Annotated in this window: 57 protein-coding genes, 1 tRNA gene and 3 pseudogenes (2 of these 61 only partly in view); 32 read left to right on the top strand and 29 right to left on the bottom strand. The window is 71.6% G+C overall.

What is annotated here, in order from left to right:
* Positions 1-763 carry the 5' portion of an aromatic ring-hydroxylating dioxygenase subunit alpha gene (locus ACFTXQ_RS06455; protein ID WP_382636441.1) on the bottom strand. The gene continues 371 nt to the left of window position 1, outside the view, so only the first 763 of its 1,134 coding nucleotides appear in the window; it begins with the start codon at positions 761-763; its stop codon lies off the left edge, out of view.
* Positions 764-1,117: 354 nt separating this feature from the next.
* Here ACFTXQ_RS06455 and ACFTXQ_RS06450 point away from each other — a divergent pair, with 354 nt between their 5' ends.
* The 7 genes from ACFTXQ_RS06450 to ACFTXQ_RS06420 all read left to right on the top strand — a co-directional run bounded on the left by ACFTXQ_RS06450 (position 1,118) and on the right by ACFTXQ_RS06420 (position 8,327).
* Positions 1,118-1,531 carry a hypothetical protein gene (locus ACFTXQ_RS06450; RefSeq protein WP_382636439.1) on the top strand — a complete coding sequence of 138 codons (414 nt, stop codon included), beginning with the start codon at positions 1,118-1,120 and terminating at the stop codon, positions 1,529-1,531.
* Positions 1,528-2,841 (top strand): NADH-ubiquinone oxidoreductase-F iron-sulfur binding region domain-containing protein, encoded by a 1,314-nt coding sequence (locus ACFTXQ_RS06445; protein WP_382636437.1) that lies wholly within the window; start codon positions 1,528-1,530, stop codon positions 2,839-2,841. Before ACFTXQ_RS06450 ends, ACFTXQ_RS06445 begins: the two co-directional genes overlap by 4 nt.
* Entirely contained in the window at positions 2,838-3,029 is a 192-nt protein-coding gene (locus ACFTXQ_RS06440; protein ID WP_382636435.1) for a ferredoxin, read from the top strand. The genes ACFTXQ_RS06445 and ACFTXQ_RS06440 overlap by 4 nt, the downstream gene beginning before the upstream one ends.
* Position 3,030: 1 nt before the next feature.
* Positions 3,031-5,115: an acetate--CoA ligase family protein gene (locus ACFTXQ_RS06435; RefSeq protein ID WP_382636433.1), complete on the top strand. Its 2,085-nt coding sequence runs from the start codon at positions 3,031-3,033 to the stop codon at positions 5,113-5,115.
* A gap of 64 nt (positions 5,116-5,179) precedes the next feature.
* Positions 5,180-6,352, top strand: a complete 1,173-nt coding sequence (locus ACFTXQ_RS06430; protein WP_382636431.1) for an acyl-CoA dehydrogenase family protein — start codon at positions 5,180-5,182, stop codon at positions 6,350-6,352.
* Between the two features lie 36 nt (positions 6,353-6,388).
* Entirely contained in the window at positions 6,389-7,561 is a 1,173-nt protein-coding gene (locus ACFTXQ_RS06425; protein ID WP_382636429.1) for an acyl-CoA dehydrogenase family protein, read from the top strand.
* A gap of 148 nt (positions 7,562-7,709) precedes the next feature.
* The gene (locus ACFTXQ_RS06420) at positions 7,710-8,327 is read left to right on the top strand and encodes a TetR/AcrR family transcriptional regulator (RefSeq protein WP_382636428.1); all 618 of its coding nucleotides are present in this window, start codon (positions 7,710-7,712) and stop codon (positions 8,325-8,327) included.
* 40 nt (positions 8,328-8,367) lie between these two features.
* Here ACFTXQ_RS06420 and ACFTXQ_RS06415 read toward each other — a convergent pair whose 3' ends face one another.
* Positions 8,368-9,783 carry an amidase gene (locus ACFTXQ_RS06415; protein WP_382636426.1) on the bottom strand — a complete coding sequence of 472 codons (1,416 nt, stop codon included), beginning with the start codon at positions 9,781-9,783 and terminating at the stop codon, positions 8,368-8,370.
* Between the two features lie 478 nt (positions 9,784-10,261).
* On the opposite strand from ACFTXQ_RS06415, the gene ACFTXQ_RS06410 reads away from it, so the two are divergent.
* Positions 10,262-11,251: a RimK family alpha-L-glutamate ligase gene (locus ACFTXQ_RS06410; protein ID WP_382636425.1), complete on the top strand. Its 990-nt coding sequence runs from the start codon at positions 10,262-10,264 to the stop codon at positions 11,249-11,251.
* A gap of 38 nt (positions 11,252-11,289) precedes the next feature.
* Here the strand turns inward: ACFTXQ_RS06410 and ACFTXQ_RS06405 are convergent, their stop codons facing one another.
* From ACFTXQ_RS06405 to ACFTXQ_RS06380, 6 genes and pseudogenes are all read right to left on the bottom strand, one after another.
* Positions 11,290-11,505, bottom strand: a complete 216-nt coding sequence (locus ACFTXQ_RS06405; protein WP_382636424.1) for a hypothetical protein — start codon at positions 11,503-11,505, stop codon at positions 11,290-11,292.
* Positions 11,442-11,985, bottom strand: a pseudogene (locus ACFTXQ_RS06400) (glutamate-cysteine ligase family protein). Before ACFTXQ_RS06400 ends, ACFTXQ_RS06405 begins: the two are co-directional and overlap by 64 nt.
* A complete protein-coding gene (locus ACFTXQ_RS06395) occupies positions 11,925-12,185 on the bottom strand; it encodes a hypothetical protein (protein ID WP_382636772.1) in 261 nt (86 codons plus the stop codon). The pseudogene ACFTXQ_RS06400 and the gene ACFTXQ_RS06395 overlap by 61 nt, the downstream one beginning before the upstream one ends.
* A 15-nt stretch (positions 12,186-12,200) precedes the next feature.
* The gene (locus tag ACFTXQ_RS06390) at positions 12,201-12,584 is read right to left on the bottom strand and encodes a hypothetical protein (RefSeq protein WP_382636422.1); all 384 of its coding nucleotides are present in this window, start codon (positions 12,582-12,584) and stop codon (positions 12,201-12,203) included.
* Between the two features lie 346 nt (positions 12,585-12,930).
* Positions 12,931-13,056, bottom strand: a complete 126-nt coding sequence (locus ACFTXQ_RS06385; RefSeq protein WP_382636421.1) for a hypothetical protein — start codon at positions 13,054-13,056, stop codon at positions 12,931-12,933.
* Positions 13,057-13,350: 294 nt separating this feature from the next.
* The gene (locus tag ACFTXQ_RS06380; RefSeq protein WP_382636419.1) at positions 13,351-15,552 is read right to left on the bottom strand and encodes a catalase; all 2,202 of its coding nucleotides are present in this window, start codon (positions 15,550-15,552) and stop codon (positions 13,351-13,353) included.
* A 268-nt stretch (positions 15,553-15,820) separates the two neighbouring features.
* Between ACFTXQ_RS06380 and ACFTXQ_RS06375 the strand changes: the two genes are divergently transcribed.
* Positions 15,821-16,495 carry a response regulator gene (locus ACFTXQ_RS06375; RefSeq protein WP_382636417.1) on the top strand — a complete coding sequence of 225 codons (675 nt, stop codon included), beginning with the start codon at positions 15,821-15,823 and terminating at the stop codon, positions 16,493-16,495.
* Here ACFTXQ_RS06375 and ACFTXQ_RS06370 read toward each other — a convergent pair.
* Positions 16,492-17,673 (bottom strand): sensor histidine kinase, encoded by a 1,182-nt coding sequence (locus tag ACFTXQ_RS06370; protein ID WP_382636416.1) that lies wholly within the window; start codon positions 17,671-17,673, stop codon positions 16,492-16,494. The genes ACFTXQ_RS06375 and ACFTXQ_RS06370 overlap by 4 nt on opposite strands.
* 355 nt (positions 17,674-18,028) lie before the next feature.
* Here ACFTXQ_RS06370 and ACFTXQ_RS06365 point away from each other — a divergent pair, with 355 nt between their 5' ends.
* The 3 genes from ACFTXQ_RS06365 (at position 18,029) to ACFTXQ_RS06355 (ending at position 19,539) form a co-directional block, all read left to right on the top strand.
* Positions 18,029-18,631, top strand: coding sequence for a hypothetical protein (locus ACFTXQ_RS06365; RefSeq protein WP_382636414.1), 603 nt, complete (start codon positions 18,029-18,031; stop codon positions 18,629-18,631).
* 47 nt (positions 18,632-18,678) lie between these two features.
* Entirely contained in the window at positions 18,679-19,059 is a 381-nt protein-coding gene (locus ACFTXQ_RS06360; protein WP_382636413.1) for a hypothetical protein, read from the top strand.
* A 96-nt stretch (positions 19,060-19,155) separates the two neighbouring features.
* Positions 19,156-19,539, top strand: coding sequence for a hypothetical protein (locus tag ACFTXQ_RS06355; RefSeq protein WP_382636411.1), 384 nt, complete (start codon positions 19,156-19,158; stop codon positions 19,537-19,539).
* Between the two features lie 13 nt (positions 19,540-19,552).
* Here the strand turns inward: ACFTXQ_RS06355 and ACFTXQ_RS06350 are convergent, their stop codons facing one another.
* Both ACFTXQ_RS06350 and ACFTXQ_RS06345 read right to left on the bottom strand, forming a co-directional pair.
* Entirely contained in the window at positions 19,553-19,915 is a 363-nt protein-coding gene (locus ACFTXQ_RS06350; RefSeq protein ID WP_382636410.1) for a hypothetical protein, read from the bottom strand.
* 113 nt (positions 19,916-20,028) lie between these two features.
* Positions 20,029-20,256: a hypothetical protein gene (locus tag ACFTXQ_RS06345; protein ID WP_382636408.1), complete on the bottom strand. Its 228-nt coding sequence runs from the start codon at positions 20,254-20,256 to the stop codon at positions 20,029-20,031.
* 150 nt (positions 20,257-20,406) lie between these two features.
* On the opposite strand from ACFTXQ_RS06345, the gene ACFTXQ_RS06340 reads away from it, so the two are divergent.
* The 3 genes from ACFTXQ_RS06340 (at position 20,407) to ACFTXQ_RS06330 (ending at position 24,878) form a co-directional block, all read left to right on the top strand.
* Complete coding sequence (locus ACFTXQ_RS06340; RefSeq protein ID WP_382636407.1) at positions 20,407-22,842, top strand: helix-turn-helix domain-containing protein; 2,436 nt, start codon at positions 20,407-20,409, stop codon at positions 22,840-22,842.
* Between the two features lie 154 nt (positions 22,843-22,996).
* Positions 22,997-24,106, top strand: coding sequence for an alpha/beta hydrolase (locus tag ACFTXQ_RS06335; protein WP_382636406.1), 1,110 nt, complete (start codon positions 22,997-22,999; stop codon positions 24,104-24,106).
* A gap of 112 nt (positions 24,107-24,218) precedes the next feature.
* On the top strand, positions 24,219-24,878 hold the full coding sequence (locus ACFTXQ_RS06330) for a DUF6585 family protein (RefSeq protein ID WP_382636404.1): 660 nt from the start codon (positions 24,219-24,221) through the stop codon (positions 24,876-24,878).
* A gap of 13 nt (positions 24,879-24,891) precedes the next feature.
* Here ACFTXQ_RS06330 and ACFTXQ_RS06325 read toward each other — a convergent pair whose 3' ends face one another.
* Entirely contained in the window at positions 24,892-25,335 is a 444-nt protein-coding gene (locus tag ACFTXQ_RS06325; RefSeq protein WP_382636402.1) for a hypothetical protein, read from the bottom strand.
* An 89-nt stretch (positions 25,336-25,424) separates the two neighbouring features.
* Between ACFTXQ_RS06325 and ACFTXQ_RS06320 the strand changes: the two are divergent.
* A pseudogene (locus ACFTXQ_RS06320) lies at positions 25,425-25,502 on the top strand (hydrophobic protein); the annotation flags it as partial.
* Here the strand turns inward: ACFTXQ_RS06320 and ACFTXQ_RS06315 are convergent.
* Positions 25,483-26,370, bottom strand: a complete 888-nt coding sequence (locus ACFTXQ_RS06315) for a hypothetical protein (protein ID WP_382636400.1) — start codon at positions 26,368-26,370, stop codon at positions 25,483-25,485. The pseudogene ACFTXQ_RS06320 and the gene ACFTXQ_RS06315 overlap by 20 nt on opposite strands.
* 209 nt (positions 26,371-26,579) lie before the next feature.
* Here ACFTXQ_RS06315 and ACFTXQ_RS06310 point away from each other — a divergent pair, with 209 nt between their 5' ends.
* Together ACFTXQ_RS06310 and ACFTXQ_RS06305 are read left to right on the top strand one after the other, a co-directional pair.
* A complete protein-coding gene (locus ACFTXQ_RS06310; protein ID WP_382636398.1) occupies positions 26,580-27,746 on the top strand; it encodes a copper resistance D family protein in 1,167 nt (388 codons plus the stop codon).
* A gap of 211 nt (positions 27,747-27,957) precedes the next feature.
* Complete coding sequence (locus ACFTXQ_RS06305; RefSeq protein WP_382636750.1) at positions 27,958-30,060, top strand: SpoIIE family protein phosphatase; 2,103 nt, start codon at positions 27,958-27,960, stop codon at positions 30,058-30,060.
* A 7-nt stretch (positions 30,061-30,067) separates the two neighbouring features.
* Here ACFTXQ_RS06305 and ACFTXQ_RS06300 read toward each other — a convergent pair.
* Positions 30,068-30,410: pseudogene (locus ACFTXQ_RS06300) on the bottom strand (hypothetical protein); the annotation flags it as partial.
* 86 nt (positions 30,411-30,496) lie between these two features.
* On the opposite strand from ACFTXQ_RS06300, the gene ACFTXQ_RS06295 reads away from it, so the two are divergent.
* Complete coding sequence (locus ACFTXQ_RS06295; RefSeq protein WP_382636397.1) at positions 30,497-31,084, top strand: TetR/AcrR family transcriptional regulator; 588 nt, start codon at positions 30,497-30,499, stop codon at positions 31,082-31,084.
* A gap of 131 nt (positions 31,085-31,215) precedes the next feature.
* Positions 31,216-32,745: a serine/threonine protein kinase gene (locus ACFTXQ_RS06290; RefSeq protein WP_382636395.1), complete on the top strand. Its 1,530-nt coding sequence runs from the start codon at positions 31,216-31,218 to the stop codon at positions 32,743-32,745.
* Positions 32,746-32,763: 18 nt separating this feature from the next.
* On the opposite strand, the gene ACFTXQ_RS06285 is transcribed toward ACFTXQ_RS06290, so the two are convergent.
* From ACFTXQ_RS06285 to ACFTXQ_RS06265, 5 genes are all read right to left on the bottom strand, one after another.
* Positions 32,764-33,144 (bottom strand): VOC family protein, encoded by a 381-nt coding sequence (locus tag ACFTXQ_RS06285; protein ID WP_382636393.1) that lies wholly within the window; start codon positions 33,142-33,144, stop codon positions 32,764-32,766.
* 86 nt (positions 33,145-33,230) lie between these two features.
* Entirely contained in the window at positions 33,231-33,758 is a 528-nt protein-coding gene (locus tag ACFTXQ_RS06280) for an NUDIX hydrolase family protein (RefSeq protein ID WP_382636748.1), read from the bottom strand.
* Between the two features lie 109 nt (positions 33,759-33,867).
* Positions 33,868-34,215: a hypothetical protein gene (locus ACFTXQ_RS06275; RefSeq protein ID WP_382636392.1), complete on the bottom strand. Its 348-nt coding sequence runs from the start codon at positions 34,213-34,215 to the stop codon at positions 33,868-33,870.
* Positions 34,216-34,581: 366 nt separating this feature from the next.
* Complete coding sequence (locus tag ACFTXQ_RS06270) at positions 34,582-35,094, bottom strand: hypothetical protein (protein WP_382636391.1); 513 nt, start codon at positions 35,092-35,094, stop codon at positions 34,582-34,584.
* Positions 35,095-35,407: 313 nt separating this feature from the next.
* Complete coding sequence (locus tag ACFTXQ_RS06265) at positions 35,408-35,761, bottom strand: hypothetical protein (RefSeq protein WP_382636389.1); 354 nt, start codon at positions 35,759-35,761, stop codon at positions 35,408-35,410.
* A 198-nt stretch (positions 35,762-35,959) separates the two neighbouring features.
* Between ACFTXQ_RS06265 and ACFTXQ_RS06260 the strand changes: the two genes are divergently transcribed.
* The gene (locus tag ACFTXQ_RS06260) at positions 35,960-36,421 is read left to right on the top strand and encodes a hypothetical protein (protein WP_382636387.1); all 462 of its coding nucleotides are present in this window, start codon (positions 35,960-35,962) and stop codon (positions 36,419-36,421) included.
* A 177-nt stretch (positions 36,422-36,598) separates the two neighbouring features.
* On the opposite strand, the gene ACFTXQ_RS06255 is transcribed toward ACFTXQ_RS06260, so the two are convergent.
* Positions 36,599-37,264 (bottom strand): NADPH-dependent F420 reductase, encoded by a 666-nt coding sequence (locus ACFTXQ_RS06255; protein WP_382636385.1) that lies wholly within the window; start codon positions 37,262-37,264, stop codon positions 36,599-36,601.
* A gap of 104 nt (positions 37,265-37,368) precedes the next feature.
* Here ACFTXQ_RS06255 and ACFTXQ_RS06250 point away from each other — a divergent pair, with 104 nt between their 5' ends.
* Positions 37,369-37,743 carry a winged helix-turn-helix transcriptional regulator gene (locus ACFTXQ_RS06250; protein ID WP_382636383.1) on the top strand — a complete coding sequence of 125 codons (375 nt, stop codon included), beginning with the start codon at positions 37,369-37,371 and terminating at the stop codon, positions 37,741-37,743.
* Positions 37,744-37,810: 67 nt separating this feature from the next.
* Here ACFTXQ_RS06250 and ACFTXQ_RS06245 read toward each other — a convergent pair whose 3' ends face one another.
* Together ACFTXQ_RS06245 and ACFTXQ_RS06240 are read right to left on the bottom strand one after the other, a co-directional pair.
* Positions 37,811-38,599, bottom strand: coding sequence for an SDR family oxidoreductase (locus ACFTXQ_RS06245; RefSeq protein ID WP_382636381.1), 789 nt, complete (start codon positions 38,597-38,599; stop codon positions 37,811-37,813).
* 86 nt (positions 38,600-38,685) lie between these two features.
* Entirely contained in the window at positions 38,686-39,261 is a 576-nt protein-coding gene (locus tag ACFTXQ_RS06240; RefSeq protein WP_382636378.1) for a TetR/AcrR family transcriptional regulator, read from the bottom strand.
* A gap of 214 nt (positions 39,262-39,475) precedes the next feature.
* Here ACFTXQ_RS06240 and ACFTXQ_RS06235 point away from each other — a divergent pair, with 214 nt between their 5' ends.
* Positions 39,476-40,024, top strand: coding sequence for a rhodanese-like domain-containing protein (locus ACFTXQ_RS06235; RefSeq protein ID WP_382636376.1), 549 nt, complete (start codon positions 39,476-39,478; stop codon positions 40,022-40,024).
* Positions 40,025-40,058: 34 nt separating this feature from the next.
* On the opposite strand, the gene ACFTXQ_RS06230 is transcribed toward ACFTXQ_RS06235, so the two are convergent.
* Positions 40,059-41,147 (bottom strand): polyprenyl synthetase family protein, encoded by a 1,089-nt coding sequence (locus ACFTXQ_RS06230; RefSeq protein ID WP_382636374.1) that lies wholly within the window; start codon positions 41,145-41,147, stop codon positions 40,059-40,061.
* A gap of 376 nt (positions 41,148-41,523) precedes the next feature.
* Here ACFTXQ_RS06230 and ACFTXQ_RS06225 point away from each other — a divergent pair, with 376 nt between their 5' ends.
* The 3 genes from ACFTXQ_RS06225 to ACFTXQ_RS06215 all read left to right on the top strand — a co-directional run bounded on the left by ACFTXQ_RS06225 (position 41,524) and on the right by ACFTXQ_RS06215 (position 44,074).
* A complete protein-coding gene (locus ACFTXQ_RS06225) occupies positions 41,524-42,234 on the top strand; it encodes a VanZ family protein (protein WP_382636373.1) in 711 nt (236 codons plus the stop codon).
* Positions 42,235-42,300: 66 nt separating this feature from the next.
* Entirely contained in the window at positions 42,301-43,002 is a 702-nt protein-coding gene (locus tag ACFTXQ_RS06220) for a response regulator transcription factor (RefSeq protein ID WP_382636372.1), read from the top strand.
* Positions 42,989-44,074: a sensor histidine kinase gene (locus ACFTXQ_RS06215; RefSeq protein WP_382636370.1), complete on the top strand. Its 1,086-nt coding sequence runs from the start codon at positions 42,989-42,991 to the stop codon at positions 44,072-44,074. Before ACFTXQ_RS06220 ends, ACFTXQ_RS06215 begins: the two co-directional genes overlap by 14 nt.
* 62 nt (positions 44,075-44,136) lie before the next feature.
* Here the strand turns inward: ACFTXQ_RS06215 and ACFTXQ_RS06210 are convergent, their stop codons facing one another.
* On the bottom strand, positions 44,137-45,654 hold the full coding sequence (locus ACFTXQ_RS06210) for a peptide MFS transporter (protein WP_382636369.1): 1,518 nt from the start codon (positions 45,652-45,654) through the stop codon (positions 44,137-44,139).
* Between the two features lie 227 nt (positions 45,655-45,881).
* On the opposite strand from ACFTXQ_RS06210, the gene ACFTXQ_RS06205 reads away from it, so the two are divergent.
* Positions 45,882-45,956: transfer RNA gene (locus ACFTXQ_RS06205), tRNA-Trp, on the top strand.
* Between the two features lie 29 nt (positions 45,957-45,985).
* On the opposite strand, the gene ACFTXQ_RS06200 is transcribed toward ACFTXQ_RS06205, so the two are convergent.
* A complete protein-coding gene (locus ACFTXQ_RS06200; protein WP_382636367.1) occupies positions 45,986-46,552 on the bottom strand; it encodes a TIGR03086 family metal-binding protein in 567 nt (188 codons plus the stop codon).
* Between the two features lie 166 nt (positions 46,553-46,718).
* On the bottom strand, positions 46,719-47,363 hold the full coding sequence (locus ACFTXQ_RS06195) for a dihydrofolate reductase family protein (RefSeq protein WP_382636365.1): 645 nt from the start codon (positions 47,361-47,363) through the stop codon (positions 46,719-46,721).
* A 222-nt stretch (positions 47,364-47,585) separates the two neighbouring features.
* Here ACFTXQ_RS06195 and ACFTXQ_RS06190 point away from each other — a divergent pair, with 222 nt between their 5' ends.
* Together ACFTXQ_RS06190 and ACFTXQ_RS06185 are read left to right on the top strand one after the other, a co-directional pair.
* Positions 47,586-47,993, top strand: coding sequence for a YciI family protein (locus tag ACFTXQ_RS06190; RefSeq protein ID WP_382636364.1), 408 nt, complete (start codon positions 47,586-47,588; stop codon positions 47,991-47,993).
* Between the two features lie 19 nt (positions 47,994-48,012).
* Positions 48,013-49,158, top strand: coding sequence for an RNA polymerase sigma factor (locus tag ACFTXQ_RS06185; protein WP_382636746.1), 1,146 nt, complete (start codon positions 48,013-48,015; stop codon positions 49,156-49,158).
* Positions 49,159-49,211: 53 nt separating this feature from the next.
* On the opposite strand, the gene infA is transcribed toward ACFTXQ_RS06185, so the two are convergent.
* Together infA and ACFTXQ_RS06175 are read right to left on the bottom strand one after the other, a co-directional pair.
* Complete coding sequence (gene infA / locus ACFTXQ_RS06180) at positions 49,212-49,436, bottom strand: translation initiation factor IF-1 (RefSeq protein ID WP_382636362.1); 225 nt, start codon at positions 49,434-49,436, stop codon at positions 49,212-49,214.
* Between the two features lie 55 nt (positions 49,437-49,491).
* On the bottom strand, positions 49,492-50,259 hold the full coding sequence (locus ACFTXQ_RS06175) for a GNAT family N-acetyltransferase (RefSeq protein WP_382636360.1): 768 nt from the start codon (positions 50,257-50,259) through the stop codon (positions 49,492-49,494).
* 274 nt (positions 50,260-50,533) lie between these two features.
* On the opposite strand from ACFTXQ_RS06175, the gene ACFTXQ_RS06170 reads away from it, so the two are divergent.
* The 3 genes from ACFTXQ_RS06170 to bla all read left to right on the top strand — a co-directional run bounded on the left by ACFTXQ_RS06170 (position 50,534) and on the right by bla (position 53,542).
* Positions 50,534-51,346, top strand: coding sequence for a MerR family transcriptional regulator (locus ACFTXQ_RS06170; protein ID WP_382636744.1), 813 nt, complete (start codon positions 50,534-50,536; stop codon positions 51,344-51,346).
* Between the two features lie 10 nt (positions 51,347-51,356).
* Positions 51,357-52,568 carry a glycosyltransferase gene (locus ACFTXQ_RS06165; RefSeq protein ID WP_382636359.1) on the top strand — a complete coding sequence of 404 codons (1,212 nt, stop codon included), beginning with the start codon at positions 51,357-51,359 and terminating at the stop codon, positions 52,566-52,568.
* Positions 52,569-52,654: 86 nt separating this feature from the next.
* Positions 52,655-53,542 carry a class A beta-lactamase gene (gene bla, locus ACFTXQ_RS06160; protein ID WP_382636358.1) on the top strand — a complete coding sequence of 296 codons (888 nt, stop codon included), beginning with the start codon at positions 52,655-52,657 and terminating at the stop codon, positions 53,540-53,542.
* Between the two features lie 32 nt (positions 53,543-53,574).
* Here bla and ACFTXQ_RS06155 read toward each other — a convergent pair whose 3' ends face one another.
* On the bottom strand, positions 53,575-53,695 hold the final stretch of the coding sequence (locus ACFTXQ_RS06155) for an NUDIX domain-containing protein (protein ID WP_382636357.1). It continues 410 nt past the right edge of the window; only the last 121 of its 531 coding nucleotides appear in the window; the start codon falls outside the window, past its right edge; its stop codon occupies positions 53,575-53,577.

Genomic DNA, 53,695 nt, shown 5'->3' with positions numbered 1-53,695 from the left:
CGGCGATGCGCTGGTAGAGGCGTTCGGCCCAGTTGGAGGACGGCTTGTCGCGCAGCGGCGAGGCGAAGAGCGCGTAGGACTCCTCGATCTCGCAGGTGTAGCCCTGGTAGTCGAGCAGCCGCATCAGGCCCGGATGGGCCACCGGGACGTGGTAGCCCTCCAGGTAGTTGTCGACCGCGACCTTCCAGTTGGCCTGCTGCACTTCGGCACCGGCGAGGTCGTGGATACGTGCGCGGCCGACCGGCACCAGGTCGGCTCCGGCGTAGTGCCCGACCGCCTCCGCGAGGCCGGCGCAGCTCTTGGCCAGCGGTACGGCGCCGGCGTCCAGGTTGACGAAGACGAAGCCGAGGAAGGACTCGACGGCGGCCGGGAACAGGCCGAGCGCGGGCTTGTCCAGACAGGGGATCTGCCGTGCCTCCGGCGCGCCCACCAGGCTTCCGTCGAGACGGTACGTCCAGCCGTGGTAGGGGCAGCGGATGGCCTTGCCCTCCGGTTCCGGGGCCGTGACCAGGCGCGTGCCGCGGTGGCGGCAGACGTTGAGGTGGGCCGCGAGGGTGCCGTCCTCCTTGCGGACCACGAGGACCTCGCGGTCCGCGACCGTGGCGGCGAGCCGGGCTCCGGGGCCCGCCAGGTCGGACTCGTGGCACACGAGCTGCCAGGACGCGGCGAAGACGTGCCGTGTCTCGGCGGCGGCGGTGGCGGGGTCGGTGTAGTAGCGCGCCGGGAGGGCGGGCCCGGGTGTGTCGGGAGCTCTGGACTGCATCGGTGACTCCTCCGTGCCGGCGTGCGGCGATCGGCGTCGGCGTTCGATGGCGAGGCGACCCAGCTGCGGACAGGTGGTCGGGGCGGGAGCCGCGACTGGCTGACCGATTGGACAGTCAGCCTGCTGGCTCGTTTCCGCCGGGTCAAGACTTGTTCACTGACCGATCGGTCAGCTAGCGTGATTCTTGCCTGACCGATCGGTCAGCAAACGTGGTTTCCCGTCGCCGCACGGGCTGCGCTCCCCTCTTCACCCTGCTGACCAGGGCGGACGCACCCGGGCGCCCTGCCCGGCACCACCCGGGCCCCCCACACCGATCCCGATCTCCCGATCCGTTGGCACCTCCCGGAGGCACGCATGAGCGGTCGTCGGCGTCTGGACTGGCTCGGGCTCACCCCCGAACCGGAGCGAGAACTCCCCCTGGCGGTAGCCGCCCTGCGCGCCCCGTCACGCGGTGCGCCCGCCGGGCGGACGGAGGACCTGGCCGCCGCCGAGCGGCACCGCGTCGCACGCCTGGTCCTGCGCGGCAGCCGGCACGGCTGGCTGCGCTACCTGGCCGAGGTCACCGACTTGGTGACCGGTGTGGCCGCCGGATCCCGGCCGGGCGACCCGGCCGCCGCCCTGCTCGCCGGCGAGGTCGTCCTCGACCACCACCACATGCTCATCGGCCTCCCCGGACCGGGATACGGCCGCACCGCGCAGGACCGCACCGCCCTGGAGAGCGCCGTGCGAGCCCTGCGCGCCCACACGCTGGAAGGAGCCGCCACGTGACCACCATCCGACTCCCGACGACCCCGCCTCGCGCCGCCGTCCTGGGGCCGGCCCCGCACCGCGCGGAGAGCGCCGACACCTACCGCGCCGCGGGCGGCTACGGCACGGACATGGGCCCGCAAGAGCTGCTCGCCCACCTCGCCGCCTCCGGACTGCGCGGCCGCGGCGGGGCCGGGTTCCCCGCCGCCGTCAAACTGCGCTCCGTACGCGGCCGCGGCCGCGCCCCGGTCGTCGTGGCGAACGGCGAGGAGGGCGAACCAGGCTCAGCCAAGGACCGCTGGCTGCTGCGGGCCCGGCCCCACCTGGTGCTCGACGGGCTCGCCCGGGCCGCCGCCGTGACCGGCGCCGTACGGGGCTTCGTGTACCTCTCGGACCCGGCCGCGGCTGAGAGCGTGGGCAGGGCCCTCGCCGACCACCCGCCACCACTGCCCGTCGACGTGGTCGAGACCGGCCACGCCTACGTGGCCGGTGAGGAGACCGCGGTGGTCCGCAGGATCGACGGCGGACCGGCGCTGCCCACGGCCAAGCCGCCCCGCCCGTACGAACAGGGCGTCGGCGGCGCGCCGACCCTGGTCTCCAACGTCGAGACGCTCGCCAGGATCGCGCTCATCGCGGCCCGGCCCGGCGCACGCCGCGACATCGCCCGCAGCACCCTGGTGACCCTCGCCCGCAGGACCGCCGCGCCCGTGCTGACCGAAGTCCCGTACGGGATCCCCCTGCGCGCGCTGGCGCGGCTGTACGGCAGCCCGGACGCGGCCGGAGCCCTGATGGGCGGGCTGTTCGGCGGGCTCGTCGACGCACGCGCCCTGGACCTCCCCCTGGAACCCGAGGCGCTCACGGAGGCTGGCACCGCCCTGGGCTGCGCGGCGATCCGCTTCCTGGGCCCCGGAGACTGCCCGGTCGGCACCGCCGCCGACGCGGCCGCCCACCTCGCGGCCGGGAGCGCGCGGCAGTGCGGGGTCTGCGTCTCCGGCACCGGAGCCGTCGCGGGCGCCCTGCACGCCCTCGCCGCCGGGACCGCCCGCCCGGACACCGCGGACCACCTCCGCCGCTGGTCGCGGGGCCTGCCCGGACGCGGCGCCTGCGGACTGCTCGACGCGGCCGCCGGCATCGCGGGCAGCCTGCTCCGCTCCTTCCCCGGGCTCGTCACGTCCCATCTCGCGGCACCGTGCCCGATCTGCGCCGACGCCGGCCCCGTGGACGGCAGCCGCCTCACCGTGGCCGTGCCGGAGGTCGCCGTCGGCGCTCCACCGGCCACGGCCGTGTCCCCCACCGACATCCCGCTGCCCGCGCTGAAAGGAACGCCGTGAAACTCCTGCTGGACTCCACCCGCTGCCAGGGGTACGGGCTGTGCCAGGAACCCGCGCCCGACCTGATCGCACTCGACGAATGGGGCTACGCGCAGGTCATCGCCCTCGTCGTCCCCGCCGGCGGCGAAGACGCCGCCCGCGCCTGCGCCGACAGCTGCCCCAACTCCGCCCTCCGCGTGGAGGGATGACGTGGCACGCGACCTGACCGCCCTCTTCGACCCCCGCTCCGTCGCCGTGGTCGGCGCCAGCGACGACCCCGCCAAGTACGGCCACGCCGTGGCCTCCCAGGCTCTGCGCGCCCCCGGCCGGCGGCCCGTGCACCTGGTCAACCGGCGCGGCGGCACGGTCCTCGGCCGGACCGCCGCCACCTCCCTCGCCTCGATCGGCGAACCCGTCGAACTGGTGGTGGTCTGCGTGCCCGGCGCCGGCTTCGAGGCCGCCGTCGACGACGCGCTGGCCTGCGGGGCGAAGGCGATCGTCGCCATCACCGCGGGCTTCGCCGAGGCCGGACCCTCGGGCCTCGCCCGGCAGCGGGCGATCGCGGCCCGCGTACGCGCCGCCGGAGCGGTCCTCGTGGGCCCCAACTGCCTGGGCATCGCCGACAACACCACCGAGCTGTACCTCGCCTCCGACCGCTTCGCCCCCGGGGGCGTCGCCCTGCTGAGCCAGAGCGGCAACCTCGCCCTCGAACTCCAGCTGCGTGGCGAACCGCACGGCCTGGGCTTCTCCCGCTTCGTCTCCCTCGGCAACCAGGCCGACGTCACCCTCGTCGACCTCGTCACGGACTGCGCCCGCCACGAGGCCACCTCGGCCATCGCCGTGTACGCCGAGGACTTCGGCGACGGCCGGGCCTTCGCGGCGGCCGCCGCCGCGGCGGGCAAACCGGTCGTGCTGCTCACCGCCGGCCGCGGCGCCGCCTCGGCGCGCAGCGCCCGGTCCCACACCGGGGCGCTCACCACCTCGGCCGACGTGGTCGCGGCCGCCTGCCGCGACGCCGGGATCGAACTCGTCCGAACACCCCGGGAGATGACCGTCGTCCTGGCGGCGCTGGGCTCCGGGGCCCGTACGGCCGGCCGGCGCACCACGGTCTTCACCGACGGCGGCGGCCACGGCGCGATCGCCGCGGACGCGGCCGAGGACGCCGGACTCGACGTACCGGAACTCGGCGCGCCGACGCAGGAGCGGCTGCGGACCGTCCTGCGGGAGCAGTCCTCCGTCGGCAACCCCGTCGACCTGGCCGGGATGGGTGAGCAGCGGCCCCTGTCGTACGCGGACACGGTCGGCGAGCTCCTCGGCGCCGACGAGGTCGACGCCGTCCTGATGACCGGGTACTTCGGCGGCTACACCGCCTCCGAGGGGGGTCTGGGCGGCGGACCGGCCGGCGGTTCCGTGCTCGCGGAGGGCGAGACCAGAGCCGCCAAGGAGATCGTCGGCCACCTCACCGCCGCGGCGAAGCCCCTGGTCGTGCAGTCGATGTACCCGCAGTCACCGAGCTGCCGGGTCCTGGCCGAGGCCGGGATCCCGGTGTTCGGCGCGACCGAGGACGCCGCGCGTGCGCTGGCGGCGATCGCAGCCCGCCCCACCGGGGCCGACGACGGAGTCCCCCCGCTGCCGGAGCCCGCCGTTCCGCTGCGGGATCCGGGGTATCACGGGGTGCGGGCGCTGCTCGGCGCGGCCGGGGTGCCGTTCCCGGCCGCGCGCGAGATCACGGACGAGGCGCAGCTCCTCGCCGCGACGGCCGAGTTCGACGGCCCGTACGTACTCAAGGCGCTGCACGTCCTGCACAAGTCCGACGTCGGCGGGGTCGCGCTGCGCCTGGCCGACCGTGCCGCGCTGCTGGCCGCGTACCGGGAGATGCACGCCCGGCTCGGCGCGCCCGCCCACTCGGTCGAGGCCATGGCCGACCTCACGGACGGCGTCGAGCTGATCGTGGGCGTGCACCGGGACCCGCGGTTCGGGCCGGTCGCCGTGGTCGGGCTCGGCGGGGTCCTCACCGAGACCCTGCGCGACGTCGCCTTCGCGCTCGCGCCCGTACCGGCCCGGCGGGCGGAGGCGCTGCTGCGCGGGCTGCGCGGGGCCGCCCTGCTGGACGGCGTGCGCGGCCGGCCGGCCGTCGACGTGGCCGCGGCGGCCGCCGTCATCGAACGCGTCACCACCGTCGCCGCGGCGCACCCGGAGCTCGCCGAGCTGGAGGTCAACCCGCTGCTGGTGTGCCCGGACGGCGCCCTCGCACTGGACGCGCGGGCCGTCCGGGCCGACGACCACCACGCCTGAGGCCGCCCTGCCCCCGCATCGCGCCCTCCCCACCCGACCGCACCACTTGTGCCCCGGAGGACACATGGACTTCCGCTACACGCCCGAGCAGGCCGGCCTCAAGGCGCGCGCCGCGGCCTACGCACAGCTCCTGATGAGGTACGAGGACCAGTCGGAGGAAGCGGGCGGCCCGCTGCCCGCGCACACGGTCCGCGAACTGACCCGCGCCGCCGTCGACGCCGGCGTCTACGCGATCAACATGCCCGTCGCATGGGGCGGCGCCGGCCTGTCCCTGCTCGACCAGGTCATCGTCGAGGAGGAGTTCGGCAAGGTCACCAACTGCCTCTGGGACATCCCCTGGCGGCCGGCGAACGTCCTGGCGTACGGCACCGAGGCGCAGCGGGAGAAGTACCTGCTGCCGGTCATCCGGGGCGAGCGGTTCGACGCGTTCGCCGTGACCGAACCCGGTGCGGGTTCCGACCCCGGCTCGGGCACGAGCACCGCGACCCGTACCGGGGGCGGCTGGCTGCTGAACGGCGAGAAGTGGTTCGTGACCTGCGGCGACATCGCGGACTTCCTGCTGGTGCAGGCCGCCGCGGGGCCCGAGCGGGCGGCGACCCTGTTCTTCGTCGACAAGCGGGCGCCCGGGGTCGAGATGACGCGGATTCCCCGGTTCATGCACTCCGCGGTGAACGGGCATCCCGAGTTCACCTTCACCGACGTGTTCGTGCCCGACGAGGACGTGCTGGGCGGTGTCGGCAACGGCTACGAGCTGACGAAGGAGTGGTTCACCGACGAGCGGCTCATGATCGCCGCCCGGACCGTCGGCGCCGCCGAGCGGGCCCTGGAGCTGGCCCGGGACTGGGCGGTCGAGCGCCGCCAGTTCGGCTCGCCCCTCGCCGACTTCCAGCTGATCCAGGGCATGCTCGCCGACTGTGCCGTCGACATCGCCGTCAACCGCGCCTACACCCACCAGGTCGCCTGGGAGGCCGACCGGCCCGAGACCGACCGCAAGACGCTCCACGCGAAGGCGTCGACGGCCAAGCTCGCGGCGAGCGAGGCCGCCGGCCGCGTGATCGACCGCTGCGTCCAGATCTTCGGCGGCCGCGGCTACGACCGCACGTACCCCGTGGAGCGCATGTACCGGGAACTGCGCGTCGACCGGATCTGGGAGGGCACCTCCGAGATCCAGCGCCTGATCATCGCCAACGAGCTGATCAAGCGCGGCACCCGGCTCCTCGGCCTGCCCGCCTCCTGACGCCCCTCCCCCACACCACGACGTCGAAGGAAAGACATGGACTTCCGCCTCACCGCCCGTCAGGAAGAACTCCGCAGCGCGGCCCGCGCGCTGACCGACTTCATCACGAAGTACGAGCTCGACTGCGAGGAGAACAACGGCCTGCCGCCGCACGCCCACGCCGAGATCCGCGACGCCGTCCTCGACAGCGGGCTGCAGGCGGTGAACATGCCGCGGGAGTGGGGCGGCGCCGGCCTCACCGTCCTGGAACAGGTCACCGTCCAGGCGGAACTCGGGCGGCTCACCGGGGCCCTGTGGGACATGGTGTGGCGGCCGGCCAACGCCCTTTCCCACTGCACGCCTGAGCAGCGCGAGCGCTACCTCGTCCCCGTGATCCGGGGGCTGCGCAGGGACTGCTACGCGGTGAGCGAGCCCGAGGCGGGCTCGGACCCGCAGAACCTGAAGACGACGGCGACCCGTACCGGCGGCGGCTGGGTGCTGAACGGCGAGAAGTGGTTCGTCACCGTCGGCGACCACGCGGACTTCATGATCGTGCTGGCCGCCGCCGGGGAGGACCGCGCGCCGACCCTCTTCCTCGTCGACAAGGACACGACGGGCGTCGAGATGACGCGCGTGCCGCGCTGGATGCACACCTTCGTCTACGAGCACCCCGAGTTCACCTTCACGGAGGTGTTCGTGCCCGACGAGGCGGTGCTCGGCGGGGTGGGCCAGGGCTACGACATCACCCGCTCCTGGTTCACGGAGGAGCGGCTGATGATCGCGGCCCGGACGATCGGGGCGGCGGAGCGGGCCCTGGAGCTGGCCCGGGACTGGGCGGTCGAGCGCCGCCAGTTCGGCTCGCCCCTCGCCGACTTCCAGCTGATCCAGGCCATGCTCGCCGACTGCGCCGTCGACATCGCCGTCAACCGCGCCTACACCCACCAGGTCGCCTGGGAGGCCGACCAGGACGGGGCCGACCGCAAGACGCTCCACGCGAAGGCTGCCATCGCCAAGCTGGCGGCGAGCGAGGCATCGGGGCGGGTCGTGGACCGCTGCCTCCAGATCTTCGGCGGCCGCGGCTACGACCGCACGTACCCGGTCGAGCGCCTCTACCGCGAGCTGCGCGTCGACCGGATCTGGGAAGGGACGTCCGAGATCCAGCGTCTGATCGTCGCGGGTGAACTGGTCAAGCGCGGCACGGGCGTCCTGCGGATGCCATCGGCGCGCTGACCCCGACCCCGGGCTGGGGGCGGCACGAACCGCGCCGCCCCCACGGCCTTCGACCACCAGAGGGGACGCGATGAGCGAGGATGGGGGCGTGGTGGCCACGGCAGTCGGGCCGGCCGGTCCACGGGCGTCGACACGGGGAGCAGCCAACGTGAGCAAGGCCGAGCGCGCACTCGAGACACGCGAGCGGATCCTCACGGCCGCGTGCGAAGTCATCGCGGACATCGGATTCGAGAACGTCAGCATGCGCAAGGTCGCCGAACACGCCGGCGTGTCCAAGGCCCTGCTCCACTACCACTTCGACACGCGGGAGAAGCTCTTCGCCGAGGCGATGACGCACTCCTTCGCCCAGACCGGCACGGACATCGACACCGAGGGCGGCGCGGACACGGTCACGGCCTCCGTCGCCCTGGCCCGCATCCTGCGCAGCATGCTCCCCACGGACGCGGAACTGCGCCAGGACTGGAAGCTCTGGCAGGAGCTGTGGGTACGCGCCCAGCGCGACCCGGCGGCCCGCCATCTGGCGGTCGACCTCTACGACCAGTTGCACGCATGGGTCGGCGAGGCGCTGGAACGGGGCATCGAGAGCGGGGAGTTCGCCGACTGTGACGTGGCGGCGCTCAGCACCCTGGTACTGGCCCTGTGCGACGGTTTCGGCATCCGCCTGATGCTCGACGACCCCCGGGTGGACCTCCCCGCGGCCCGTTCGGCGATCTGGCGGACGCTCGCCCCGACGCTCGGCATCGACGAGACCTTCCCGGAACTCTGACCGGCGCCGCCCGCAGCGCGGGTGCCGTGCGCCCGGGATGTCACGCGTCCTGGATGCGGCGGAAAGGGCGGTCCGCTTCCAGCTCGAAGGCGAGTTCCAGGAGCCTGCGTTCACTGCCGGGGCGGCCGGAGAACATGACGCCGACGGGCAGGCCGTGCTCGGTGGCGCTCGGGGCGGGTACCGAGATCGACGGGGTCCCGACGACGTTGTTCAGCGGCGTGAACGCGACGTACGCGAGGATCCGTTCGATCAGTGTCGGGTAGGGAACGGCCGGGCTGAGGTGGCCGATCGGCGGTGTGGTGTGGGCCAGCACGGGGGAAAGGACGAGGTCGAGGCCGCGGAACCCCGCCGCGTACGCCTCCCTCGTGCGCCCCAGCCTGCGCAGCACACCCGGCGTGCGCCGCCAGTTCTCGAGATACGTCTCGCGCAGCCCCCGGCTGAGGGCGTCCATGCCGCTCCGGTCGAAGTCCGCGCCGAGGGTCCGGCCCGTGATGCCGAGGAGGAACGACAACATCCCCCAGTAGGTGAGGAAGTCCTGCGTGAAGCGGGGGTCGATGGCCAGCTCCACCGGCTCCACCGTGTGGCCCAGCCGTTCGAGCGTGGCCACGGTGCCCATCACGGCCTCGCGCGTGACCGTGTCGCAGGACACGCCGTTCGGCGAGTCCAGCAGGAACCCGATGCGCAGCCGACGCTCCGAGGGCCCTTCGACCAGGCCCAGCGGCGGCAGTTTCGGGTTGCGCCAGTACGTCTCGGCGGAGGCGAGGAAGGCGGCGGTGTCCCGCACCGAACGGCTCACGATGCCGTCGGAGACGAGGTCGAGCGGCAGTTGCCGGCTCTGGGCGTTCGCGACGACCCGGCCGCGGGTCGGCTTGAGCCCGACGAGCCCGCAGCATGCGGCGGGGATCCGGATGGAGCCGCCGCCGTCGTTGGCGTGTGCGATCGGTACCGCGCCCGAGGCGACGAGCGCCGCGCTGCCGCCCGACGAACCACCCGCCGAGTGGCCCGTGTTCCACGGGTTGCGGACCGGCTCGGCGCCCTCGTACTCCGTGGTCGGGCTGAAGCCGAACTCGGGCAGCCGGGTCTTGCCCAGCACCGTGACCCCGCTGCTGAGGAACTGCCGGGTGAACGGCGCGTGCCGCCGCGCGGGCCGCGGGTTGAAGGCGGCGCTGCCGTGGCCGGTGGGCAGTCCCGTGTAGTCGGTGTTGTCCTTGAGGAACGTCGGCACCCCGGCGAAGGCGCCGCCCGCCCCGGCTTCGTACTCCGGGACGTCGATGTGCACCTGGATCGCGTGGAGCCGCTCCTCCACCGTCCGGACGCGCTCCGCCGCGTCCCGGGCCGCTTCGGCGGCGCTGACCTCGCCGCGCCGTATCGCCTCGGCGAGACCGACGGCGTCGTGCTCCCCGAGGGCGTCATCCCGGAAGGCGTGCACCGTGCTTGCTTTCTCGAACGTCGACACCGTTACCTCAGCCCCCGGCCGTGTGGATGGTCTGCGGCCATCATTCCTTACCGGTAAGTAACTCGCCAGGGGTCAGCGGTCCGCGCGCCGGCGATACGGCGTAGCAGCGGCATCGGGGATCGCTTTGACACGCCCAACGCCTGGTGATCTCATGGAAAGACCAGGGGCAGGCGTTTGATCGCGAGAAATGGATGCGAACCATGGCCTCGGAATCCGGAAAGCCACGACCGATCGTGTTCCTCGGCACCCCGCAAGGTGGCATAAGCACTCCGGTACCCCCCGAACTCAGGGAGTGGGAAGCGGCAGTCATTCGCTTCGCGGAACTGAAGGAGGATTTCCCGGAGGGATCCGGCGGCTCCTGCGCCTTCTCCGTGTGCGGAACCCCTTCTGAACCCGATGACTCCAAAGTGGACTACACCCTCATGTAGGCAGGCCCTTGAGTCGGGTGGGCGGAGCCGGCCGGCCCCGGAGGTGCACGGTGAAGAACGGCCACCTGGCGATACTCACGGACTCTGCAGACCTCCATGCGCTGCTCATCCAGCGAGCGCTCAACTCCCGCGGAAGGGTCGCCTGCGACGTCATCGAAACCGACAGCCTCTGCGGAGACGGCGGATTGAGCTGGTCGGACACCGCGAGCCGGCTGGCCGTCAAGGGCGGCGGATCCATCGATGTCGGGGACCTCGATGTCATCTGGTGGCGGCGCGGCAGCAACCTTCAGAAGATCCCGCCGGACATCACGGACCGCGCCGACGTGGAAGTCATCAACAACGACTGCCGCACCGCGTTGGCCGGTGCGCTCTGGAACGATTTTCACGGCACATGGGTGAGCGATCCCCACGCCACCGCCATGGCCGAGAACAAGCTCGTTCAACTACGGGCGGCCCAGGCGGCCGGACTGCCCGTGCCGCGCACCCTCGTCAGCCAGGACCCGGACGACATCAGACGGTTCTGCCGGTCGGTCGGGGGCGACGTGATCGTGAAGAGCGTGCGGGGTTGTTCTTCCGCGCCGGTGTTCACGAGCAAGGTGACGGCCGCACACCTCCGGGAAGAGGCGTCGATGCGCCTGTCCCCGGCCATCTACCAGGAATGCATCCCGGGTCAGGAGCATCTGCGCGCACTGGTCCTGGGGGACGAGATCCACGCGGTCTCCATCCACAGCGAGGACCTGGACTGGCGGGGAAGGCTCCCCGGAAACTTCCGGGTAGCGCGCGTCGATGACACCACCCGCGCCGGCCTGCTGGACGTCCTCAGGCGCCTTCGGCTGAGGATGGGCGTGATCGACATGAAGCCGGACGGCAGCGGGGTTCCCGTCTGGCTCGAGATCAACCCTCAAGGGCAGTTCCTCTTCATGCAGGCGCTGAGCGGCCTGGATCTGGTCACACCCTGCGTGACCTACTTCGAGCGGGAAACCCTCTCGGCCGCGCACCGGGTTGCGCCGTCTGCACCGTACGTGGGCAGGCCCTCGTAGGCCGAGTACGGCCACGGCTACGCCTGGTTGCCCAACCATCAGCGGTTGATCGTCATCTCCGCGCACCGGGTGACGACCGACGCGAGAGCCCGCCCGTCGGCGTGCAGGCGGCGCTGCGTGCGGGCGCCGTTCCCCCTTTCCTGCAGGTGCGCCGGGGCTTCGCGGACGCGCTCGTCGTCGTCGTGATCCTTCAGCGCCTCACGCACGTGCTCGTACAGGGCCTCGACGGCGTGCTCGGCGCACGTCTCCCGCATGGTTTCGGGGTGCAGCAGGGGCCGTCCAGGCCTGAGCGGCCTGCCTGCCAGGAGGCCAGGCGCAGCAGACTCGTACCGACCCTCGCCGGCGGGTGCCCGTCCCGCCAGGCGCGGGACGCCGTCTCGACCAGGCCGCGGACGAGGGCGGCGAGCAGGACGGGCGTGGAGGCGTCCAGGCAGACGTCCGCGACCCGGACCTCGACGGTGGGATAGGTGGCCGACACGCGGGCGTCGAAGTAGATCATGCCTTCGTCGCGCAGCACCCCGGTGCCGATCATCGTCCTGACCTGCTCGTGGTAGCGGTCGGCGGAGCCGAAGATCTCCACCGGGCCGGATGCGGTCCAGGACGGCGACGCCCTCCTCGTCCGAGGCGACCGATACGTGGACGTGGCAACCGCAGGTCAGCTGTTCCTGCGCCGTCAGTCCGAACCGCTCGCCGAGCCACCGGTATCGCAAGCCGGCACTGAGCGACGGCTGCACGGGGAGCGGACGATCTCCTCCTGGAGCTCGGCCATGTCCGTGACCGGTTTGGTCGCGAATTCCAGCTGCTCCTTCAGCAGTTCCTTCTCGAATTCGTGCTTCCCCCGGCCGCCGGTGCCGGGGCGCTGCCAGGCCTGGCGGTCGGCGGCGGCGAGAACCGCCCCAGATGCCCGGCGCCTTCCCTGTCCGCCCTCGGCCATGCCGGTGCGCGAGTGCTACCTGCCTGCGGGCCCCTCGGATCCGTGGTCCTGGGGCCGGATCCCGGTGAAGGCGGAGGCGTCCTTGCCGCCGCTGGGGCGCTGTGACTTGCCTTTCCGGCCTCTGTCGTGCCTGCCGTCCTCACCCTTCGCGGCCAGTTCCTCGCCACTGCGGCTGTCGCTCTTGACGGGCCGGCCGTGGGGGTTTCCCGATTCCTGCGACGACACCGTCCTGCCGGGGCCCGCGGCAGGGGCGGCGTACCGGTCGGGGTGGAAGGAGCGGTGAGCACTGGGGTTGTCCTGCTGGCGCGTCTCATCGACGTCCGGTGACCAGCCGTGTTCGGCTCCCCCGTGGCGGCTCGCCTTGTGCTGCGACTTGTCCTGGTCCGACTTTCGACTCATGATCCTTCTCCTGTTCCTCCAGGTTCGAAGGTGCCGCAGGGCGCCTACCCGGAGCCCCGCCCGGCACTCCTTCGCGCCCTCGGACCAGCGGTCTCCCGGCAGGCCCGCCCCGAAGAAGAGCACGGGCGCGTCGCAAGCCCGGGCGAGCTGCGCGGCGGGGGCGGCCCCGCCCTTGCCGAGTGCCGCGAGGGCAGGGCGCACGTCCAGGTCGTAGGTGTAGCCAGGCCGACGCCGCTCCTCCGGCCAGGCGCGCAGCTGGCCGGCGACCCGCCTGGTCCACAGGCGCTCCGGTACCGAGAACCCCGGTCAGCCTCGTCGCTCAGCAGGTTCAGCACCCTGCGCACCTCTACGGCGGCATTCGGCGCGGCGCCGGACCGGCACCGCGGACGGTGAGGAAGGCGGTGACCGATCCGCCGACCACGCCGCAGACCACCGGTTCGTCCAGGGACCACGGCATGGAGTCGGAGACCATGACCACGTCCGCGTGCGGGTCCTGCGCATGAGGCCGTCCGTGTCCCGGATTTCCGTACGCGGGAAGCCGGTGCGGCGCAGTGCGTCCACCAGCCACCGGGCGGACCTCCGGACGTCACCGGCCCGGTCCTCGTCAGAGGAGACGGACGCGATGCCCACCCGCTCCGCCCGGTCTGCCATCGTCACCGTCGCCGCGTCTTCACTGCGTGCCGCGCCCCTGGGTCCGGGTCTCCGTCGTGCTGTTGGACGTCGTCCAGCAGGCCGAACATCCGGTCGAGGACTCGGCGCCGGAGGTTCATGCGGGCGGGAGCCTGTCCCAGGCTCTGTGCCCGGCCAAGGCGGCAGCGATGCCCTCGGCGACCGCTGCGCCGCCCTCGCCCAGGGTGATTCCCGGGCCGTCCGTGTCGATGCCCACGCTCTCGAGGAGCCGTTCCGCGCCGTTCCAGCCGCCGATGGCCTTCCCGTGGCGGTAGGCCTCGGTGAGCAGGAGCACCACGCGCGGATCGGCTCCTCGCAGCGCGGGTGAGCCCGGCTCGGGTGTGCCCGCGAACAGGAGGGCGTCGAATTCGACCGATCGGGCGGTGGCGAACGTGCGCTGGACGGCGATGGGGTCACCGTCGGGGTCGAGGTGCCCGCCCGTCGGGGCGATGACGAGTGGCACCATGCCCGCGTCCAGGACGGCCTGCCGGGCGTTCCGTACGCCTTCGAGGTCGCCCGCGCCGTCGGCGACGATGCCGACCGTGCGACCGTCGACCGGCCAGGTGCCGCCGAGCTGCGAAAGGGCGGGGCTGGGGTCGATCCCGACGAGGGGCACGGTGGCGGCCGGGGCGGGCAGGCCGAGGCCTTCCGCAACCTTCGCGCACAGCTCGGGGTCGATGTTCGCCAGGACCTTCAGGGTGCGTTCCTTGACCGCCTGCTCGTAGCACTTGTTCAGTTCGAAGGTGTAGGCGGCGATGATGTGTTCGCGCTCCGGCGGTGCCATGCTGAGCCAGAACAGCCGGGGTTGGGTGAAGTGGTCCGAGAACGAGGCCGGTGCCTCACGGACCTTGCTCGCTTCGGGGATCTTGACAGGTGCCTCGATGAAAGCGGCGGTGTCGGCTCCGGCCAGGAAGGGGCAGCCGCCGTCGAGGCTGTTGGGCCGGTAGGGGGCCACGCCCGTGTGAACGGCGGTCTGGTGCATGTCGTCGCGGAGCATGTCGTTGACGGGGGCGTGCGGCCGGTTGATCGGGATCTGGCCGAAGTTCGGGCCGCCGAGACGACTGATCTGGGTGTCGAGGTAGGAGAAGAGCCGGCCGGCGAGCAGCGGATCGTCGGTCACGTCGATGCCGGGGACGAGGTGGCCGGGGTGGAAGGCGACCTGCTCGGTCTCGGCGAAGAAGTTCTTGGTGTTGGCGTTCAGGGTCATCAGCCCGATGGGCTGCACGGGTGAGAGCTCCTCGGGCACGATCTTGGTGGGGTCGAGGAGGTCGATCCCCTCGAAGGTCTGGTCGGGGGTGTCGGGGAAGACCTGGATGCCGAGCTCCCACTGCGGGAAGGCCCCGGACTCGATGGCGTCGAAGAGGTCGCGGCGGTGGAAGTCGGGGTCCATCCCGTTGATCAGTTGGGCCTCTTCCCAGACCAGGGAGTGCACGCCGAGCTTCGGCTTCCAGTGGAACTTCACCAACGCGGTGTCACCGGCCGTGTTGACGAGGCGGAAGGTGTGGACCCCGAAGCCCTCCATCATGCGGAAGGACCGCGGGATGCCGCGGTCGGACATGTTCCAGAGGGTGTGGTGGGTGGCTTCGGTGTGCAGGGACACGAAGTCCCAGAACGTGTCGTGCGCGCTCTGCGCCTGCGGGATCTCCCTGTCCGGATGCGGCTTGCCGGCGTGGATGATGTCGGGAAACTTGACCGCGTCCTGGATGAAGAACACCGGGATGTTGTTCCCGACCAGGTCGAACGTGCCCTCGTCCGTGTAGAACTTCGTCGCGAAGCCCCGGGTGTCCCGCACCGTGTCGGCCGAACCCCGCGAGCCGAGCACGGTGGAGAACCGTACGAACACCGGGGTCTGCACGTCCTTCGCCAGGAAGGCGGCCCGGGTCACTTCACCGGCCGTGCCGTAGCCCTGGAAGACGCCGTGCGCCGCGGCTCCGCGCGCGTGCACCACGCGCTCCGGGATCCGCTCGTGGTCGAAGTGGGTGATCTTCTCGCGCAGGTGGTGGTCCTGGAGCAGCACCGGCCCCCGCGCTCCGGCCTTCAGGGAGTGGTCGGTGTCGTACAGCCTCGCCCCTTGGGCGGTGGTGAGGTAGGCACCGCTCTGCGCCCTGCGCGCCTGCTCCGCTCCGGTGGCCTGGCCGGTGGGGCCCACCGTCTCGGGTCCTTCCTGGTCCGGCTTCGGCGGAAGCGGCTCCGCGGGCCGCGTCGGCTCCGCCACGGGTGGGGAGACCGGTCCCGGCTTGCCCGGCAGACCGCCCTCGTCCGGCTGCGGTGCCGCGGGGGTGTGCTTCGTGGTCATCATTTCTCCCAAAATCAACGGTGTACCGGACCCTTCAGCCATGACCGGAAGGCATCCGTTCTCAAACGGAGTCCGGGTGACCCTCACCCGCCTCCCCATGGCGTGTGCCCGCCGCCGGCCCGCCCACCCGCACGGAGATCTACACCCGATTCCGGAGCATTCGGAGAGGCGCGGCCACCGGGCGCGGGATGCGGCGTACAACAGGAGGGCCTCGATCGGGGCCGGTGCGGCCGACGGCGGGCGTGCTGCCGCGAGCGGGAGATGAGGGCGTGTGTCCGTCAGCGTGGTGATTGCGGATGACCAGCAGCTGGTGCGCACCGGCTTCAGGATGATCCTCGACAACTCCCCCGGGATCGAGGTTCTCGGCGAGGCCGCCGACGGGAACGAGGCTCTGGAGGTGGTGCGGCGGCTGCGTCCGGATGTGCTGCTGGCCGACATCCAGATGCCCGGTATCGACGGCCTGGAGGTGACCCGTCTCCTGAGGGAGGAGGCAGGGGCGGGCGAGGATGGGGACCGGGCGCCCCAGGTCGTCATCATCACCACCTTCGACGACGACGCGTACGTGAGGACCGCCCTGCGCAACGGTGCGAGCGGTTTCCTCCTCAAGGACGCCAGCCCTGCCCTCCTCGTCGAGGCCGTGCGCGCGGCCGCGGCCGGCGACTCGCTCATCTCGCCCGGCGTCACCGTTCGTCTGCTGGCCGACATGGCCGCCGGCAGGGGTCCCGTCTCCGGCGCGCGTCCGCCCCGCGAGGAGCTCACCGAGCGGGAGAAGGAGGTCGTGATCCTGACGGCCCGGGGGCGCACCAATGCGGAGATCGCGCAGGAGCTGCACCTGTCGGTGTCCTCGATCAAGGCCCATCTGGCGCGGGTACAGGGCAAGCTGGAGGCCCGCAACCGGGTCGAGGTCGCCCTGTGGGCCTGGGAAAGCGGCCTGTCCCGCGACTAGGACGCGCTCACCCCGGTGTTCGCCGGGGCGAGGGGCAGACGGGCCCGGACCTGCCAGCCGCCTTCGGGCAGCGGGCCGGCGTCGAGTCGGCCTCCCATCGCGGCCGCGCGCTCACGCATGCCCTCGATGCCGAAGCCTCCGCCGCGGGCGGGCTCGGGAAGCGGTGCACCGTGGCGTCCGTCGTCGGTCACCTTCAGCTCCAGGCCTCCCGGGAGGGTGGTGAGCGCGATGCACACCCCGGTGGCATCGGCGGCATGCTTGCGGATGTTGGTCAGGGCCTCGCGGGTCAGACGGTGGATCCCGGCGGCCACGTCCGCCGGGAGGCGGTCTTCCAGTCCGGGCTCGATGGAGATCTCGACGGCCGGTCCGGTCGCGGCGAACTCGGCGGCCATGTCCCGTACTTCCCGGATTCCGGCCGCCGGCGCCCGTGAGGCGCCCCGTGCGGGCTCCGCGCGCCGCATGACCGCCACCAGGCGGCGCATGGCGCTCAGCGCCTCCTCGGCCTCCTTCCCGATGGAGGCCAGGACCGCGTCGGCGGCCTGACCGTCCAGATGGGCGAACCGGGCGCCTTTGGTCTGCACGACGATGCCGGTGACGTGATGGGCCACCACATCGTGCAATTCCCGGGCCAGGGCCCGCCGTTCGGCCGCGCGCAGGGCGTCGAGGTCGCGGTTGCGCTGCTCGGACTGCGCGCGCAGGAGCAGCGAGAACGCCGCGACCACCATCGTGAGGAGGGTGATGGCGAGCGTCCACTCGTGCGGGTTCACGTCCCGTGCGGGCACCGCGGCGCACGCCACGGCCAGGGCCGGTCCCAGGATGAGCGCGGCCTTCGCCGGGCCGCGCCACAGCACCCCGGCCAGCAGCAGGAGCAGGCCGATGATCTCACCGATACCGACCACGGGAACCGGGTGGTCAGCGGTCACCAGGAGCAGCGTGACCGCCCACGACACGGCGGCCGCGACGGCGGCCCGTACGGTCAGGGAGATGCGCTCCACCGGTACGGCGCACAGGCAGACGACGACCGCGCACGCCACGACGAGCGCGGCCTGCGCCGACGGCAGGTGCTCCAGAACGAGGGCGTCCAGCGCCGTCACGCCCAGCAGGACCCCGGCCACGGTGAGCTTGAGGCGAGTGGAGTACGGGTGGTGGTCCCGAACCCAGCGGGGCAGCACCCTCACCGGCCCGCCCTCGCGGTACGGCGGCGCCCGGGGTCATCGCGGTGCGCGCGCCCGGGGCCCCGGCCGCTGCTCGTCGTTGCGTCCATGACGACGCAATATCCCAGCAACGGAGCCCGCTGCGTACGACCGCGCGCGCGGACGCGGCGCGGCGACCTGATCGGCTCAGCCGACCGCCCGCCCTCGCCCCCGCCGCGCAGCAATGGGTGCGGGACCGCACACTTACGGTGATGAAACTTTCGGGTACATGCCTTTCCGTCCCTTAGGTCGATCCGGACGCCACCTTTGAATTCGTAGCGTTGTGGGTGTCGCAGGGAAGGAAAACAAGTTCCTTTCCGCTCTTGATGGGAATGTCGAAATGCGATTTGCATGTACCGCCCGCCGGTCGCTTCGCAGCGCCGTCGTCGCCCTCGGGGCGCTGGCGGTCGTCGGAGGCGCCGGCACGGCCGCGTCCGCCCACACGTCCATACCGGAGGGCGCCGCCCTCGGCCCGGCCGCGACCGTTTCGGCGCAGCAGCGTCAGCTGGTGAAGACCCAGCGGCTGGCCGACGGCTCGATCGCCAGGATCTACAAGGTGGGTGACCGCTACGAGGCCGCCATCTTCTTCCACGGCAAGAAGATCGCCACCCTGGGGTCCAAGACGACCGTGTTCCGGCACCACGGCGTGAATTACAGCTTCCACCCGTACAAGGGCAGCGTCTGGGCCGAGAAGGGCAAGGGCGGCAAGCTCCGCCCGGGCGAGCCGATCAAGCCGATCCCCAACCCCACGCCGGACGACGACGTGACCCCGCCGGGCCCCGTCCCGGCCCCGGACGACAACGTGGCCCCGCCGGTACCCGCACCGAACCCGACGCCCGATGACGTCGTGTCCCCGGCCCCCGCACCCAACCCGGCCTCGGACGACGTGGTCTCCCCCGCGGAGGCCCCCGGCGCCGCCGCACCCCAGCCCTCCGACAGCTGACCGGTCACGGTCCCGAACCGGACCACGCACGTACGAAGGAGGCCGCAATGGGCTTCACGAAGAGATCCCTCGCCGTCATGGCGGCCGGCGCCGCGCTCACGGCGGCCCTCACCACCCCCGCCGGGGCGGCCGGTCAGGGCCCGGCGCCCGCCGGCCCGACCACGACCGGGCCGAACGCGTACTGCGGCACCGGATCGGAGGGCGGACTGGCCGTCCACACGAAGGACAAGGGCCTCTGCTCCACCGCCCTGAAGGTCGCCAAGGCCTTCGATACGGCATCACGCAAGAACCCGGGCAGTGAAAAGCCCGTGATCGTCCGGGTCAATGGCGACCCGTGGAAATGCGAGAGCCGCGAAGGCCACCCCAACCCGTACATCGAGTGCATCAACCAGAACGACCCCGGCTCGAAGTTCGAGCTGAATTCCTGACCAGGTCGACGACCACCGCGGGCCGGTGCGAGAAAACAGCGGACATCCGCATCCCGCACCGGCCCGCGTCCACCCCGACACGAGGAGTTGCCTGCTATGCGTACGACCCCCGTTCGTCTGGCCACCGCGACCCTGCTCACCACCGTCCTGGCCGCTGCCGGGGCGGTCACCGCGGCCGCATCCCCCGCCCCGACGCCGACCGCGCCCAAGTACACGGTCGGAACAGTCCTGGACCGGAACATCTCCGGCATGCCGTACTGTCCGGTCGGATACGGCTTCGTCGTCATCGACCACGACCAGGCCGTCCTCGCCGAGGGCAGCGGACACTTCATCAGCCACGTCCTTCAGCGCGGACAGAAGGCCGACGACGCCCAAGGCGGCACGCTCACCTTCAACAAGGACGGCAAGAGCATCACCTACAACGACTACGAGCACCACGACGGCCGTCTCGTGACCGAGGTCTGCAAGCCCCACGCGTAGCCGGCCGTCCCGCTCAGTTCTCGTCGAGGTACACCTTCGTCGCCCGACGCTCGCAGAGCACGATGAGGGTCACGGCGAGGAGGAGCGTGATGGCGAAGCCGGTCAGCTGGATGTGGGAGGCGCTGTCCTCCCAGTCGGCTCCCGCGGCCATGCCGCCGATCCCCAGCCCGGACAGGGTCGCGGGAACCAAGGCCAGTTGACCCAGCCGGGCACCCGAGTGGGGCACCCCGGCGAGCACCCTGACGCCGTTGCGCAGGAGGCCCCCGCCGAGGGCGAGGACGGGCAGTCCGAACAGCCCGAAGCCGTTGCCGTCCGTGAGGAGCAGCAGCGTGTACACCGCGCCGCACACGACCACGACACCGAATGCGATGCCCATGACGCCGGCGCCGGTGGCCGACCCCGGCCGTGGACGCGACCGCCCCGGTCGTGGCTGCCTCGGCTCCGTGGAGAAACCGCTCATTGATCGAACTCCTTCTGTGTCGTCGAGCCTCAATGGCGCCACGCGGCCACGATGCCGAGCAGGACGAGCGCTGCGGTCGTCAGCAGGAGACATCCGCGACCCGCGACCGGGCGGCGCCTTCGGGTCTCGACCTGGCCGCCCGGGGAAGAGCCGGGGTGCTTGCGGGCGTAGTGCTCGATCTGTCTGCTGAGCCCCTCGGACTCCTCGAGCCAGGGGGTCTTGAAGCCGCACTCTCCGCACCAGTAGCGGTTGGCCACGTCGCTCCCTGCCTTCCTCGGTGTGGGGCGCTGACGACGATGCTGACCCCGGTGACCCCGGCTGCACAGGTCAGACACCCGGCCATTGGTGACCGGCGGCCACAGGTAGGCTCACGGCCGTTCGAACTGATCACTCAGGGGAGATGCTGGATGACGGAGGACCTCGGAACCCTGCTCCGTGAGCTGCGCGACGGAGCGAACCTGACGCAGGAGCAGGTGGCCGAACGCTCCGGGGTCAGCGTGCGCACCATCCGCCGGCTGGAGAGCGGCAGATCCGCCAACCACCGGACCGGAACGGTGAATCTATTGGCGGACGCGCTCGGCCTGGACGAAGAGCACCGTCTGCGTCTGGCGGCCGCGCTCACCAACGCGCCCGGCCCACTTGCCACCCGGGTCCCCGCCCCCGGCCACGGGGTGCGGGCGGCCGCCCCACCCGCCCGGTCGCCCGTGAACGACGCGCTCGCCGACGCCGCGCAGGAGCTCGCGACGGAGGTCCGGCGCCGCTGGCGCCACGAGGAGGCACAACGCCGCGTCCACGACCCGTTCCCGCTGCCCGTGCGGTGGAAGCCGGCGCCGGCCGGTCTGACCGACCGCGCGGAGAACATCCAGCGCCTCGGGCCGGGTGAGACCCCGCGTGCGGTGGATCTCGACGGCGACCTGCGGAGCATGGCCGAGGTCTACCTCAGGATCCCCTCCGGACGACTGGTGATCCTGGGCCGGGCCGGCTCGGGCAAGTCCGTCCTCACGATCAGGCTCGTCCTGGACCTCCTCGACGCCCCGGCCGCGCACCGCCGCGTGCCGGTCATCTTCAGCGTCGGCTCCTGGGACCCGTCCACCACCGCGCTGCGCGACTGGCTGATCGGGCGGCTGCTGCGCGACCACCCGCATCTGGCCCGCCGCAGTTCCGGCGGGGCCTCCCTGGCAGCCGTACTCGTCGACACCGACCTCATCCTGCCGGTCCTGGACGGGTTCGACGAGATCGCCGAAGGCCTGCGGCGGGACGCCCTGGACGCTTTGAACGCCACCTCCTTACCGCTCGTCCTCACGAGTCGGCGCGACGAGTACGCGGAGGCCGTCCGGGCCGCGCACGCGCCCCTGGTGTGGGCCGGGGGCATCGAGCTCACCGACCTCACCCTCCAGGACCTGGCCGACTACCTTCCCCGGACCACCCGTAGCCTCCCGTCCGAGGGGAGCGATGCCCTCGGCCCCGAAGCGGCCGGCTCTTCATGGGACCCGGTGCTCGCGCAGTTGCGCACGCGCCGGGGCACGGCGCACAGAAACCTCGCCACCGTGCTCACCACCCCGCTGATGGTGATCCTCGCCCGCACCCTGTACAGCGAGACGCCCGGCCGGGATCCCGCCGAGCTCCTCGACTCCGCCCGGTTCCCCTCGGTGAAGAGCCTGGACGAACACCTCCTGGCGGGGTTCGTACCCGCGGTCTACCGACGCCGGGTCCCGGAACGGGACGCGGCCGGCCGGCGGCCCGGGGCCTCGTACGCGGACCCGGGCCGGGCCGAGGGCTGGCTCGGTCACCTCGCCCACCACCTGGTTCGTCTCGACCGCGAACGTCAGGACCTCGCGTGGTGGCAGCTCGGCGATTCGATGTCACGGCCGGAGCGGACCATCGCCTTCGCCCTCGCCACCGCCGTGAGCATCGCCGTGGCCGACTGGCTCGTCGGCCTGCTCCTCACTTCGCTCTCGGTCAGCGAGATCCTGCTCCAGGGCGGACTCATGGGGCCCGCCGTCGGCCTCGGATTCGGAGCCCTCTACGCGATGACGGACAGATCCGGCGGCGGATTCGAACCCGCCCGTATCCGGCTGACCCTGCGCGCCGCCCACGATGGTCTCGGCCGACGGCCCCTGCGTACCTTCTCGTTCCGGTTCGGGCAGGGCCTGATCGGCGGGACCGTCATGGGTGTCGGATGTGCCTGCGCCCTCACCCTCGAACGCGCGCTGGTCTCGGGATCCCCGCTCACCGACCCGCACGTGGTGCAGGGCACCCTGATCAACATGGTGGTCCTCGGGCTGATCTTCGGCTCGGCCGCCGGCATCGTCTTCGGGCTCATGTCCGCGCTCGAAGCACCCGTGGACGTCACCGCGGCGGCCACGCCGGTCAGCCTGCTGTCGGCGAACCGTACGACGGCCTGCCGTCAGTTCCTGATCCTCGCTCCGGCGTCGGCCCTGGCCATCGCCCTCGGCGGGTACCTGGTCGTCGATCTGCTGCGGACCGTGATGGGGCCGCTCAACTGGGGTGTCCAGGACAGCCTGTTCATCGGCACGGTCGGCGGCCTCGGCGGCACGGCCTCCTACGTGCTCACCTTCACCGCCTGGGGGCAGTGGGTCGTCCTGGCACGTGTCTGGCTGCCGCTGGCCGGGCGGCTTCCCTGGGACCCCGCCGCGTTCCTGGACGACGCCTACCACCGGGGGGTGCTGCGTCAGACCGGGGCCGTGTACCAATTCCGCCACGTCCGGCTGCAGCACCACCTCGCGCGCCTGTTCCGGAGCCGGCACCGGGACTTCGCACCGGCCACGTTCACGACCCCGACGGACGGCGCCGCTTCGCCGGTGGAGCACGACGGCCGGTGACCCAGCAACCGGCCACGGCCGGCTGCCTGACGGGCGCCGGTCACCGATGGCCGGTCGTTTGGCCTGTCCCTGGGGCGGTACGGGGCAGCAGCATCGGGACGTCCGGCTCGCGGCGGCTCACCGCGCCGCGGGCCTCCTCGACGAAGGGTTCCCCATGACGTCCCTGCGCCTCAACGCACTCGGCGCGGCACTCGCACTCACCGCCCTGACGGGCGCCGGCGCCGGCGCCGCGCACGCCGCAGCCCCGTCGGCGGTCACCGCCTCCGCGCCCGCGGCTTCCGCCGGAGTCCCCGCGTTCAAGGACGGCTACGGTCTGACCGTGGTCCCCGAAGACACGCAGGTGCACGGCCCCACCGACTTCACCATCACCGTCACCACCCCGCAGCTGTCCGGGAAGCACAGGATCCGCATCCTCCTCCCCACCGCGTACGACACCGATCCCGGCCGCCGCTGGCCGGTCACCTACTTCCTGCACGGCGGCGGCGGCAACGTGAACGACGTCGCGGCGGCGCCGGCGCTGCATGCGGAATCGATGATCACCGTGGTTCCGGACGGCGGGCTGAAGGGCTGGTACGCCGACTGGCTGATGCAGAACACCGTCGAGGGGAAGGCGAACTGGGAGACCTTCCACCTCACCCAGGTCGTCCCGTTCATCGACTCCAACCTGCGTACCCGCAACGACCGGGCCCACCGGGCCGTCGTCGGGCTGTCCATGGGCGGCTTCGGCTCCCTGCACTACGCCCAGGCGCGCCCCGACCTGTTCGGACACGTGGCCGCCCTGTCGGGCGGCATCGACTTCGGCATGTGGCAGGTCCGCGCGGCCGTCCTGGGGACCGAACTCAACGTCACCGGCGCCTGGTGCGCGAGCAGTACGTCCGGTACACCCGGATCCGGCGAGTGCACGGGCTACGGCCCCATCGTGGACAGTGACGCGATCTTCGGCTCCCCGTACCCGTTCTTCGGCGCGGACCGCGTGTGGAAGGCGGTCGATCCGGCCGCGCCGGCCAACCTCGCCAAACTGTCCGGCACCGGCATCACGCTCTACACCGGCAACAACGACCTCATCGACGTCCACACCGAAGCGGCCTCGAACACGGTCAAGGCCCGCCTGGACCAGCAGGGCATCGCGAGCCGTCTCGTCAACTACGGCAACGGCGCGTCGCTGGCCCCGACGTGCAACGGCGGTCACAACTACGGCTGCTGGGCCCCGGCCTTCGCCGACTACGTCCCGCGCCTCGAAGCCGCTTTCGCCGCGGCGGGCTGACCGGCCGGCAGGGCGCCGGGCCGTACGGCCCTCCTCGCTCACTGAAGAGCAGTTGTTCCGACATCACGGCAATCCACAAGGTTCGGGGAAGACATGGAAGAGAAGGACACCTATGAGAAGCCGACGAGCGAGGCCGCCGCGCTGGCGGCCGAGCGAGGTCTGGCAGTGGCAGCGGACCTTCCGGATGAAGCAGAGCCGCCTGTTCGGCAAGCACAACGCGTCGCGGCTCTACATCCACGCCAACGGGGCGGTGGTGACGGGACCCGACGGGTTCCGGGCCGCGTACGACTGGGAGACGGTGCGGGTCCTGCGGTACATGAGCACGCGCAACGGCGTCCCGTGGGACGCGCGGTACACCCTGCTGGACCCGCAGGGCGCCGCGGTGAACATCGGCCCGGGCATGCGGGTGTTCCTCAAGGAGGAGAAGCAGTCGCTGGGCATCACGTCGGTGGTGCAGGGCGCCCTGTTCCTGTGGCCGAACGTCTGGGGTGAACACATCATGCAAGCCGTTACGCGGACGCAACTGCCGAAGGTCCTCGACGCCATCCAGCGCGGTGAGACGGTGAACTTCGGCGCCTACAAGGCCGACCGGCACCGCCTGTCGGGCCACAGGCACTCGGCCCCCTGGTCGGACATCACCGAGATCTCCTCCTACAGCGGCACGCTGATCTTCAACGGATCCCGGAAGCGCACGACCGTGGACAGCGCGGACATGCAGAGCATCGCCAACATGGATCTGTTCCTCCAGCTGTGCCATCGGTTCAAGGGCTGACAGGACCGTGCCGTCACTCCATGCGGCTCCTGGCCGTGCGGAGCAGGTCGGTGGCGGAGGCGACGGTGACCTGCGATCCGTCGATCCGGCTGCCGTAGCCCGCGATGCGCAGGCAGTGGCCGTGGAACGGACCCCCGACCACCACCCGACCGTTGTCGTCGATCTTGTAGGCGTCGGCGTCGATCTCCGGTGCGGGCTGCGATTTCGGCTCGGGGCAGAAGGTCCCGGCGGTGTCCGACCTGAAGGAGACCGTCCAGAAGTCCTCGGAGGACTTCGGCGGCCGGTAGAGGCACTGGAACCCGTACCGTCCTTCGGAGCCCTTCGCGACGAGCGGAATGCCGACCGACTTCTCCACCTCGGCCTTGGGCAGCATGTCGCAGGGGCGCTTCCAGGAGACGGGCGCCCCGTCGCCGCCGCCACCGCACGCGGTGAGCACCAGCAGTGCGCCGATCGCCAAAGCCCTTGCCCGGCGCCCGCTCAAGGCGTCACGCGTACCGAACGGCGGTCCCGGCGACCGGCGTTCGGGAGGTCGTCAACCACGGTCGCATCCCCCTGCTTCTCGTCCTTCTGCTCGCGCCGATTGTCAGTGGCGCCGGTTTCGCGGTCAAGATCCTGGGGTGGGTCCACCGGTGGCCTTCCTCAGCTGGTACAGCTTTCCGGAGTCCGGGTGGCCGACGTGCCGGTAGATCCGTGGCTGCCGGTCGGTGCCGCCGACGCTCCATGCCGGCCAGGAACACCCCGGGACGCGGATGCGGATCTCCTGGGTCCAGACGTCCCGCCCGGGCTCGTACGACCAGGTGCCGGAGCCCGAGCACCGCCGTGACGGGCCGCTGGGGTGGTCGTCGGGGGCGTGCTCGCCGACGCCGGAGGCCGTGACGCGGCCGTCCGAGGTGAAGACCAGCGTTCCGCTCGTGTGGTCGACCCAGGTGCCGGTCAGGGCCGCAGGCCCGATCGCCGGCGGCTCGTACGCGGGCAGCAGGCCGATGGCGAGCCCGAGTGCGCCGAGCAGGCCCGTCCCCGCCACCACTGCCGTGCCCCACAGCGCCACGCGCCGGACCAGTCCCGGGTGCCGGGCCCGGGCCACCAGGCCGCCCACCGCGAGCGCGGCCGTGGCCACCGCCCAGAAGACGAGCACGGGCCGCGCCGCCACTCTGTTGTAGGACGCGAAGGCCGCGATCGGCGGTGCCACCAGGGCCGCCGTCACCGCCGGCACCAACCACCACACCTCGCGGCCGGCGATCCGGCGGCCGAGCAGGTCGGCCAACGCCACCGCCGGCAGCACGAAGACCAGGGACAGCAGGAACGCGGCCACGCCGACGATCACGCTGAGGGAGACGAGGCCCCCCACCAGGGCGGCGTGGTCCACCGGGGTGTCCGGCGGCGGTTGCGTCCGGACGTACAGGAAGCCCACCACGATGGTGAGCGCGACCTCCAGGCAGCCGACGAGCGTCGAGACGAGCAGCATCCGGCCGTACGGCCGCTTCTGATGCACGGTCAACCCCCCTCGTGGCACGGCGAAATGAACGCGGCCGCCCCCTCGGCCGCGTGGATCCATTCTGCCAGCCGGACTGAACGCGTTCAATTCATTCTCGACGGGAGCGCACGCGTCGAGTTCCGTGCGCCCGCGACCCGGGATAACGGTTAGGTCATGTACATGAAAGCCGGGGGTACGCGCCGGATTACTTAGGTTAGCCTGCCCTTATGCATACCGTATCTCTGGCCGCCGAGGCCGGCTACACCGTGCCTCCGCTGTGGCGCGCCCTCACCAAGTCCGGCTACTTCCTTGGGCTGTCCGGAGCCATCGGCATGACCGTGACCTACGCGGCATCCGTACGTCCCGCACTGCGCGCGCCCGGGAACAACAGCGACGACGTCGATGTCATGAGGCGAAGAACCGCGGGGTGCCTCGCCTGGGCGGGTGTGGTGCTGCTGGTCGCAGGCTACTTCCAGCTCGCCGGCCGTGTGGCCCGGGCCGGCAAGGGCATGCCGTTCGGTGACGCCCTCGCACCGGACCGGATCTGGGACTTCCTGCGCGCTCCGGCAGCGAAGGGGGCCTGGATCGCGCAGGGCACGATCTACGTGGTCCAGAACGTCGTCCTGGTCCTCGCCTCCGCCGTCCTGATCTCGCTGTTCTTCGCCAAGGCGCGCCGGCACCTGAACGCGGTCGCACTGACCGCCCTGCCCCTGGCACTCGCGGTGACCCTCGTCGCCGCGGTCCCGGCCACCAAGCCGAAGGACGCGGAGAAGTGGCTGGACCTCGCCTTCAGCCAGACCCACATCGTCAGCGGCGTGGTCTGGGTCGGCGGTCTGGTCTTCCTGGCCGCCCTCGCCACTGCCCGTGGCCGCCTCAGCGAGGACGCGGGCGCGCTGTGGGCCGACGTCTGGCGCCGCTTCGCCTTCATCGCCCTGGTGTGCGTGGGCGCGGTGTTCACCTCCGGGCTGTGGATGAGCTGGAAGCACGTGGGCTCCGTCAGCCAGCTGTGGACGACGACCTACGGGCTCTTCCTGCTCGTCAAGATCCTCCTGGTCCTCGGCATGGTCACGGCCGGCGGTGTCAACCAGTTCTGGCTGATGCCCCGGATCGCCCGGGCACGCCGAGACGATGCCACGTCCTCCCTCCTTCACCTGACCCTGCGACACTTCCCGAAGGTGGTCTGGGCCGAGGTGTTTCTCGGGATCGCCGTCCTGGCCGTCGTCCCGTTCCTCAGCGGCTCCGCCCGCTCCGAGGCGGGCGACCCCCCGGCCGTATCGAGCGGCAGCGTCTTCGCCATGGGCGCCGTGCTCGTCCTCGCCCTCGCGGCATCGCTCTACGTCACGGTCAGGACCTCCGACGCGCTGGCACGGCGCACGGCTGCGGCAACATCCTGATCCGTACGGGATCGCGGCGCGGACCATCGCCGCCACCGGGCACCCGACACGGACCGCCCAGGTGAATGCCGCTGCGGACCCCCGGGCCTATCGTCGTGTTATGCCCCCTATGCACCGCAGGGCCGGGTGAGCCACCGTGCGTCACACGGACGGGACGGATCGGACGGACGGCCAGGGCCTGGAACGGCTGGACGGGCCTCTGGCCGACCTCATGGAGGAGACCGGCGCCTCCGTGGGCCTGGTGTACCTGCTGGGGTCGGGTGAGCGGGTCCTGCGGCTCGGGCTCGTGGCGGGGGTGCCCCCGCCCATCACCGCTCCGTGGGCGCGCGTCTCCCTGGACGAGGCCATCCCCGTGTCCGACGCGGTCCGTGAGCGGCGGCTGATCTGGCTGGGCGGCGGCCAGGAGGAGGTCGCCCGGAGGTACCCGCGGCTGGGGTTGGTGCTCCCGTACGAGTTCCTCCTCGCCGCGGCTCCGCTCGCCGGGGGCGAGGAGGAGGTGCCGGGCGGCATCGTCCTGCTGTGGCCGGTCTGGCACCCTCCGCAGCTCAACGAGCGGGAGCGGGAGGCGATCGACACCTTCGCCCGCCGGGCGGGGCGGCATCTGCGGCAGGCTGCGCCGGAAGGCGGCCGGGAGTGGCCGCCCGAGGGTGAGCCGCGCTTCGTCCCCGCGCCGGTACGGCTGCAGGAGGACCCCGCCCGGGCGGCGGCCGCCCTCGACTTCGCCGAACGGATGCCCCTGGGCTGCTGCGCGCTGGACCTCGACGGCCAGATCACCTTCATCAACGCGGCGGGCGCCGACCTCGTCGCCGGGGAAGCGTCCCGGCTCCTGGGCAGACGCCCCTGGGAGGTGCTCCCGTGGCTGCGCGATCCCGTCGTCGAGGACCGGTACCGGGCCGCCGTGGTGGCCCGCCGGCCGACGGCCTTCACCGCGGTGCGCCCGCCCGACGTATGCCTCTTCTTCCAGCTCTATCCCGACGAGCGCGGCATCAGCCTGCACATCTCCCCCGCCGATACGGTCGCCTCCGGCGCGCCCGCCGCCGCTTCCGCCGCCGCCCGGGCCACGGCACCGGTGGCGCAGGTGGCGCAGGAGCCGGTGGGGGCCCTGGGGCTCTACCACCTGACGCACCTGGCCGCCGCCCTCGCCGAGGCCATCGGCGTACGGGACGTCATGGAACGGCTGGCCGATCAGATCGTTCCGGCCCTCGGCCCGCAAGGCCTGGTCCTCATGGCGGTCGAGGAAGGACGGCTGCGGATCGTCGGGCACCGCGGCTACCCGCCCGAGTTCGTCGAACGCTTCGACGGCGCACCGCTGACATCGGACGTCACCAACGCGAGGGTGCTCGCCACCGGTGCCCCGGTGTTCTTCACGAGCTACGAGGAGTTCCGCCGCGCCCACCCCACCGCGCCCCGCCAAGAGGGCCGCGACGCCTGGGCGTTCCTGCCGCTGACGGCCTCCGGCCGCCCGGTGGGCTCCCTGATCCTCTCGTACGACCGGCCCCGCCCCTTCCCTCCGGCCGAAAGGGCCCTGCTGACCTCGCTGGCAGGGCTGATCGCCCAGGCACTGGACCGGGCCCGCCTCTACGACGCCAAGCACGCCCTGGCCCACACCCTGCAGACCGGCCTGCTCCCCCACACCCTGCCGCGCGTCCCGAACCTGGAGGTCAGCGCTCGCTACCGGCCGGCCGGGAACGGCATGGACATCGGCGGCGACTTCTACGACCTCATCCGGCCCACCCCTTCGACGGTCCTCGCCGCCATCGGCGACGTCCAGGGCCACAACGTCAACGCCGCCGCGCTGATGGGACAGGTCCGCACGGCAGTCCACGCCCACGGCACCGCCGGCACGCCGCCCTCGGAACTCCTCGCCCGGACCAACCGGCTGCTGACCGACCTCGACCCGGGACTGTTCACCAGCTGCCTCATCGCCCAGATCGACCTCGCGCACGGGCGGGCCCGACTCGCCAGCGCCGGCCATCCGCCGCCCCTGCTGCAGTACCCGGGCGGAGCCACCGAGCTGCTGGAGGTGCCACCCGGACTGCTGCTCGGCATCGAGCCGTCCGCGGAGTACCTCACGCACGAGGTCGCCTTCCCGCCCGGCGCGCTGCTGGTCCTCTACACCGACGGGCTGGTCGAAACACCCGGCGCCGACCTCGAAGAGGCCACCCTGAGCCTGGCCCGGCACCTCGACCGGTCCGGGAGGGAGAACCTGGACGATGTGGCCGACGCCCTGCTGGAGCACGCCCAGCGCACCGCGCCCCGCACGGACGACATCGCCCTGCTCCTGATGAGGGCGGCCCGGCGGGCCGAGGCATGAAGTCGATGGTGCGTACGAACACGGGCTCGAGGTGGTTCTCCGGGAGCGCGTCGGGGAGTTGTTCCCCGTCGAGGACGTGGGAGACGACGCGTTCGGCGAGGGCGAGCTGGTCGACGCGACCGGTTGCCTCGACTGCGAGGTCGAAGCCGTGCCGTACCGGTTCGAGGGTCTCGGCGGTGCGTGCGTCGTAGCTCCCGGCGAGGGTGCGGTGGGTGCGGTCGGGGTCGACGTAGAGGTGCGCCGTACATGGCCGTGTGCGGCACGGAGCCGCAGTGCGCGGTCGGTCCGGCGCGGCACTGGTCGCAGGTGCCGCAGTTGATCGACCAGGGGACGACGACCAGGTGGGCCGGTCGGCCGGGCGAGGTCGTGACAGTCGTCATGGACGGTGGCCACGCTAGACTATAACGATCGTTATAGCCAGAGGAGGTGGAGACGAGTGCCCAAGAGCAGCAGCACGCCGTCCCGCGAGCGGATCGTGGCCGGCGCCGCGGACATGATCAGCCGGCGCGGTCTGAGCGCCACGAGCATCCGAGAGATGGCCAAGCACGCCAAGGCGCCGCTCGGCTCCACCTATCACTACTTCCCCGAGGGCAAGCAGCAGCTGGCTTCGGAGGCCGTCCGCCACACGGGCGACTGGGTGGCTCGCAGCCTGCGCGAGGAGCTGGAGGCGGGCCCGGCGGCGGGGCTGGACGCCTTCCTCGCCCTGTGGCGCAAGATCGTCGTCGACACCGACTTCCATGCCGGCTGTCCCGTCCTGGCAGTCGCCATCGAGCAGCCCCCCGCCGACGAAGTCCCGCCCGCACTGGCGGCCGCGGCGGAGGTCTTCGAGCAGTGGGAGGGGCTGCTCGCGGACTCCCTGCGGGAGCACGGCGCCGAGGCCGACCGGGCCGCGCAGATCGCCACGCTCATCGTCGCCGCCGTCGAGGGCACCGTGGCCATGTGCCGCGCCAAACGCAGCACCGATCCCCTCGACCGCACCGCGGCCCAGCTCCAGGCGCTCATCGCGACCGCGGTCGAGCACTGAGCCGACCGCCGCGACAGGGGTGCGCTGCCCGACGCCGCCGGCGCCAGTATCAACGGACCGTGCGCCCAACCGTGTTGGTGTACTGCATTCTGAGCCTGAGCCGGATATGTCTCAGGAGGAGTCAGGTGAGTTTGAGCGGGCTGCGCGCGGGGGACCCGAAGCGCATCGGCGAGTTGACGCTTGTCGGTCGGCTGGGTGCGGGCGGCATGGGTGTCGTGTACCTGGCGCAAGGTCCCGACGGGCGACTGGTCGCCCTCAAGCGGCTACGCGAAGAACTCGCGTCGGACTCCGAGTACCGGGCACGGTTCCGGCGCGAGGCCGCAACGCTGCTGCGGGTGCAGGGCGCGTGCACGGCACGGGTGTTGGCGGTCGAGGTCGAGGCGAGCAGCCCGTTCGTCGTCATGGAGTACGTACAAGGCCCGACGCTGGCGGAGCACGTCGGCGAACACGGCCCGCTGCGTGGTGACATGGCGCACGGCTTCGCCGTCGGGCTCGCCGAAGCGCTCGTGGCGATCCACCGGGCCGGCGTTGTGCACCGCGATCTCAAGCCCGGCAACGTCCTGCTGTCGGAGCAGGGCCCGAAGGTCATCGACTTCGGCATCGCGCAGTCCGCCGACGCAACGGCGCTGACCCGCACGGGCGTCGGGATCGGAACCGTGGGCTACATGGCGCCGGAACAGGTGCGTGGGCAGGCCGGACCTGCGGCCGATGTGTTCGCGTGGGCGCTGACCGTCGCGTACGCGACCACCGGGCGGCCTCCCTTCGGCAGCGGGCCGGCCGAGGCGGTGCTCTTCCGGGTCCTGCAGGAGGAGCCGGATCTGGATGGTGTTCCCGCCCACCTCAGGCCACTCCTGACCTCGGCCCTGGCCAAATCGCCCGAGCGGCGTCCCACCCCCGGGCACCTGCTCGCCGAACTCACCGGCGGCACGGACCCTGCGACCATCCCCGACGCCGCGGCTGTCAGCACACTGCTGGCCACTGCGTGGCAGATGCCTGAAGCGGCCCCCTCGCCGGCCGGTGTGCTGAAGCGGCGCACCACGCGGGCCGCCGCTGCGGCAGCGCTGGTGCTCCTCCTGTCGACCGCCGCGATCCTGTGGACGGTACTGCCCGGTCACGGCACACCGGCGGCCTCGAACACGACTGCGCCTCCGAGCCGCCCCGCGACGACGGCCGCGTTCTCGTCTCCGACGACGTCCGCGCCACCCACCCGTACCCCTGAGACGACGGCGCCGCCCACGGCCGCGACCCAACCACCCGCACCGCCCTCACCGTCTGCGTCCACGGGCCCGATCACGAACACCCACAGCGGCCTGTGCATCGACACCAACGGCCCGCAACGACCGGGGCTCGACGTGGTGCTCCGCGCGTGCGGGAACTACAGCGGTCAGATCTGGAACCACGACCAGGCCAGCCTGCACCTCACGAACACTCCCAGCGGCCTGTGCCTCGACACGGCCGGAACGCCCGCCACCGGTGTCAGAGCAGTGCTGAACCCGTGCGGCTACTACAGCGGCCAGCAATGGCGCTACGACGCCGGCAGTGGCCAGTACGTCAACCCGACGAGCGGCCTGTGCCTCGACACGAACGGCCCCCCGGCGGTCGACCTCAACCTGATACTCAACCCCTGCGGAAACTACACCGGCCAACACTGGCGGGCATGACCGCTGTGAGCGGTGGGCCTACGCGGACGGGGCTGGACCGACCAGACAGAAGGGGTGCCCGGCCGGATCCGTGAGGACCCGCCACCTCTCCTCACCCGGCTGATGATCCGGCTTGCCCGCACCCAGCTCCAGCAGCCATGCCTCGGCCTCGTCCAGGTCTTCGACCTCGAAGTCGAGGTGGAACTGCTGCGGAACGGTTTGGTCCGGCCAGCGCGGAGCCCGGTAGTCGTGGACCCGCTGGAAGCCGAGGAAGAGCCCGTCCGCTGTGCTGAGACCCGCGAAGTCGGCGTCCGACTTCGGGTGGGGTTCGAAGCCGGTGGCTTCCTGATAGAACGCCGCCAGAGCCAGTGGATCGGGGCAGTCGAGCGTTATCGCGCTCAACTTCATCTGCAGGGGCATCGCACCTCCGGGCCGATCGGGTTTGGACGGGCAGCGCCCGAACACTGCTGCCCGTCCCCCGCCGTGTCGTCATCGGCAGAACGAGGTCAGTAGGCGTGTCCCGCATGCGCCAGTGCCTGCTTCAGCAGCACTCCGTGCCCGCCCGGCATCTCGCTCTGCACGGACGGGGCGGCCGCCTCCTGCGGGCTGAGCCAGACCAGGTCCAGGGCGTCCTGCCGGGGGCGGCAGTCCCCGGTCACCGGCACGATGTACGCGAGCGACACCGCGTGCTGGCGCGGGTCGTGGAAGGAGGTGATGCCCGCCGTGGGGAAGTACTCGGCGATCGTGAAGGGCTGGAGGGAGGCGGGAACACGGGGCAGGGCCACCGGGCCCAGGTCCTTCTCCAGATGGCGCAGAAGCGCGTCACGGACCCGCTCGTGATGCAGCACTCGGCCGGACACCAGCGTTCGGCTGACCGTTCCGTCAGGACCGATGCGCAGCAGCAGTCCGATGCTGGTGACTTCACCCCTGTCGTCCACGCGTACGGGCACGGCTTCCACGTACAGGACCGGCATGCGGGCCCTGGCCATTTCCAGCTCATCCGTGCTCAGCCAGCCGGGCATGGTCTCGGTCACGTCAGACATTGCTTGATCATACTTTCCGGGAGCCACGACCGCAGGATACGCGCCCAATTCCACCGCGACCACGGGCGATTCTCCAGTCTCCAGGGGCGCCGGGTCCGGGTCACCATCGGGCGCGGAGTACGCCATCACTGTCGGGCAGGGCGGCGAGGACCGCGCCGACCTCGGGGGTCAGGTCGGGCCAGAGGGTCAGCAGGGCGCGCGGGCGGAGGTGTGCGCGCACGGTGTCGAGGTTCTCCGTCGTGAGGCGGTGCCAGCGTGCGGCGTTGCGGACGTGGGCGGCCTGTGTCACCTCCGGCTCGTCGAGTTCCGCTGCGTACGGGGAGGCCGTCAGGGGCTCGGGGAAGAGGCCGAGTTCCCGTGTACGGGCCACGGCGTCGGCGCAGGGGCGGTCGCTGCCCACGTACACGTACTGGTCCCACCCGACGTGCACGGTGAACTCTTCACCCACTTCCAGCCGGATCTGCTCCAGGGCGACCGGAAGGGAGACCTCGGCCCCGTCGTGGTAACCGGTGAGGTCGGGCGGAAAGAGACCCCCAGAGGCCAGGTCCCTCGACCGGCGGCTCCGCTCCGGGCTCGCGGATCTCCAGCCGGTCGATGCCCGAGGCTTCCGCGAAGGCGGCGATCGCCGCCAGGTACGCCGCCTCGACCGGCCCGTGGTCGCCGGCCGTGTCCTCGGTACCGGTGTAGTGGCCGTGCTCGTCACGGTCGGCGGGGTGGTATTTGGTGATCCGGTGGACGAAGGCGGGCGGCACGTTGCTCCTGGGTGGTCGGAAGGGGTGCTGGCATCCCTGGCGGCGAGGCTCGCTCGAACGGGCTACCGCGCCCTGGGGGCGCGGACCTCATTGCGGATGGTCGCTGTCTTCGCGGCGAAGGCCTCGAGGTCGAATTCGGCGGGAGGCTTGCTGAAGTCCACGCTCAGGGTTACCTCGACCACGGCCGAACCGTCCGCCCAGGAACAGTCCGGTCCCCAGTTCGTCCCGAACTGATCGGTCTCCCGCACGATCCGGCAGGACACGGGCTCCGAGGAGCCCTGAGGGAGGATCGTGCGGGGACCGATGATCACGGTGGACTGCGTGGGAACGCTGTGCCGGCGGTCGAGGATCTTCAGGAACTCGTCGCGTGCCGTGACCGGGCTGAGTACGGTTCCGTACACCCCGGTCACCGCCAGCACGGGCCCTGACGTGTCCGACTTCCGGTCGGCGGGCTGGTAGGCGGCGAACGCGGAGACGCCGTTCTCGATCTGGCCGGAGAGCGTCGACGCGATGTTCTGATCGGGCTTGGAGTGATCGGACTCCGTGAAAGTGCCCTTCAGCACCGCCTTGGGCATCTCCAACCGGTATGGCCCTGAAGGGGTGGGGGCTTGTCCCAGGCTGCCCGGCAACGGGCTCCCGCCCTCTCCGCCGCCACCACAGCCGGCCAGCACCATGGCCGCGGCCCCCACCGCAAGCGACTTGAAGTACCGCTTCACGTGCTTCTCCCACCCCAGACAGTCGAACATGATCACTTTGCCATGACGTGGCACGTACCGGACGAGGGGGAAGTCATCGTCAAGCGTGCTGGGACTGCTGGTCGAGGTGATGTGCGGATGTGCCGGTAAGCCGCCACCGGCACTACCCGGCCCTCCAGCGCATCGGCATCCCTCAGCGGAACTCGTGGACCACCTCGATCGCGCCGACGATGTGAGCGTTGAAGTCGTCCAGCTCTTCAGCCGGAACCCAGAGCTCGAGGATCGTCCGCCCGCCGGCCTGCTGGACGGGGTACCGGCTCAAGAACGCAGACTCGACCTCGAATCGGGTGACGAAGCCGACGCCACTGTGCTTGACGTTCCAGTCCCTCGCGATCTTGATCGCGTAGTCCTCGTTGAGGACCGGGTAGAAGATCGGCTGCTCGGGAAGCCGAGGCGGCCAGGCACGCCAGTTCAGCTCGCGGACCAGGTCCAGCTCCTCGGGGCCGGTGGGGCGCCACAGGGTCGTCGTTGCTCGCTGGCTGGTCATGTGAATCGCTCTCTGAACGCGGCAGGCCGCTGGTACGGCTGGTCTGAGACCGGACGATACCGGCGCCGGGAATTCGACGGCCACGCAGTTTTCCACACCAGGTCATCGCCGTGACCAGCAGTTACGGGAACGGTTCCTCACTTCACCTGAACCAAGCACGCCCGTCTCTGACCGCGACAAGCATGGAAGCCTGTCCGCATGGATGCATTCGCGGACCGACTCGACGGCGCGTGGAAGTGGTGGGAAGCCGCCATCGGGGAAGCGCAGGAAGGCGGCTGGGTCCGTGACGCCGTGGAACGGCAAGTGATCGAGGACATCCGCGCCGCCACCAACCCCCTCCATGGTGGGCGGACGGCGCCGTTCACCGAGGACTCCTGGCACGTACGCATCGGAAGGATCGCGAACTGGGCCGGGGTGCTGCGGCTCGCGGCCCGGTCAGGCGGCTGGGTGCTCCAACCTGTCGCCGGGCTCCTCCCTCCGAACCCTGCCGGCATGACCGAGCTTCTGTCTGGCATCTACGCGGTCGGCGAGCAAGGTGAAATCTGGATGCAGCAGAGCCTGAAGGGCGAAATGCCACCAGAAGACGAAATCGCGAAGGCGGAGAGCTTCCTCACCGGGCCGGGGTCCATCGAGGACCTTGAGCTCTTCTTCTACGATTGAAAGGGGGCGTCCTTCATCGTCACCGTCATGCCCGGATGAGGATGCCGGCGAGGCGGAGTGCGGCTTGGTAGGCGAGCCGGCCGGGCTCCCGTGAACGTCTCCAACCAGGCCGGCTCAGCCCGCAACACCCCACCCCTACTGGCAGAATGCCCCGAGCCGAGCCTGCCGCGACAGCCTTTACCGCTCGTCGTCGACAGCGCCGGGAGCCAAGGCCGGGGAAGGCAGGATGTGGCGTGCCTCGCCGCCGGACCACCACACACCGATGGCGAGGACCGCGGTGGACTCCAGCAGCGATGCCCGGGTCAGTCCACCGCAGGACAGCGGCAGGCAGCCCATCGACGTGATCAGCTCTTCCGTGAGGGCGGCCGCGGCGCGGGTGTTGGCACAGAAGGGCACCGCCAGGGGCGCGCCCTCGAAGGCGGGACGCGGCAGGGTCCAGATGCTTTCGTGGCAGATGCCGAAGACCTTGGCGACACCGGCGTCCGGTGCGGCGGCGGCGATGCGCGCGGCGACGGAGTCCTCGCCGCCGGTGGTGGTCAGAGAGGGCCCGTCCGGACCGGGCGCCATGGGGACGGTGCAGTCGAGCACCGTGCGCCCGGCCAGGACGGGGGCGAGTTCCGCGGCCAACTGCGGTGCGCTGTCCGCCGGTACGGCCATCAGGACCGCCTCGCCGTAAGCGGCTGCCTCGGCGAGGCCTCCGTGCCCGGCGGCTTTGACGCCTGCCGCGGCCGTGGCTGCGGCCGCCGCGTTCCGCCCGCCCACCAGGACCTGGTGGCCTGCCCGTACCCAGGCGCCGCCCAGGGCCGTGGCCATCGAGCCCGTCCCGAGAATGCCGATGCGCATGATGCTGCTCCCCTTTGCCCTTGCCTTGCGGGATGTCATTGCGATGGACGCTAGGCGGGCCGATGCACACCGCACGGTGTGCATCGGCCGGGCAGGATGGGCGCATGGGAGAGCGTGAGGAGCTGGCGGGGGACGGGTTCGCGGCGGACTGCCGGGCGCGGGTCGCCTTCGAGGTGCTGGCGAACCGATGGGACAGCGTGGTGGTCTTCATCCTCGGCGAGGGCGGCCCGATGCGCCCGCGGGCCCTGCTGGACCGGATCGGCGGGATCAGCCCCAAGGTGCTCAACGACGCGCTGCGGCGGCTGGAGTACAACGGCCTGGTGGAGCGCCGCCGTTACGCCGAGGCGCCACCACGCGTGGACTACGCACTCACCGAGGCCGGCACCGCCCTGCTGGTCCCCATCCGCGCGATGGGCACCTGGGCCGCCCGCTACGCGGACACCGTCCTGGCCTCCCAGGACCGCTTCGACACACGCTGATACCCGCCCGTCCGCCCGCCCGCCCGTCCGCCCGTCCGCCCGTCCGCCCGGCAGGACGGTCGTACTGTCAGCCGGCCTTGAGGGTGCCGCCGTCGATGATGTGGTCGGCGCCGTGGATGCTGGCGGCCCGGTCCGACAGCAGGAAGGCGACCAGGTCGGCCACCTCCTCGGGCTCGGCGATGCGTCCCGAGGCGATGCCGGCCTGCTCGGGGAGGCCGGCGAGCAGGTCGTCGTGGGCCACCCCGAACGCGGCGGCCACCTTGCCGCCGAAACCGTCCGGGTCGGTCCACAGCGGACTGGCGACGACGCCCGGGGAGACGGTGTTCACACGGACGCCGCTCGGCGCCAGCTCCTCGCTGAGCCGCTTCCCGAACTGCGTCAGCGCCGCCTTGGCCTCCGCGTAGCCGACGGGCGAGCCGCCGGGCACGCGGGCGCTGATCGAGGAGATGTTCACGATCGCGCCCTTGCGCTCCAGAATGCTCGGCAGCGCCGCCTTGGTGGTCCACACCGCGCTGAAGAGGTTGAGGTCGAACATGCTCTGCCACTGGTCGTCGTCGACGTCCAGGAACCCGGCGAGCGACAGCCCTTCCGGGTCGCCCGCGCCGACGTTGTTGACGAGGAAGTCGATCCCGCCGACCGCGGCCAGCGCCTGATCGACGATCGACCGCGCCCCGTCGCGGGTGCTCAGGTCGACGGACACCGCCGCGGCGGCGACCTTCTCCAGCTCGGGGGTGACGGTCCGGGCGGCACCCACCACGCGCACACCCTCCGCGGCCAGGGCCCGGGCGATCGCGAGGCCGATGCCGCGGCTCGCGCCGGTGACCAGAGCGGTCTTCCCGCTGATTCCGAGTTCCATGAGTTCCCCTTCACCGAATGACAAATTCTTGAACTGGAGGTCTAAAATTAGGGCGCAAAAAACTCCGCCGCTTGGTGCGGCGCGCCTCAGAGGCCCGCCAGGGCCGTGTCGACGATCTGATACAGGACCGGCCGGTCGAACGTCTTGACCATGACCCGCAGTCCCGCGAGCGTGGCCTGGAGGAACAGTGCGTACGCCCGGGCGTCGACGCCCCGGTCGACGTCACCGTCCCGCTGCCCCTGCTCGATGCGGGCGGCGAACAGATCGATGCTGCGCTCCTCCATGCGGTGGACCGCGCGGGTGGCCTCCTCGTCCTGCCCGCCGAGCTCCTCGACCGTCTTCTGAGCCAGACACCCGCGCCGGGCCGGCTCGTCCAGGCTCATGTCCACGAGCAGCACGAAGTACGCGCGGATGCTCTCCTTGGCGGTGCCCGGCCCGAACAGGGACTCCTCGGCCAGCTCCGAACACAGCCGGCCATAGAGGTCCAGCACCTTGCCGAACAACTCACGCTTGGAGCCGAAGGAGTGGTAGAGACTGCCCTTGGCCACTCCGGTCGCCTCGGCGAGATCGGCAGGGGAAGTGCCCGCGTAACCCTTGGTCCAGAACGTCTGCATCGCCTGCGCGATGACCACGTCCGGTTCGAAGCTCTTCGGCCTTCCCATGCCGCCACTGTAGTGATCATTTGACCTGGAGGTCAAGTATTCGAGCCGTGGTCCGAACTGCCGACCTACCGCCGGTGTTGCGGCAGCATGGCGAGCGCGTGGCAGTCGCGCGAGATCCCGGACGAGGGCCTCCGCAGTGTCTACCATCCCCTGGCAGGAGCCCACTCCCCCTCTCCCCTTCGCTCCCCCGCGCTCTGCAAGGACGAGTCCCGCCATGACCGTTTCCCGTGCCATCGGAGTCAGCGAAGCGCAGCCACGCCTCGCCGAGCTGACCGTCGTTGACGTCCGTACTCCCGGCGAGTTCGCCACCGGCCATCTGCCGGACGCCCTCAACGTGCCCCTCGACCGGCTCGCGCGGAGCGTGCCTGACCTGAGGGAGGCCGCCGAGCGGGGGCCCCTGCTCGTGGTGTGCGCCTCCGGGGGCCGCTCCGAGAGCGCCGTCACGGAGCTCGCCGTGCACGGCATCGCCGCCTCCAGCCTCACCGGCGGCACCCGCGCCTGGGTGGCCGCCGGGCACCGGCTCGAACATCCCGCCGGGCGCGTGCGGGCCGTCTGGGCGATGGAACGGCAGGTCCGGTTCGCCGCCGGCGGCCTCGTGCTGCTCGGCCTGCTCCTCGGGCTGCTCGTGCACCCGGCCTTCCAGCTGCTGTCCGCGGCGATCGGGGCCGGCCTGGTCTTCTCCGCGGTCACCAACACCTGCGGCATGGCCGTCGTGCTCGGCCGACTGCCGTTCAACCGCCGCGGCGCACAGACTTCCGTATGACAGCCGTGCCCTGGGGCGCGGCACGGGGGCGTGGTCAAGCGGGTCTGTCGGAGACCGCGCGGGCGATCTCGCGCAGCATGGCGGCAGCGGACGGGCGCAGGACCGGGGCGTCGAGGGCGGTGAGCGCCTGCAGGCCGAGTTCGGCGATCAACTGCTCGACGGCATCGCGGGCACCCGTTTCGGTGAGGATGCGGCGGACGGTCGCGGCGTCCTGATGGCCGAGGCGCCGATTGCCGAGGAGGCGGCGGAGGGTGCGGGCCTGGGCGGGGGCCGCGCGTTCGTAGGCCGTGGTGATCAGGAGGGTCTGTTTTCCCTCGCGGAGGTCTTCGAGCGTGCCCTTCCCGGTGATGCCGGGGTCACCGAAAACCCCCAGGACGTCATCGCGCAGCTGGAACGCGTCGCCCATCGGAAGCGCGAATGCCGACAGCGCGTCCAGCTGCTCACCGCTCGCGCCCGCCAGCAGGGCACCGAGCTGCAGCGGACGTTCGAAGGTGTACCGAGTGGTCTTGTAGCGGATGATCCGCCAAGCGGTACCGGCTGCCCCGTCCGGCGCTGCCCGGCCGGACGCCGCGAGGTCGAGGTACTGGCCGATCATGGTTTCGGTCCGAAGGGCGTTGAGCACCGGCCGCACCGCCGCCAGCTGGGCCGCAGTGAAGTCGGCGCCGTGCAGCAGTTCGTAGGACCAGCCCAGCGCGATGTCGCCGAGGAGCATGGCGACGTGGACGCCGAGCGCGTCCGCATCGCGGTGGCCCGCGAGCCGTTTCGCCAGAACGCGGTGGGCAGTGGGCCTTCCTCGGCGCAGCTCGGAACGGTCCATGATGTCGTCGTGGATCAGCGCGAACGTGTGGAACAGTTCGAGTGAGGCAGCGGTGAGCCACACCGCCATCGGCGGCGGGTCATCGCTGACAGCGCGCCAGCCCGCGACACACAGGGCCGGGCGTACGCGTTTGCCGCCCGCGGCCAGCAGGTCCCGGAGCAATCCCGTGAACAGCGTCAGTTCCGCGAGATCGGCGGCCGTCCGTTCCTGCTCGTCGAGGAAGCCGATCAGCAGGGACTCGACGACCGAGCCGATCGCGGTGGCGTCCGCAGCCGCCACGCTCTCGGGAAGAGCTGCGGCCGTCACCGGCTCCCCCCGGAGACCACGTGTTCGGGAAACCCCACCCATATCCTCGGCAGCCGCAGACGCCGGCAGGCGGCGTCGGCGGTCTGCTCGGTCGTGTTCCGCCGGCGGGGCAGAGTCACTCGGCTTCTCCCTCACGGTGAGCGCGGCCACTGGAGCGAAACGGCGGGTGACCAGCACCTCGCCCCAGGAGCATCCTGATGCTCCCCGCCCAGGAAGCACACCGCTACCGGCCGCCGCGAACATCACCCGACCGTGGATCGCGGTGCCCCCAATCCGTGCACGCCGCCGACACGGTCAACGCCGTGGACTGCGCGTATCGCGGGCGTATCGAAAATTGCATACGCCCCCGCATCGGGCCTTCGTTTCCCATGGGGGTATGAACCACAACGCATCCCTGTCAGCACCACCGCGCCGCGCGCGCAGGTTCGTGCTTCTCGGCCTGGCGGTCCTCGGTGTGGGGGGCGGGGTGTTCGTCGTGCGGGGGCCGCTCATGATGGCCGCTCCGCGGTGTATGGCCGGGCGGTGGCACGGGTGCTTCGACACGTTCAACGGTGTCGTGCTCATGACGCTGGTCGCACTGCCGTTGGCCGCGTTGGTGGTGTGGGCTCTGGCGCGGTGGCGGCGTGCCGCCGGGGTTGCAGCGGCGTGGCGGATGTCGCTGGCCGAGGTGGGCATGGTGCACGGGACGGTGCCGTTCCTGTGGATGACCATGATGCCGGGCTCCGGGGCCGGCATCGTTCCCGGGCGGGTGAGCCTGGTGCCGTTGCGGGACCTGCTCACGATGGGGCCGCTCGGGATCGTCGGCAACCTGCTGGTCTTCGCGGCGCTGGGGTTCTTCGCCCCGATGCGGTTCGCGGCGCTGACGTCGGTACCGCGGGTCCTGGCGCTCGGGGCGGGGTGCTCGGTCCTGGTCGAAACCGCACAGTACGTCCTGCGACTGGACCGGGTGTCCTCGGTGGACGACGTACTGGTCAACGCCGCCGGCGCCGTGCTGGCCGCGCTGGCGTCGCGCCGCTGGTGGTGCACCACGGTGGAGGGGCCGTCGGAGCGATCGCGCCCCGTGCCGGCATCTGCATCGGCCGGCTGAGCGCGTGGCCGGGTGCGCACGGCCTTGCATACGTCGGCAATATGTCGCGCTGTCTAGGCTCCTGACATGCGCGTACTGATCGTGGAGGACGAGCCCTACCTGGCGGAAGCCGTCCGTGACGGTCTACGGCTGGAGGCGATCGCCGCGGACATCGCCGGCGACGGCGACTGCGCCCTGGAACTGCTCAGCCTCCACTCGTACGACCTCGCGGTCCTCGACCGCGACATCCCCGGCCCCTCCGGCGACGAGGTCGCCCGGCGCATCGTCGCCTCCGGCAGCGGCATCCCGATCCTCATGCTCACCGCCGCCGACCGGATCGACGACAAGGCGTCCGGGTTCGAGCTCGGCGCCGACGACTACCTCACCAAGCCGTTCGAGCTGCGGGAGCTCGTCCTGCGGCTGAGGGCGCTCGACCGCAGACGCGCGTTCGCCCGGCCACCGGTGCGCGAGATCGCGGGCCTGCGGCTCGACCCCTTCCGCCGGGAGGTCTTCCGCGAGGGACGCTACGTCGCCCTCACCCGCAAACAGTTCGCCGTGCTGGAGGTCCTCGTCGCCGCCGAGGGCGGGGTCGTCAGTGCCGAAGAGCTGCTGGAGCGGGCCTGGGACGAGAACGCCGACCCCCTCACCAACGCCGTGCGCATCACCGTCTCCGCACTGCGCAAACGGCTCGGCGCACCCTGGATCATCGCCACGGTGCCCGGTGTCGGCTACCGGATCGACACCCGCACGGACACCCCCGACCCCGGCAGTACGCATGCGCACGCGTAGACGCCGAGGCCTCAGTGCCCGGCTGAAGCTCACCCTCAGCTACGCCGGGTTCCTCGCCGTCGCCGGCGCTCTGCTGCTGGCCGTGGTGTGGGGGTTCCTGCTGCGCTACGTACCCGACAATTCCCAGGGGCTTCTCGGGATCGCGCCCAACCGCTACCTCCTCGTGCGGACCTTCGCCCCCGCCGCGGCCGTGGCAATGGCCTTCCTCCTCGTGTTCGGCCTCGTCGGGGGCTGGATCCTCGCCGGCCGGATGCTCGCACCGCTCACACGGATCACGGCCGCGGCGCGGACGGCCGGGACCGGCTCGCTGTCCCACCGGATCCGCATGGAAGGCCGACAGGACGAGTTCCGTGAACTCGCCGACACGTTCGACACCATGCTCGAACAACTGGAGTCGCACGTCGCCGAGCAGCAGAGGTTCGCCGCGAACGCCTCCCACGAGCTGCGCACCCCGCTGGCCATCTCGCAGACGCTGCTCGACGTCGCCCGAAGGGATCCCGGGCGGGACCCGGACGACCTCTTCGAACGCCTGCAGGCTGTCAATACGCGCGCGATCGACCTCACCGAGGCCCTCCTGCTGCTCAGTCGCAGCGACCGCGGGCGCTTCGACCGCGAGAGCGTCGACCTCTCCCTCGTCGCCGAAGAGGCCGCCGAAACCCTGCTCCCACTCGCCGAACAGCGCGGGATCACGCTCAACGTCACCGGCGCAGCGACGCGGACCAGCGGCTCCGCGGAGCTCCTGCTGCGGATGGTGACGAACCTCGTCCAGAACGCCATCGTCCACAACCTCCCCGCCGGCGGGACCGTGACGGTCCACACCGCGTCGTACGGCGACACGAGCGTGCTGCGGGTCGAGAACACGGGCCGTCGGCTCCCACCGGAACTGGTGCCGACCCTCACCGAACCCTTCCAGCGCGGAACGGAACGCGTACGCACTGACGAGCACGCCGGGGCGGGCCTCGGCCTGGCCATCGTGCACAGCATCGTCCGCGCCCACGACGGCACCCTCGATCTCGCCCCCCGGCCCGCCGGCGGCCTCCTCGTCACGGTCCGGCTTCCCGGCACCCGGTAGGTCTCGCGTGTTCCGGGCCGCCGGAACCGCCCGGTTCGCACAGCGGCCGGACGGCGGTGGCGTCAGTGGACGTCGCCCATCAGGCCCTGGACCTTCTTGCGGTACATGTGGATCGCGAGGCCCGCGAGTGCCGCGAGTGCGGCCTGCGCCGCGATGATCGTGGTCCCGTTGAGGTCCACGCCCGCGATGGACAGCAGGCCGGTGGTGCAGTCACCGGCGGTGACGGCCAGGAACCAGACACCCATCATCTGGGAGGCGTACTTCTGCGGGGCCATCTTCGTGGTCACCGACAGACCCACCGGGGACAGGCACAGCTCGGCGATGGTCTGGATCATGTAGATCGAGACCAGCCACATCGGGCTGACCTTCGCGTCCCCGCTCGCCATGCTCATCGGCACGACGAACACGAAGAACGAACCGCCGACCAGGACCAGCGCCATCGCGAACTTCACGATGGTCGACGGCTCCTGGTTCTTGCGCGCCAGCCAGATCCACAGCCACGCGAAGACCGGGGCCAGAGACATCACGAACAGCGGGTTCAGCGACTGGAACCACGTCGAGGGGAAGTCGAAGCCCAGCAGCGTGTTCGCCGAGTTGGTCTCCGCGAACGCCGACAGGGTGGAACCACCCTGGTCGTAGATCATCCAGAACACGGCGGCGGCCACGAAGAACCAGATGTAGCCGGTCATCTTCGACTGCTCGGTGGCGCTGAGGTCCTTGTCGCGCTTGATGCGGGCCAGGACACCGATCGGGATGAGCAGACCGGCGATGGTCAGCGGGACCATGGCCCAGTTCAGCGTGAAGACACCCGCGAAGCCGACGATCGCGTAGAACACGGCGATGATGCCGATCGCGGCCGCGGCCTTGACGATGATCGCGCTGCGCTCCTGCGCGGAGAGCGGGTTGGGAACCAGGTTGCTCGTCGGGCTCAGGTGCTTGGTGCCCAGGAGGAACTGGGCCAGACCCATCGCCATGCCCACACCGGCCATGGCGAAGCCCAGGTGCCAGTTGACGGTCTGGCCGACGGTGCCGATCGCCAGCGGCGCGACGAACGCACCGAGGTTGATGCCCACGTAGAAGAGGGTGAAGCCACCGTCACGGCGCGGGTCGGACGGGCCGTCGTAGAGGTGGCCGACCATCGTGGAGATGTTGGCCTTCAGCAGACCGGAGCCCACCGCAACCAGGGCCAGGCCGACGAAGAACATCGCCTGTCCGGGGACGGCGAGCGCGAAGTGGCCCGCCATGATCACGCCGCCCGCGACGGTGACCGTCTTGCGGGCGCCCCAGACGCGGTCACCGAACCAGCCGCCGGGCAGGGCCATGAGGTAGACCATGGCCACGTAGACGGAGTAGATCGCCGTGGCGACGGCGGTCCGCATGGCCAGGCCACCGGCCTGGCTGCCCTCCGCCGCGTCGGGACCGCCCGACAGGATGTACACGACGAGAAGGGCGCGCATGCCGTAGTAGGAGAAACGCTCCCACATCTCGGTCATGAACAGAGTGGCCAGGCCACGGGGGTGTCCGAAGAAGGTCTTCTCCGCGGACGGAGCCGCAGAGTCCCTCGTCAGGCTGGAAGCCATTGATTGTTCCTAGTCTTGTCGGGACGCTCCGAGCAGCTGCGCGATTGTCTGGAGAACGTACAGCGCAAAACCGAACAATCCGATTGGCGCCTGAACTCCGCTTCAGCATGGCCGAGGCGCCCTTGACCACCCCTGACGATCCGTCGAGCACCCGGGTACGGTGACCGCATGGATGACCGCGGACGCGTCCCGGCGGCCGTCCGCGAGGCTTACGATGCGGGGCGGGCGGAGCCGTAGCGCAGAGGTCGACGCGCGCGGTCTCCAAAATCGCGAGGACGCCGGTTCAAATCCGGCCGGCTCCGCCCGCCCCTCGAAACAGCGGCCCCGCCGGTCAAACGGTCCGGCCGAAGTACGCGGCGAGGCGGTCCAGGGCCGGTGCGTCGTCGGGTGCGGGCTGTGAGGGGGCGAACATGCCGGTGGCGGCGCGGATCTCGTCCGGGTAGTTCCCGTACCAGCCCCGCACCGCGGCCCGGACGGCGTCGGGGTCGCCGGATCGGTCCTGGCCGGTGGCGGTGGCCAGGTCCCAGCTGTGCAGGACGGCCTCCAGCAGGTGCAGGTCCGCGATCCGCGGGCCCAGGCCGCCGCCGGGCAGCGGCATCTGCCGCTCCAGCGCCCCCTCGGCCTGCCAGGCGGCCAGCACCTCCTTGGCGCCCCGCGCGTACACGTCGCCGGGCTGCCGGTCACCGATCTGGTCGCGGGCGAAGAGCGAGAAGTCCGGGCCGCCGCCCTCGGCCAGGGTGACGTAGTACAGGTTGCCGGCGACCAGGTGGTTGGCCAGGGCCCGCACGTCGAAGTCCGCGCACGGGGTGGGCCTGCCGTACTGGTCGGGGGTGACGCCGCTCAGCAGCCCGGTGGTGTGGTTCAGGGCCTTTTCCAGCAGAACGATGGTCTGGGACACGGTCGCGCCTCTCCTCGGAAGGTGTGGGGAGCCCGTGCGGCCACGGAGCCGCAGGGCTTGCCGGCCGGGGTCTCCCGTACCCGTTCGAAGTCCGGGTGACCGCGGCAGCAATCTCAGAGTGCACCCACTTGCGGACAGGTTCTGTCCGCAAGGAATCGCGCCGTCCTCAGTGGTCGCGCCCGAGACCGCGGTCGGGTGCGCTCATGTCCCCCGCCTCGGGAGTGCCGTCGGCGAGCCCGTAGCGCAGGTACACGGTGCCCTTCGGACTGGCTACCGGCGGTACCAGGAGCGTGACGTTCGAGGGCACCGCGCCATCGTCGAACACCCTCTTCCCGACGCCGAGCACGATCGGGTGCACCCAGAGGTCGAGGCGGTCGAAGAGCTTCTCGCGCAGGAGGGTCTGCACGAGGTTCAGGCTTCCGACGACCTTCACGTGCTCGTGCCGGTCACGGATCTCACGCACCGCGCCGGCGAGGTCCGGGCCGAGGTGCGTGGACCCGGCCCACGAGAGGTCGGGCTTGCCGCGAGAGGCCACGTACTTCGGGACGCTGTTGAAGAGCGTGGCGATCTCGTTGTCCTCGCCGCCCTCCTGGTGGGGCCAGTAGGCGGCGAAGATGTCGTACGTCCGGCGGCCGAGGAGGAGGGCGTCCGTGTCCTCGTACGCGGCACCGATCTGCGCCCCGGCGACGTCGTCCAGGAGGGGCGCCTGCCAGCCGCCGAACGGGAAACCCGCCGGGTCCTCGTCGGGGCCGCCGGGCGCCTGTCCGACGAGGTCGAGGGTCGCGAACATCTCGATGTGGATGAGGCCCATGGTGTGCTCCCGATGAGTCGGTTGTCTCCGTCAAGAGATAGACCTGCGGATGGCCGCGAACTCATCGCCACGCCGGAAAACCGGCTTCACCCGCGACGGGGCCGGCGGGGATCCGCGTCGGGTCCAAAAAAATCAGGCGGCGATGTCGAGAACCCGTGACCGGCTCCGTCCCCGCAGTGAACGCGACCACAATGGGTCGCACCAGCACCCAGGAGAACCACGATGGCCAAGTACCTGCTGCTCAAGCACTACCGCGGCGCCCCGGCCGCGGTCAACGACGTGCCGATGGACCAGTGGACGCCGGAGGAGATCTCGGCGCACATGCAGTACATGAACGACTTCGCGGCCCGGCTCGAGAAGACGGGCGAGTTCGTCGACGGTCAGGCGCTCGCCCCCCAAGGGGCGTGGGTACGGTACGACGGTGAGGGGCGCCCGCCGGTCACCGACGGACCGTTCGCCGAGACCAAGGACCTCATCGCCGGCTGGATGATCATCGACGTCGACGGCTACGAGCGCGCCGTCGAGCTGGCCGGAGAGCTGTCGGCCGCCCCCGGGGCGGGCGGCGAGCCGATCCACGAATGGCTGGAGGTGCGCCCCTTCCTGGCCGCGCCGCCCACCATCACGGAGTGAGCTCGGGGTGACCTCATCGATGGACGAAGCCCTGCTCAGGAGCCTCACCCCGAGCGTGCTCGCCGTCCTCGTCCGCCGCGGAGCCGACTTCGCGGCGGCCGAGGACGCCGTACAGGACGCGCTCGTCGAGGCGTTGCGCGTCTGGGCGGCCGACCCGCCGCGGGATGCCAAGGGCTGGCTGGTCACCGTGGCCTGGCGCAAGTTCCTGGACGCGACGCGCGCCGACACCGCCCGCCGCCGGCGGGAGGACCGCGTCGAGGAGGAGCCGGCGCCCGGGCCGGCGCCCGCGGTGGACGACACGCTCCGGCTCTACTTCCTGTGCGCCCACCCGTCGCTGACGCCGTCGTCGGCGGTCGCGCTCACGCTGCGCGCCGTCGGCGGGCTGACCACCCGCCAGATCGCCCAGGCCTATCTGGTGCCCGAGGCGACCATGGCGCAGCGCATCAGCCGGGCCAAGCGCACCGTCTCCGGCGTGCGCTTCGACCGACCCGGGGATGTCGCCACCGTGCTGCGCGTCCTCTATCTCGTCTTCAACGAGGGCTACTCCGGCGATGTCGACCTCGCCGCCGAGGCCGTCCGGCTCACCCGGCAGCTCGCGGCCGCGATCGACCACCCCGAGGTGGCGGGGCTGCTCGCCCTCATGCTCCTCCACCACGCCCGGCGGGCCGCCCGGACCGCGCCCGACGGCAGCCTGATTCCGCTCGCCGAGCAGGACCGCAGCCGGTGGGACACCCGGTTGATCGCCGAGGGCGTCGGGATCCTGCAGGCGGCCCTCGCCCGCGACCGGCTGGGCGAGTTCCAGGCCCAGGCCGCCATCGCGGCACTCCACGCCGACGCCCCCACCGCCGAGGAGACCGACTGGGTGCAGATCGTCGAATGGTACGACGAACTCGCCCGCCTGACCGACAGCCCGGTCGTCAGGCTCAACCGGGCTGTCGCCGTCGGGGAGGCCGACGGACCGCGCGCCGGCCTGGCGGCGCTCGCGGAGCTGGACGAGTCACTGCCCCGCCACGCCGCCGTGGCCGCGTACCTCCACGAGCGCGACGGCGATCTGGAGGCGGCGGCTCGGCTGTACGCCGAGGCGGCCCACAAGGCCCCCACCCTCGCCGAGCGCGACCACCTGACGCGCCGGGCCGCCCGGCTCAACACCCGCCGATCCCGCTGACGGGCCGCGCCAGGCGTGCGCCCGGGCCGGGCCGGGCGCACGCTTCACGCGGATCAGGTGCGGTACCGGTACAGGATCCGGCCGCGGGTCAGGTCGTACGGGCTCATCTCCACGATGACGCGGTCGAACGGGAGGATCTTGATGTAGTTCTTCCGGATCTTCCCGCTGATGTGTGCGAGCACGTGATGGCCGTTCTGGAGCTCCACCTTGAAGGTGGCGTTACGCAGGCACTCGACCACGGTGCCTTCGACTTCCAGGGCGTTCGGTGTTCTTGGCAATGTTTCTCGTTCCTCGATTGGTGAGTTGGTGTCGGATCGGCGGGACAGCTGCGCGTCAGCGACGCACCAGTTCCAGGTTGCCGCCGGCCCGCCGGGCCCCGATGCCCGCGAACAGGGCCATCGCGGCGGTGTTGGACTCGTCCACCTCGGCCCAGGCCGAGTCGATTCCGGCGTCGCGGCTCAGCGAGCCCAGCGCGTGGGCCAGTAGTGCCCGTCCGATGCCTTGGCGTTGCCGGTCGGCGCGTACAGCGACCAGTCCGATCCGCGCCCGGCGAGGGACCGGCGCCACCCGGACGAACCCCACGTACGCGCCGTCGCGGACCGCCACCGTGTACTGCGACGGGTCCGGCGGCATCGGTACGGTCGGGCGGGGCAGGACCTCGGCGGGCATGGTGCGCCATCCGACGCCGGCCTCGACCTCCTCGCGGATCGCGGCGTCCAGCGCATGGAGCAGCCTTTCGTCCGCTTCTCCGCCGGGCAGGATCGTCACGCCCGCCGGCGGTCGCACCGCGCCGAGTCCGGTTTCGCGGGGGTCGGTGGACAGGACGTACTCCCACTCGCGGCGTCCGGCCGTGAAACCGAGCTGCTCCCAGCGGGACTTCAGGTCGAGGTCGTCCTTGCCGACCAGGGTGTGGAGCGGAGCCGGCAGGTCCGCCAGTATCGCGGCGGCGAGCCGGCCGAAGACCGCGTCCTGCCACACGTCGATGCTGACGAAGAGCCGCCCGTCGGGCCGTTGCGAGACATCACCGTGGCCGACGATCCGGTCGTCCTCCACGGCCTGCCACTGGGTCTCGGTCACACGGGTGACCATCACGGAGTTCATGGTTGTCGCCTTTCAGGAGTGCCTTGTTGCAGAGGCGCTCCCGACGACACCTAGGTCAGCCGGACACCGTGACGGAATGAGGGAGCGCCCATCTCAATACAGCGTTCATGGGTTCCCACCTCCTCGCGTCCTGTCACGGTGATCCGCACGTTAGCAACCGGCGTCTTGCCGTCCAACTCATTTTCCGACTGGTTCGCGCGGCGGCTCGCCGCTGCCGGGTTGACCCTCCCCCTACGTCAGGCTTGAGGCTGTGGACGAACGAAAGGGCAGGTCCATGGGCTACACCGTTGGTCAGGTCTCGGCATTCGCCGGGGTCACCGTACGCACTCTGCACCACTACGACAGGGCGGGGCTGCTCTCGCCCGGTGACCGCAGCCGGGCCGGCTACCGCCGCTACGACGATGCCGACCTCGCGCGGCTCCAACAGATCCTCTTCTACCGCGAACTGGGCTTTCCCCTCGACGAGATCGCGGAGATCCTCGCGGACCCGCAGGCCAACGCGCTGGACCACCTGCGCACCCGCCAGCGCCAACTGGCCGCAGAAATAGCCCGGTTGCAGCGGCTGACCGAGGTGGCCGAGCGGGCGATCGAGGTCCAGCAGACGGGAGTCTCCCTGACGCCGGCGGAGCGGTTCGAGGTCTTCGGGGAGATCGCCTTCGACCTCACCTACGCCACCGACGCGCAGGCGAAGTGGCAGGACTCACCGGGACATCGGGAGGCGCTGGCCCGTGCCTCCGCCCACACCAAGGAGGACTGGCGCCGGCTGATGGGTGAGGCCGCCGCCTGGCGCGGGGAGCTGCTCGCCGCCTTCGACGACGGCGAACCCGCCGACGGCGAAAGGGCCATGGACATCGCCGAGGAACACCGGCTGCACGTGACCCGATGGTTCACGCCCTGCCCGCCCGAGATGCACCTGCGCATCGCCGACGACTTCGCCGCCGACCCGCGCGCCTTCGCCCTGGTCGTGCCGCCGTCGCAGCAGCGTCCGGGCCTGGCCGCCTATCTGGCGAAGGCGGTGCACGCCAACGCCTCGCGCCGCGCCGCACCGGTGCCCGCGCCCGTCCCATCCCTGCCGAACGACACGTGAGGAACGACCGATGAGGATCCTGATCGCCACGGCCGGCTCGCGCGGTGACGTCGCGCCCTACACCGGGCTGGGCGCCGCCCTGCGCGACGCCGGGCACGAGGTCGCACTCGCCGCCACGGAGTCGTTCGCGTCCCTGGCCGAGGAAGCCGGGCTGGAGTACCGGCGGCTGCCCGCGAACCCCCACGCGCACGGCGGCGCCCACGGCAGGCGTGAACTGCTGCGGGCCGCCGGCGCGTTCATCACCGAACTGGGCGAGGGCTTCGCCGATGCGGTGGCCGAGGGCACGGACCTGCTCCTGCTGTCGACCACCACCGCCCCGCTCGGCTGGCACGTCACGGAGGCCACCGGGATACCGAGCCTCGGCGTGTACCTGCAACCCACCGCCCCGACCGGCCACTTCGCCCCGACCGTGGCGGGAGCCAGGTCGCTGGGCCGGCTCGGCAACCGCGCAGCCGGGCGGTTCTCCCTGCACATGGCCGACCGGGTCTTCGAGCCGGCGGTGGTGCGGCTGCGCGAACGTCTGGGGCTGCCCGCGCTGACCCCGTCGAGGATGCGCCGGCGGCAGGAGGAGGCCGGCTGGCCCGTCCTGCACGGCTTCAGCACGGCGCTGGTGCCGCGCCCCTCCGACTGGGCCGCCGGCCTCGCGGTGACCGGGACGTGGTGGCCGTACGTCGGCCCGGCCCGGCAGCTGCCGGCGGACCTGGAGGACTTCCTGGCGGCGGGCCCGCCACCGGTACTCGTCGGCTTCGGCAGCATGGCCTCCGGGGAGGGGGAACGCCTGAGCGAGATCGCCGTACGGGCCCTGCGCCGGGCCGGGCTGCGCGGCGTCCTGCAGTCGGGCAGTGCCGTGCTCGCCGCCGACGGGGACGACGTCCTGACCATCGGCGACGTTCCGCACGCCCTGCTGTTCCCGCGGCTGGCCGCGGTCGTCCACCACGCGGGGGCCGGCACCGCGGCGGCGGCCCTGCGCGCCGGGATCCCGTCGGTCGCCGTGCCGGTGACCGCGGACCAGCCGTTCTGGGCCGCGCGACTCGCCGCGATCGGCGCGGCCCCGGAACCGGTCCCGTTCCGCGCCCTGACCGCCGAAGTCCTCGCCGACGGGCTGGCGGCCGTGGTGCGGGACCCGTCGTACGCGAAGGCCGCCGCGGCCGCCGCGCAGCACATGGCGGCGGAGGAGGGTGCGGGCGCCGTCGTGACGGCCGTACGACGGCTCGCAGGTTGAGCCGAGGAGCCGGCCACGGGAACCCTTTTGATCGTCTTTGGCGTCTCCGGCGGTGTACGTGATCGCCGAGACGAGGAGAGGCCGACGTGAAGACACGGCGTGCAGTACTGGTTCTGGGGGCGGCCGTGGCCACCGCCACCGCCCTGCCGGCGGGCGGCGCCCATGCCGCGGGCCGCGGTGTCGTACGGCAGTTGCGGGAACTGGAGCGGGAGCACGCCGCGCGCGTGGGGGTGTACGCGCGGGACACGGCCGACGGCAGGACGGTGGTGTACCGGGCCGACGAGCTGTTCCCCGTGTGCTCGCTGTTCAAGACGGTGGCCGCGGCGGCCGTGATGCGGGAGTTCGACCGGGACGGCGAGTACCTCGCGAAGCGCGTGTTCTACACGGCGCAGGACGTGACGAAGGCGGGCGGGGGCGAGATCACTCAGCGGAAGGAGAACATCGCGCGGGGCCTGACGGTGGCGGAGCTGTGTTCCGCTGCGATCGCGCAGAGCGACAACACGGCGGGGAACCTGCTGCTCCGTGAGCTGGGCGGGCCCACGGCGATCACCCGGCTCTGCCGTTCCCTGGGCGACCCCACGACGCGGCTGGACCGGTGGGAGCCGGAGCTGAACTCGGCCGAGCCCGCGCGGGTCACGGACACCACCAGCCCGCGCGCCATCGGACGGACGTACGCGCGGCTCGTACTCGGCGACTCGCTCGCCCCACGGCACCGAGAGCTGCTGACCGGGTGGATGCTGGCCAACACGACCAGTGGGGGTCGGTTCCGGAAGGGCCTTCCGAAGGATTGGGCCATCGCGGACAAGACCGGCGCCGGCTCGTACGGCACCAACAACAACGCGGGGATCGCCTGGCCGCCGGGGCGACCGCCGATCGTACTGTCGGTGCTCACCACCCGGGCGGAGCCGACCGCGCCGCGTGACGACGAGCTGGTGGCCAAGACCGCGGAGCTGTTGGCGAACGCGCTGGGCTGACGGGGCGGGCGTGGGCGCAGCGGTCCGGTCGGCTACGGCTCGGGTACCGGCGCCGGCGCCGGCGCCGGCGCCGTGAGGTAGCGGGCCAGCACCTCGTGACTGTCCGGAGTGAAGGTGTGCCGGCCGATGAACTCTTGGAGTTCCTGGTACGTG

Origin of the sequence: Streptomyces sp. NPDC057010 (assembly GCF_042673805.1) — a bacterium.
In the GTDB taxonomy this organism is placed as follows: Bacteria; Actinomycetota; Actinomycetes; order Streptomycetales; family Streptomycetaceae; genus Streptomyces.
This window is presented reverse-complemented; position numbering and strand designations above follow the sequence as displayed.

Bases quoted from the DNA above. Each gene is read 5' to 3' on its own strand.
- ACFTXQ_RS06450 (WP_382636439.1), top strand. From the start codon at position 1,118: ATGAGCGGTCGTCGGCGTCTGGACTGGCTCGGGCTCACCCCCGAACCG.
- ACFTXQ_RS06430 (WP_382636431.1), top strand. From the start codon at position 5,180: ATGGACTTCCGCTACACGCCCGAGCAGGCCGGCCTCAAGGCGCGCGCC.
- ACFTXQ_RS06425 (WP_382636429.1), top strand. From the start codon at position 6,389: ATGGACTTCCGCCTCACCGCCCGTCAGGAAGAACTCCGCAGCGCGGCC.
- ACFTXQ_RS06405 (WP_382636424.1), bottom strand. From the start codon at position 11,505: ATGCGGGAGACGTGCGCCGAGCACGCCGTCGAGGCCCTGTACGAGCAC.
- ACFTXQ_RS06395 (WP_382636772.1), bottom strand. From the start codon at position 12,185: ATGGCCGAGGGCGGACAGGGAAGGCGCCGGGCATCTGGGGCGGTTCTC.
- ACFTXQ_RS06390 (WP_382636422.1), bottom strand. From the start codon at position 12,584: ATGAGTCGAAAGTCGGACCAGGACAAGTCGCAGCACAAGGCGAGCCGC.
- ACFTXQ_RS06385 (WP_382636421.1), bottom strand. From the start codon at position 13,056: ATGGTCTCCGACTCCATGCCGTGGTCCCTGGACGAACCGGTGGTCTGC.
- ACFTXQ_RS06380 (WP_382636419.1), bottom strand. From the start codon at position 15,552: ATGATGACCACGAAGCACACCCCCGCGGCACCGCAGCCGGACGAGGGC.
- ACFTXQ_RS06365 (WP_382636414.1), top strand. From the start codon at position 18,029: ATGCGATTTGCATGTACCGCCCGCCGGTCGCTTCGCAGCGCCGTCGTC.
- ACFTXQ_RS06360 (WP_382636413.1), top strand. From the start codon at position 18,679: ATGGGCTTCACGAAGAGATCCCTCGCCGTCATGGCGGCCGGCGCCGCG.
- ACFTXQ_RS06355 (WP_382636411.1), top strand. From the start codon at position 19,156: ATGCGTACGACCCCCGTTCGTCTGGCCACCGCGACCCTGCTCACCACC.
- ACFTXQ_RS06350 (WP_382636410.1), bottom strand. From the start codon at position 19,915: ATGGGCATCGCATTCGGTGTCGTGGTCGTGTGCGGCGCGGTGTACACG.
- ACFTXQ_RS06340 (WP_382636407.1), top strand. From the start codon at position 20,407: ATGACGGAGGACCTCGGAACCCTGCTCCGTGAGCTGCGCGACGGAGCG.
- ACFTXQ_RS06335 (WP_382636406.1), top strand. From the start codon at position 22,997: ATGACGTCCCTGCGCCTCAACGCACTCGGCGCGGCACTCGCACTCACC.
- ACFTXQ_RS06330 (WP_382636404.1), top strand. From the start codon at position 24,219: ATGAGAAGCCGACGAGCGAGGCCGCCGCGCTGGCGGCCGAGCGAGGTC.
- ACFTXQ_RS06310 (WP_382636398.1), top strand. From the start codon at position 26,580: ATGCATACCGTATCTCTGGCCGCCGAGGCCGGCTACACCGTGCCTCCG.
- ACFTXQ_RS06305 (WP_382636750.1), top strand. From the start codon at position 27,958: ATGGAGGAGACCGGCGCCTCCGTGGGCCTGGTGTACCTGCTGGGGTCG.
- ACFTXQ_RS06285 (WP_382636393.1), bottom strand. From the start codon at position 33,144: ATGCCCCTGCAGATGAAGTTGAGCGCGATAACGCTCGACTGCCCCGAT.
- ACFTXQ_RS06270 (WP_382636391.1), bottom strand. From the start codon at position 35,094: ATGCCCAAGGCGGTGCTGAAGGGCACTTTCACGGAGTCCGATCACTCC.
- ACFTXQ_RS06265 (WP_382636389.1), bottom strand. From the start codon at position 35,761: ATGACCAGCCAGCGAGCAACGACGACCCTGTGGCGCCCCACCGGCCCC.
- ACFTXQ_RS06260 (WP_382636387.1), top strand. From the start codon at position 35,960: ATGGATGCATTCGCGGACCGACTCGACGGCGCGTGGAAGTGGTGGGAA.
- ACFTXQ_RS06255 (WP_382636385.1), bottom strand. From the start codon at position 37,264: ATGCGCATCGGCATTCTCGGGACGGGCTCGATGGCCACGGCCCTGGGC.
- ACFTXQ_RS06250 (WP_382636383.1), top strand. From the start codon at position 37,369: ATGGGAGAGCGTGAGGAGCTGGCGGGGGACGGGTTCGCGGCGGACTGC.
- ACFTXQ_RS06245 (WP_382636381.1), bottom strand. From the start codon at position 38,599: ATGGAACTCGGAATCAGCGGGAAGACCGCTCTGGTCACCGGCGCGAGC.
- ACFTXQ_RS06240 (WP_382636378.1), bottom strand. From the start codon at position 39,261: ATGGGAAGGCCGAAGAGCTTCGAACCGGACGTGGTCATCGCGCAGGCG.
- ACFTXQ_RS06235 (WP_382636376.1), top strand. From the start codon at position 39,476: ATGACCGTTTCCCGTGCCATCGGAGTCAGCGAAGCGCAGCCACGCCTC.
- ACFTXQ_RS06225 (WP_382636373.1), top strand. From the start codon at position 41,524: ATGAACCACAACGCATCCCTGTCAGCACCACCGCGCCGCGCGCGCAGG.
- ACFTXQ_RS06220 (WP_382636372.1), top strand. From the start codon at position 42,301: ATGCGCGTACTGATCGTGGAGGACGAGCCCTACCTGGCGGAAGCCGTC.
- ACFTXQ_RS06215 (WP_382636370.1), top strand. From the start codon at position 42,989: ATGCGCACGCGTAGACGCCGAGGCCTCAGTGCCCGGCTGAAGCTCACC.
- ACFTXQ_RS06210 (WP_382636369.1), bottom strand. From the start codon at position 45,654: ATGGCTTCCAGCCTGACGAGGGACTCTGCGGCTCCGTCCGCGGAGAAG.
- ACFTXQ_RS06195 (WP_382636365.1), bottom strand. From the start codon at position 47,363: ATGGGCCTCATCCACATCGAGATGTTCGCGACCCTCGACCTCGTCGGA.
- ACFTXQ_RS06190 (WP_382636364.1), top strand. From the start codon at position 47,586: ATGGCCAAGTACCTGCTGCTCAAGCACTACCGCGGCGCCCCGGCCGCG.
- ACFTXQ_RS06185 (WP_382636746.1), top strand. From the start codon at position 48,013: ATGGACGAAGCCCTGCTCAGGAGCCTCACCCCGAGCGTGCTCGCCGTC.
- ACFTXQ_RS06175 (WP_382636360.1), bottom strand. From the start codon at position 50,259: ATGAACTCCGTGATGGTCACCCGTGTGACCGAGACCCAGTGGCAGGCC.
- ACFTXQ_RS06170 (WP_382636744.1), top strand. From the start codon at position 50,534: ATGGGCTACACCGTTGGTCAGGTCTCGGCATTCGCCGGGGTCACCGTA.
- ACFTXQ_RS06165 (WP_382636359.1), top strand. From the start codon at position 51,357: ATGAGGATCCTGATCGCCACGGCCGGCTCGCGCGGTGACGTCGCGCCC.